Raw genomic sequence first — 57,671 nt, forward strand, 5'->3', positions numbered from 1 at the left:
ATTTCCGAAATTAACAGCAGAGTTGATTTTGCCCAAAAAGAAATCTACGGAAATGAATACCTGCGGCGACTGCGCCAGTTGAGGGAATATATACCGAAACTTCAACTCTTAAATTATCCGAATCAGAGGTTAAATCCTAGTTTAAGCAATTCAGAATTCAGAACAGATTTAAAAGCCAAGATAGATCATAAATTTCAAGCGATAGCTAATACAGATAGCCAGCTTGGAAACACATTAATTTCCAGTAAAAATTTTAATAATATTTATCAAGATTGGCACAATTTCAAACTTCGCCACAGCCATTGGAGTTTAGAAACTTACGATTTTTTCTATCAACGTTTAGCTACAGACATTGATAGACTGAGCGCTCGCGTCGGCGATACTTCTAATCTAATTTTAGACCCGGATCTAGATACCTATTATTTGATGGATGCTACTTTGCTGAAACTTCCAGAAATCCAAAAAATATTGTCAGAGATTAGGCTGATCTCTCAAATAAAAAACTTGCGTTCCGATGCCACACCTGAAGAAAGAGCGAAACTGATTACTTTGGCAGGCAAATTGAGAGAAATTAATCAGGATTTAGCTATCAATATGGAGGTAGGATTTAGCAATAATCCTCACGGGAATCTGATCCCGAAATTAAGGGAGTATTTAACAAACTTTAACTCGGTAGTAGAGCAGCTAACTGAGCAACTAGATAAACTGATTAAGCCCACAGCATTAGTGGAATATTCTGCCTATCTTGATGGGAGCGATCGAGTTCTGAATTATAGTTTTGAACTGTGGGATAAAACTATCAAGGAATTAGACTTTCTCCTGCAAAAACGCATTGATAGTTTCGTTGCCAAGAAACGCATAATTTCTATTGTTGTGTTAATAACCTTAGCCATAGTTATTTATTTATTTGTAAGTTTTTATAGAAGCGTTATGCAAACTGTGTTTGTCCTTGACGAAGCTGCAAAAAAGATGGCAAGCGGCAATCTTGACCACAAAATTATTTTGGATAACAGAGATGAACTGGGGCAAGTTGTGGGTGCTTTTAACAAAATTGCCGATGCCTTAGTTGGTGCAAATCAAGAAATTACTGTTCTCAACGATCGCCTAAAAGCAGAAAATATGCGAATGAGCGCTGAACTAGACGTTACTCGCAAGATTCAGCAGATGCTGCTGCCCAAAGACTTAGAACTCAATGAAGTTGTGGGGTTAGATATTGCGGGATTTATGGAAGCTGCTGAGGAAGTAGGGGGCGACTATTACGACGTACTCCAACACAAAGGTAGAGTAAAAATTGGCATTGGAGATGTGACGGGACACGGATTGGAGAGCGGTGTTTTAATGATTATGGTGCAAACGGCAGTAAGAACTTTGCTCGCCTACAATGAACCAGACCCAGTAAGATTTTTAAGTGCTATTAACAGTGTAATTTATGATAACGTGCAGCGGATGAAATGCGACAAAAATGCTAGCCTTGCCTTGCTAGACTATGAGGAGGGGATGCTGAAGTTGAGCGGCCAGCACGAAGAAATGATTGTTGTGCGGTGTAACGGTTGTGTAGAGCGGTTTGATACAATCGATTTGGGTTTCCCGATCGGGCTGGATGTAGATATTGCTGAATTTGTTGCTGAGAAAATTGTGCATTTGCATTCAGGAGATGTGGTTGTGCTTTACACTGACGGGATTACGGAAGCTAAAAATATGGATAAACTGCTTTATGGTTTAGATAGGTTAATTGAGGTAATAAAAATTCATTGGCAGCGTTCTGCTGCCGAAATTAGGCACGCTGTAATTAAGGACGTGCGATCGCACATCGGCGAACAAAAAGTTTTTGATGACATCACATTGCTGGTACTCAAACAAAAATAACTACTTGAATATCCCTCCTAAAGTTTAAAATATATTCAGTGATCCCCTCATCTCAAACTTTAGCTCTCACATCGATATGACTCAGATTTTCGGAGATTTCATCGAGCAGCCCGCTAGCCAAGAATACTTAATAATTGGATTTTCTCCGAGTTCGGTTCCTCTCAAGCAGCGGTGGCGGAACAACGGTTTGTCTGCTGATTTTCTGGCTGATTACCTGACGACTTTTTTTCCGGGCAACCAAGATGAACCCTCGACAATTGAAAGACAAGCTGAAATAAAAAGTGCTGTTAGCTACATTGCCAACGAGTTATTGGAAAATGCCATGAAGTTTAATGATGAAACCTCCGACTACCCGATCGATATTAAACTGCAATTAGAGAGCGAGGGAGTGATTGTCTCAGTGGCTAACAGCATCTCTCCGCAAGCGGTGGACAAGTTTCAGGCTTATATTCAGGAGTTGCTGGCCTCGGAGCCAAGCGAACTTTACCTTCAGCGGTTGGAAAAAAATGCTGCTGACGACAACAGTACCAATTCGGGATTGGGTTTGTTGACCATGCTCACCGATTATACCGCCAAACTTGGCTGGAAATTCCAGACCGTGCACAAAGACCCGGAAGTAATTGCGGTGACAACTATGGTGCAATTAACAGTATAAGCAACGCTGGCGATCGATAATATCTAAGGGACTTTTTTTTGTGGCTATGGAAATTAATACAGAAGATTACCAGATCTGTTACGATCCAGCAACGGCAACCGTGAGTTTTATTGGATCTCTAAGGCTGAGCGGGCCTGCTGAGTACGCGCCGATAGGGCAGTTGCTGGCCCAGGTTGCCGACTTGGAACCGACGAAAATTACCCTCAATTTGCAGCAGTTAGAATTTTTGAACAGTTCTGGCATCAATATGCTATCGAAGTTTATTATCGAGATCCGCAAAACAGCCAGGGTGCAAATGGCGGTACAAGGCTCTCAAAGCATAGCTTGGCATGGTAAATCTTTGAGGAATTTCCAGCGCCTGATGCCTGGTTTGCAGTTGGATTTTCTATAAAAACACGATTACTTTTAGGGTGCGAAATGTTAAGTAATTTTTTGTTAGTCGAGGCGCAAATTCTCGAGTTATGCTGGAAGAACAACCATCTAGAGAACAGCTACTTTTAGAGATAGAAAGATTGCGCCAGCAAGTGGAAGACTTGAAGGAGGAAAAAGCGGATCTGGAAATCTTGCTGGAAACTACTGCTGAACATTCCGATACGGTTGAAACTGAGTTACGCTCTCGCGCATTCGAGGCGGTGCGCGAAGGCGAAATCAAGCTGGCTCAATTTCTCGAAGCGATTCCGGTAGGCGTGGTAGTGCTCGATTCTCAAGGCAAACCTTACTACGTAAATCACGCCGGACAGCAGTTACTCGGTCAAGGAGTTTTGCCCTTAAATTCTGTTGAGGATTTGTCAGAAAGTTATCAAATTTATATCGCGGGAACGGAGACAATTTATCCTTTCGAGAATTTGCCGCTCGTCCGAGCTTTAAGGGGCGAAAACGCGACTGCTGACGATCTGGAAATTCATCGAACCGACAAGAAAGTTCCCCTAGAAATTTGGGGAAGGCCAATTTTTGACGATGGTGGCAAAGTTGCTTTTGCGATCGCAGTTTTTCAAGATGTCACGGAACGCAAAGAAGCTGAATCCCAGCGCCATTTATTTATTAAGGAACTATTTGACGTTAACCAAAATTTAGAAAAATCCCTGGATGTCGAATCAGACTTAACTGATGCCTACGGTAGATTTGTGCCACACCAATTTCTAAATTTGTTGGGATATGAAAGTATTATAGATGTCCATTTAGGCGACCAAGTGCAGCAGGAAATGTCGGTGCTATTTGCGGATATTCGCGACTTCACGACGCTTTCAGAAACTATGACTCCCCAAGAAAATTTTAAATTTATCAATGCTTACCTTTCGCGGATGGAGCCTGCGATTACTAGCAATAACGGGTTTATTGACAAATACATCGGCGATGCAATTATGGCTTTGTTTAGTGACTTTGCAGATGATGCAGTGAAAGCGGGTATTGCAATGCTAAATATCCTCAAAACTTACAACGAATACCGTCAAGGCGTCGGCTACGTCCCGATTCAAATTGGCATTGGCATCAATTCGGGTTCTTTGATGCTGGGGACAGTCGGGGGTAAAAGCCGGATGGACAGCACTGTGATTAGCGATGCTGTTAATTTAGCATCTCGCATTGAAGGATTGACCAAAGATTACGGCGTACCTCTGTTAATTTCTCAGCAGACTTTGGAACGGTTGCGAAATCCCACCGATTATGCAATTAGAATTGTGGATAAAGTACAGGTAAAAGGAAAATCTCAATATGTCGTAGTCTATGAGGTATTTGATGCAGACCCGCCCGAAAGTTTGTCGGCAAAGCTAGCAAATTTGTCTGTATATAATGAAGCTATGTTACTGTGCGAGCGGAAAGAATTCCGAGAAGCAGGAAAATTATTTGAAGAGTGTTTGCGAACAAATCCCAGCGATCATGTAGCTCGCATTTACCTGAAACGCTGTCGGGATTGGCGATCGCTCCTCAAAGGAATTTAAAGCAGCTTACTCGATTTTAGATTTTAGATTGACTCCATATAGCAATTCTCGCATCACTTGTGAATTTCTTACTTTCTCCCCGCAGGTTCGGGGAGGGTTGGGGTGGGATAAAAAATTTACGACTCCTGTAAGGATTGATATATATCTTAAGAGTGATGACTGACCTCTGGAATCTGTCAAAGGTTTGACATACTCCCCAGCTATCAAGGCGAGGGGATTCTAAGCTCAAACAGCAATTGCAGGCACAGCCTGTCTAACATCGCCTAACTTAACGGTTGACGCCCCACCAAGGAAAACAAGCAAGTTATTTATTGCAGCGTTCTCGTCTCTGCTGTTCACCTTCTGGCAGGACGGACATCGCCATTCACGAACTGATAAATCCAATTCTTTCAGAACGTGTCCACAGTGGGAACAAGTTTTACTAGATGGATACCAGCGGTCGATAAAAACTAATTGTTTTCCTTTCTTTTTGGCAACCCATTTGAGAATTTGGAGGAAATCGCCAAATGCAAGGTCTGAGATTTTACGTCCCCAAAGCCGTTGCATTCCTTTTAGATTCAACGTTTCAAAACACAGCACGTCAAACTTATCAGTTAATTCGTGAGCCAATTTCCAGAACCAATCAGAGCGACGATTTACTACGTCAGGAGTGCTTGCGAACTAGATTGAGTCTTGCTCTTTCCCGGTTAGCTGAGCCTTTCCGTTTTTTGGAATGTTGACGATTCGCTTTCTTAATAGCGCCGAGGGATTGTTTCAGGAATTGTGGTGATTCGATTTTCGTTCCATCTGAGCAGGTGAGAAACGTTTTCAAGCCGAAATCTTGCGCCAGCGATTCTACTCGTCTCGACTTTGGTTTCAGGTTGTTCAACGCTGTCAACGACCACAACCATGAATAACTCTCCCAATGGAGTGCGCTTAATGGTTAAGGTTTTGACCTTCCCCGCTATCTCTCTGGAATTCCAATACTGATAAACGCGATTCCCAATTTTAATTAGATTACCACCTAAAAATTTATAGCCAGCTTGCTTGAGAGTGAACGATTTGTATTTGCGAACTTTCTTGAAACCGGGAGGTCTAACTCCTTTCTGGTGATGCTTAAAAAACAGTTGGTAGGCTTTCTCGATTCGCTGGCAGATATCCTGTACAGCCTGAGATCCAACCTGCTGCCAGAACGCTTTACGCTTTCTGATTTTAGCAATATGACTTTGAAGCTTGCTGCAATTCAAATGCTTGCCCCACATCCGGTAGTACCGTTTATGGAGTGCAATGCAATGGTTGTAGATCACCCCGGCAGCATTGATACTTCGCTTGAGATGTCTATTTCGCTTGCTTTGATATAGCTTAAACTTCAATGTTTTCATGCTAACCATGATCTCATAACGGGTAGCGATTGGGTAGCAAAATGATTAAAGAAAGATTAAGTATTCGCATTGCCGTGAGTCGGTTAAAAAAGTTACGGAGAATTGCCAAACAGAAAGAAAAAAAAATGACCCAGCTTGTAGAGGACTGGATTGATACACTTAAAGAGGAAAAGCCGTCAAGCGAAGGACGGGGCTTTAGACCCAGTTCTTTGGTAAAATATAAATAGCTTTATACCTGTTACTTCTGAGGCTTCTCAAAATAGAACGGCTGAGGGCGGCAAAACCAGCGATCGGTAATTTGGTGCCAGAACGGTGGCCAGGGTAGAACCTGTCTCAGAAAAAGTTGGCGGATGAATTAGGGTTTAAAGCTGTAACGTGATTCTTGGACAAAGTTACCCATTGATGGAATTGTTGGGTAACTAAGAAAGCAAGTCTCTCGATAACGTCACTAAGACTGCTTGCGGTAAGCTGAACTCGTTTTTCCTCTAGCCACTTAGTAGCAGTCTCGGTTAGGCTGAGGTTGACCTTACGCTTAGGCTCGCTGTAAATCTTTTTTCTAGGCATTTTCTTGTTCCGTATTAATTCCGCATACAATAAGAGTAAGGCAGAAATGAGGTAAAAGCAAATGTTACTTAGTTTCAAGACGGAATTAAAACCTAATAACAAACAGGTGACTAGATTTCGGCAGCATTGCGGAGTAGCAAGACACGCTTACAACTGGGCAAATTCAATCATCCTTGAAACATTGACACTCAGGAAGACGGATAAAACTATTAAGATCCCTTCTGCAATTGATCTACACAAGCGTTTAGTGGCAGAAGTCAAACATGAGCATCCCTGGTATTACGAATCTTCCAAAGCCAGCCCACAACAGGCTCTAACTGAATTGAGAACAGCTTGGGATAGATGCTTCAAAAAGGTATCTAAACAACCTAGATTCAAAAAGAAAGGTGTATCGGGGGACTCCTTCTACCTAGAACAAGGAACCAAAGCAAAGCCAGGAATTAATAACGACGGCAAGCGTGTCAAGTTACCTAAGATTGGCTGGGTTAGGCTGCACGAACCATTACCAATTACGGCAGTTCACAACTGCGTAATCAGTCGAAAAGCTGACAGATGGTTCATTGCTTTTAAATACGAAATTGAGCAACCCGCAACTCTACGTGACCGTCCTACTGTCGGAGTTGATATCGGCATCAAGCAGCTAGCTGTTTGTTCTAACGGCGAAGTCTTTGCCAACCCTAAAGCCTATCGTCGGATGAACCGTAAAATGAAACGTCTGCAACGGCGTGTCTGTGCGCGAGTCAAAGGGTCTAACAACCGCAAAAAGGCAATCGCTAAACTAGCCAAGCTGCACCTAAAAGTGTCAAACATCCGAAAAGATGCTATTCATAAGCTAACAACTTACCTCGCCAAAAACCACGGTGAAGTGAAGATTGAAGATTTGAATGTTAAGGCATTTTTGAAGAACCACAAGTTAGCTGGTGCAATCGCCGACTGCGCCATGTACGAATTCAAGCGTCAACTTGAATATAAAACCGAAAAGTTTAACTCAAAATTGACGCTCATAGATCGATTCTTTCCTAGCAGTCAAATCTGTTCAAATTGCTGTAATCATCGGCATAAAATGCCATTAAGAGTCCGAGCCTTTGAATGTCCCAGTTGTGGAAATATTCAAGACCGTGACTTGAATGCGTCGAAAAATATAGAACGTTGGTTTGAAGGAATATTTATTCCAGAACGTTCAGAATTGGCGGTGAGTTCCACTCCCGTCAGCCTGCGGAGTAGACAAACCCGACAGCAGTCATGTTGTCGCTACTGTGAAACAGGAAGTTAACACCACAAGCACTCATGTTCAGCTATGTCAAGATTTGGGTAGCTATGGGTAAGTTTTTCAGAACGGATGACCTTTCCCACGATTAATCGTTGGGAAAATGGACAGGCTAAGCCTTCTCGCTTGGCACTCAAGCAAATTTAGATATTGCTGGATGAGTTAGGTAATTCCTCAGATGCAACGCTTGGCGAATGCAGTAAGGCGCTGCGAGCAAGATATTTTTCGGATAAGGAGTACAAAGGGTGAGTGTAGAGGAAATCAACAGCATTTTCAGAGATATTCGACTACTTCCCTATGGTGTGGCCACCCTCTCCGTGGCTTTGGCACTGGCGCTAACCCGATCGCTTTTACCGTGGCTCTACCCAACCACGACGCCCCTGTTTTTCATCGCGGTGATGGTGAGTGCGTGGTATGGCAGTTTCGGGGCTGGGTTTCTGGCAACAATTTTATCCACGCTGGCAATCAACTATTTTTTTATTGAGCCGTTCTATTCCTTAAAGATAGTTAATGTAGAGACAATTGTTCGGCTGGGTATGTTTTCGATCGCCGCAGGATTGAGCGCTTCACTCAGTTTATCGTGGCGCAATGCTCTAAAAAATGCGAAAGCAGCCTTGCAAAATTTACAGGAGGCAAGGTTCCTAGAACAAAAAGCCCAGGTTCGGGGCCAAGTCGCACAAGCTGCGGCGAGGGAGACAAAAGAACAGCTAGAAACGGTACTTTCTAGCATCAACGATGGGTTTTACATCCTCGATCGCGATTGGCGCTACACCTATGCCAACGATCGCTACTGTGAAATGATTGGAATGCCGCAGTCAGCGATTCTGGGTGAGAACGTTTGGGAGCTATTTCCCGCAGCCGTTGACACCGATGCTTACGTGCAGTTTCATCGGGCAATGCGGGAACAAACGCCACTCCAGTTTGATTATCTGTACTCACCTTTGAAAGGTTGGCATGACCATCGAATTTACCCTTCGCCCAGTGGACTGACCGTTTTGCTTGCTGACATTACCGATCGCAAACAGGCGGAACTCCTCCTAATCGAGCAGAAACGACTGCTGGAGTCGATCGCCTTCGGGCAGCCACTAGACGACTGTCTGGCAGCCGTGTGTGACTCAGTATCCAGGCTGAATCCGGGTACCCGCGCGGGCTTCCTGCTAGCCGATGCTCAGGGGCTGACTTTTAACAGATCGATTACTCCAGACTTTCCACCGTCTTTTGCTGAAGGACTCCAAGATGCTCCGATTAACGATTTGTGCATTGGAACGTGCGGCGAAGCAGTGTATAGCGGTCAGCCCGTGACCTGCGCCGACATTGCCAAGGACGATCGCTGGTCGCAAGCATGGCGAAATTTATGCGTGGCTCATGGCATTCTAGCGTGTCATTCTCAGCCCGTGTTCAGGCAGGACAATCTACCTATGGGGTCGCTGATGCTTTGCTTTAGCGAGGCGCGGATGCCGACGGATTGGGAACATAAACTCGCGGAGTTCGGCACCCAAGTTGCCAGCATCGTCTTCGAGCGCGATCGATCGTTCCAGGCGTTGCGCGAGAGCGAAGAACAGCTCAGACTGGCTTCCGAAGGCGGCAATTTGGGTTTGTGGTATTGGGATAGGGAAACTGACACCCTGAGTTTGACGGACATAGCCAAAGGGATGTTTGGTTTACCCGTGGATCGGGGAATTTCCATGAAGGTGTTTTTAGAAGCGGTGCATCACGACGATCGTCCATTCGTTCACACCGTACTCAATGAGCTCAAAGCGAATCAACCGCATACTGAAATTGAGTATCGGACGCTGTGGGCAGATGGCACCGTTCGTTGGATTTTGGCAAAGGGCGATTGCGCCTATAACGCTGAGGGCATGATAATTTCGACGCGGGGCGTATTAATCGACATCAGCGATCGTAAACAAGCAGAAGAAGCTTTGCGTCAAAGCGAAGAGCAGAGTCGCAACATTCTAGAGAGTATTGATGATGGATTCTTTTCCCTTGATGAGAATTGGTGTTTCACTTATGTGAATCGGTCAGCGGAAATTCTGCTAGACCGGACTGCCAGCGATCTGATTGGGAAAAATGTGTGGGAAGAATTCCCCGGACTTAATGGCAGCGAGTTTGAGCAGGTTTATCGGCGCGTGGCAAACGAGCGCGTGGCTTTGTCAGTCACGGCTTTTTATCCCGATCACGATCGGTGGTATGACGTTCGCACCTACCCTGCAGCCAACGGGATTACCATTTATTTCCGAAATGTCACCGATCGAAAACTGGCCGAGGAGGTATTGCAACAACGAGAAGCAGAACTTCGTTTAGTCACCAATGCCGTGCCTGCCTTGATTTCCTTTGTAGACTCAGACCAGCGTTATCGCTTCAACAATCGAGCATATGAAGAATGGTTTGGACATTCGGCAGCGCAAATCTATGGCAAGCACCTTCAAGAGGTTTTAGGCGAAACTGGCTATGAAGGGATTCGTCGTTATGTTGAGCAAGTCTTGGCAGGACAGGAAGTGACCTTTGAAAGCCAAATTCCCTACAAAGATGGTGGAACCCGTTATATCAATGCCACCTATGTTCCCCGCTTCAATAGCCAGGGAAAAATTGAAGGGTTTGTAGCATTCGTCAACGATATCACCGATCGCAAACAAGCCGAAGCCACACTACGGGAGAGTGAGGCAAGGTTCCGACTGATGGCAGATGCCGCCCCTGTGCTGATTTGGATGTCGGGCACAGATAAACTCTGTTATTACTTCAACGTCCCGTGGCTAAACTTTACGGGACGGACGATCGAGCAAGAAAGGGGCAATGGTTGGACAGAAGGAGTCCACCCCGACGACTTTGAGCGGTGTTTAGACACCTATGTGACTGCCTTTGATGCCCGTCAACCGTTCAAGATGGACTATCGCTTGAAACGCTGTGATGGCATATACCGTTGGATTATGGATGAAGCTGTTCCTCGCTACGGATTGGAAGGTGAGTTCTTGGGCTACATCGGCTCCTGTGTTGATATTGAAGACCACAAACAAGCTGAGGAAGCCCTGCGCGAGAATGAATCCCGCCTCCGTCTGATCTTTGAAAGCGCCAAAGATTATGCCATCTTCACCCTCGACCTTAACGGCATCATTGCCAGTTGGAACTCAGGGGCAGAAAGGTTGTTGGGCTATACCGAGACAGAAGCAATTGGTTGCTCCAGTCGGATGATTTTCACACCAGCAGATAACGAACAAGGACAAGCCGAGTACCAGAGGCAAATGGCTCTACTGCAAGGACGGGTCGAAGACGAACGCTGGCACGTCCGCAAAGATGGGAATCACTTTTGGGCCAGTGGATTGATGATGCCCCTGCTTAATGAAGCGGATTGTCCGCAGGGATTTGTCAAAATCATGCAGGACAAGACTGCACAACGGCAAGCAAGTGAGCGCCTGCAATTGCTGTATGAAACTACCCGCGATCTGATGAAGACAGAACAGCCTCTGGCTTTGATGGACACGCTATTCCGCAAACTGGCAGTGCTACTCGATCTGGATTGTTACTACAACTTCATGGTGGAAGAAAAAGACAACCGCCCGATGCTGCATTTGAGAAACTATGATGGCATCTCTGAAGAAAGGGCGCAGGCGATCGCCTGGATCGAAGTAGGGCAATATCTCTGTGGATTGGTTGCCCAAACCCAGCAGCAACTTGTCTTGAATCAAGCCGAACTTTCCACTCATCCGAATGGTAAAGCCCTCTATGAACTGGGCATCACGGCTTACGTGGGTCAACCGTTAATCGCTCAAGGACGGTTATTAGGAACGCTCTCCTTTGCCAGTCTGACTCGGACGCACTTCACGCCTGCTGAAATCGAGCTGCTGGGATCTATCTGTGACCAAATCGCGATCGCTCTGGAACGGGCAAATCTGAACGATTCACTGCAGCAGCAAGCGGAACAGCTAAGACAGGCAAATCGGATCAAGGATGAGTTTTTAGCGGTACTATCCCATGAATTGCGATCGCCCCTCAATCCTATTTTGGGCTGGTCAAAGCTGCTGCAAACTGGCAAGCTGGATGCGGCGAAAACCGCCCAGGCGTTAGCGACGATCGAACGGAATGCCAAGCTGCAAACTGAATTGATTGAAGATTTGCTTGATGTCTCGAAAATTCTCCAAGGTAAGCTCAGTCTGAATATTCGTCCAGTTGATTTAGCTTTAACTGTGGAATCGGCGATCGAAACTGTCAATTTGGCTGCTGTTGCCAAATCCATTGACATTCGGACTGTGTTAGATCCTCAGATCGGACAAATTTTGGGAGATTCGGGCCGTTTGCAGCAAATAGTCTGGAATCTTGTTTCCAATGCGGTCAAATTCACCTCGGCCGGGGGGCGCGTTGAGGTGCGCTTAACTCGTGTGGGCGATCGCGCTCAAATTACGGTGGCGGATACAGGGGTTGGCATTGCACCGGAGTTTTTACCCTACGTGTTTGACTACTTCCGCCAAAAAGATGGCGCTACAACCCGCAAGTTTGGTGGCTTGGGATTGGGGCTGGCGATCGTGCGGCATTTAGTCGAACTGCACGGTGGCACGGTTGGGGCAGATAGCGCCGGTGAAGGGTTAGGAGCTACCTTTACCGTAAGACTGCCCCTATCACCGAAGGTAAGACAAGAAAACTCTCTTGCAAGACTTTCGGAACGATCGACTGCGGATGAACCGTTATCGGGGATGCGGATAGTTGTGGTTGATGATGAGCCGGATATGCGAGAGTTGATTTCGTTTTTGCTAGAAGATGCAGGTGCAGAGGTACTGACTCTTGCTGTCCCTCAAGAAGTCCTCACAGCGTTGACTAATTTCCAGCCAGATGTCCTGTTGAGCGACATTGGTATGCCGGGAATGGATGGCTATATGCTGTTGCGACAAGTGCGAGCTCTGCCGCCAGAACGGGGTGGGCTGATTCCCGCGATCGCCCTGACTGCTTATGCGGGTGAGTTTAATCAACAGCAAGCTTTGCAAGCTGGATTTCACCGACATCTGGCAAAGCCGATCGAACCGGATGAATTAATTAAGACGATCGTCGCACTTCTTAGCAAGAACACTGATGGCCCAGCAAGCGATCGAGATTGAGCCCAAGGATCTCAAACCGATCGAATATCACCAAGCTTTTAAGTTGCTGTGGTTAGGGAGCGATATTTGTATTATCTTCTGTCCGGTCGATTCCCTCCGCTTCGCTTCGCCCGAAATGAGGTAGGGGCGGGTTCAACAACCATATCTGCCAATAATTGACAATCTCAAAAACCCGCCCGGCCGGGATATTATGGTCAATCGCTCGGACGTGATATTACAGGAGAATCTATCAATAAATCCGGTTTCTAGTCTAATAGTGCGTAAGTCCTGATAATATAATCAATAATTTGGAGTGTCAAAAAAAGACGATGGGAATTAACAAGCAGCAGCCTAGAATACATATAAAACCTTCAGTGATTAAAGCGATAGCTCTGTTCTTTCTGTGCTGCTTGTTAACTGCAAGTTGTGGACAAAGAACACGTCCATCGGTCACTGCGACCGGCGAAAATGCTAATAACCGCGTTACTATTGGCACAACCTTGAAATTGCGGACGATCGACCCTGCGGACGCTTACGAAATTATCTCAGGGCAACTGCTGCAAAATTTGGGCGACACTCTCTATACTTACAAGTCGGGGACTACTGAGTTAATCCCCCATTTAGCCACAGCAATGCCAAAAGTTAGCCAAGACGGATTGACATATACCATCCCCTTGCGTCAAGGAGTTATTTTTCACGATGACACACCGTTTAATGCCGCAGCAATGGAGTTCTCCTTGCAGCGGTTTATCAAAAATGGCGGTCGTCCGGCTTTCTTGTTGAGCGATGCCGTAGAATCTGTGAAAGCGACGGGCGAATACGAATTAACTTTTCAACTCAAAAAGCCTTTTGCTGCTTTTCCTTCTCTCTTGACATTCGCTGGTAGTTGTGCAGTTTCTCCAAAAGCTTACGAGATTGGGGAGGGTAAATTTAAACCCGATACGTTTGTGGGAACGGGACGCTACAAGTTGGCAACTTACGGCAGCGATTCTCTCAAGTTTGATGTGTTTGACAAGTATTGGGGCGAAAAACCAGTTAATCAAGGAATTGACCTTTTGCTGCTTTCTAGTTCGTCAAATTTGTTCAATAGTTTTCGGACTGGTGCAGTTGATGTGGCTTATTTGTCTCTGGATGCAGACCAAGTTCAAAGCTTGGGCGAGGGAGCAAAACAAGGGAAATGGCAGGAAATTGCGGGGGAAAGCAGTACGGTTAGTTACATGACGCTGAATACTAAGTCTAAACCGTTGGATAAGTTAGAAGTGAGACAGGCGATCGCAGCAGCGATGGATCGCCCCCTGATTAATGAGCGCGTACTGCGCGGACAAGCACAACCGCTTTACAGTCTGATCCCTACAACCTTCGACGTTCAAAAACCGGTTTTTAAAGAACTGTACGGAGATGCCAACACGACAAAGGCTAAGGAACTTTTAACGAAAGCTGGATACTCAGCCACCAATCCTTTTGTTCTGCAACTTTGGTATCCTTCAGCTTCCACAAAACGAGCTTTAGTCGCGAGTCTGATCGAGGCGCAAACTAAACTCAAAATGGACGGGATAATGCAGGTAGAAATTAACAGCGTTGAATCTCCGACTTTGTTTCAAAACATAGAGAAGGGAATTTATCCTGCGGTTTTAGTGGATTGGTACGCCGACTTTTTCGATGCCGATAATTACATTCAGCCGTTTTTAGATTGTGCGACGGGTTCGGCGGCTGGGGGCTGTGAAAAGGGTGCTAGCCAAGGTCAGGGTTCGTTCTATTATAACGATCGGGTCAATGAACTGATCGACAAGCAACGAAAAGAAGCAAATCCTGAAACCCGCAAAGCTCTGTTTGCGGAAATTCAAGACATACTAGGTCAAGATGTACCTTTCATCCCTCTTTGGCAGGATAAGGACTATACCTTTGCTCAGAACAGCATCACCGGAGTCCGTCTCGAACCGACGCAATCTTTTCCTTTTTGGTTCCTGAAAAAGCAATAATTATTTACAATAATTTTGGGGGAGTTGAAACGTCAATAATTATTGCATATTTTGTGCACAACAGGGTGATGATTGTCACAGTTTATCAAAGAGACCGATCACCCAACCCTCTTTAATAATGTGCGATATTATTAACAGAGAGATATTGCTGAGGGTGGTATATGAAATTTGGGATTTTAACAACAACAGGGGTGCTAATTGCGATCGGTTTGGCATCGGGAGTAAAGGCAGAAAACGTATCCCACGTCAAGCAATTATTAGAAACTAAAAAATGTAGCCAATGTGACTTGACAGGAGCGCAGCTTGCTGGTATCAATCTGAGCGGGGCAGATTTGAGCGGTGCGAATCTGAGCGGTGCAAATTTGAACGGTGCAAATTTGAACGAAGCCAAACTGAACGAAGCAAATCTGAAACAAGCTAAATTGCAAGGTGCGAGTTTAATTGCTGCTAAAATGCACGGGGCTAATTTGGAGGGTGCTGATTTGAGCCGCGCTAATCTGAGTTTGGCGGGTTTAGTGATTGCGAGTTTGAAAAATACCAACCTCACCAGCGCTAATTTAATCGGTGCTAATTTAGAAAGCGCCAATTTGGCGGGTGCAAATCTGAGAAATGCTCGCCAGTCTGTAGCCAATTTAGCGAATGTCAGCCTCAGAGGTGGCAGTTTGTCGGGAATCGACGTACAGGGAGTCAACTTGCGGGATGCAAATTTGACCAATGCAAATTTGAACGGTGCAAATTTGAACGGTTCGGACTTGACAGGTGCCAATTTAAAGAATGCCAATATGGCAAATGTAGATTTGAAAAACGCTTCTTTGCCCTAGGACGATCGCCACTTGCTATATCAAATTCTGGTGCTTAACAAGCTTAATATAATAAGGTAGGGGCAATTCTGAAATTGCCCCTAAATTTTTAATTGTAGGATTTATCTTGTTTCCCGTCGCTGCGTAGCGTAGATGATTGTTCGGTGTGCGAAGCTTTTTCTTGGCGTCTGCGATTGCTTCATATTTGGATCTAGGATCAATCTGCCTCGTGAGCATCTTGGGCGAAGCGGATAATGTCATCATCGCCGAGGTATTCACCATTTTGGATTTCAATCATCACCAAGGGAATAACTCCTGGATTTTCTACGCGGTGAGCAGTATTCATGGGAACGTAGGTTGACTGTTTCTGCATGAGAATCGTCTCTTTGTCGTCGCAGATAACTTTAGCGGTACCGGAGACGACAACCCAGTGCTCGCTGCGGTGATAGTGCATTTGGGTGCTGATGTGATGCCCCGGCTTGACTTCAATGCGATTGATCTTATAACGATCGCCCGCGTCTATGACTGTAACTTGACCCCAGTAGCGGGTTTGTGTGCGATCGTCAATTTTTTCGCTTGTCTCCACTGTTTCCACCATGCTGTTTATCTCGCTAACGGTGTCTGTAAAAATATCTGTAGTTGAAAGTATAGCAGGGATTGGCTAAGTGCGATGGATTTAAACATTACTCAATTAGCCGCCACTCGCGAGCATCCACAAATTGGGATAAATGCCCCACATTTGTGGTGGCAATTATCACCTCATGCCCTTCATTTGCCTCCAAAATTGCTTGAGCCGCCAAAATCACATCCCCGTCAAGTGCATTGGCTTCTGCGGTTGGTCTTCCTCTCATTCTCGCTTGCGCCCACAACTGAGCGGCAAAAAGCATGACTTCTGTAGTCAAAGGACGATATGTAAGTTGTAATTTCAGTTCATCAAGCCGTTGAATACCTGCTAATTTACCTGCGCGGATCAACTCCCGTCGCACTTCGTAGTCAGCAATTTCAGGCAGAATTATTATTTCGCCCCTCCGCATTAAAGAGTTTAGCCAAACTTGGCACTCTTGAATTTCAGCAGAGGATGCTTTAGGGTTTGTCACCATTCCTAATGGGCCAGAGTCGAGAATAATTACTCTACTCATGGGAATAATGGCCGATTAGAAAGGCGGTCTTCATCTAAAGCTTTACGGAGATATTCAGCGGTTTCTGTTTGTTCTTGTTCATCTCCCTCCTCAATCCATGAATTGATTAATTCAATTGCACCTTTATTTCTTTGTATCCGTTCCTCCAGCGACAGTTTAGTAATGTCTATTTTCTCAGATGTCTGGGGAGGCTCGGACAATATGGGCGTTACTGTCACCGTTTCCATAAATAAGCGCATCATCTGAAGTAAATTCGGCCAATATTCTCTGGGAGTTTGCTGAATTACGCGGAGAAATGCCGCGATGGGCTGGCTTAAGGGGCGATCGCTTTCTTTGTCTTCAACCATAGGAGTTTCGGGCGCGGACTTTACTGTCCCTTGGCTTTCACTGCTTAAAACTTGCTCAGGCATAATCACTTTTCTCCTTTCTCAGATTTATATCAAGTTCGATCGACTTACGAAAAGGGGAGCGGGGCGGGTCGATCAATATCCTGGATGTGAATTAGAGATGCAGGGGTGAACCCCTACTCATATTATAAACAAAGGGCGGGCATTTGCCCGCCCCACTTTTTACTTGCTCAGCACACCATCGGGAATCCCCAAAATATCCTCAATGCGAGGCATATCTTCCAAAGCAATCACTCGTCCTTCATCCTCAAAACCAGCAATTTGATCGAAATTCAAATAGCGATACAAATCACCAGCAAAAGGATCGATTCTCTTTGACACAATGTCATTGTATTCTTGGACTGTAGGAATGCGACCTAACAGCGAACAAACGGCCGCCAATTCCGCCGAACCGAGATAAACTTGTGCATCTTTGCCCATGCGGTTGTTAAAGTTACGAGTAGAAGTTGAAAAAACCGTTGTCGCATCTTTAACCCGCGCTTGATTGCCCATACAAAGACTGCATCCGGGCATTTCTGTACGCGCTCCAGCGGCTCCAAAAATGCTGTAATAACCTTCTTCTTTGAGTTGCTGTTCGTCCATGCGAGTTGGCGGACAAATCCACAGGCGAGTTTTCACTTCCCCTGCACCTTCCAACACCTTCGCTGTGGCGCGGTAGTGACCGATATTTGTCATGCAGGAACCGACAAATACTTCGTCAACCCGATCGCCCGCAACCTCACTCAACAACTTAACATTATCCGGGTCATTGGGAGCAGCCACAATTGGCTCTTTAATCTCGTTCAGATCGATTTCGATGATTTCAACGTATTCCGCATCAGCATCCGCCTCCATCAGCACCGGATTTGCCAGCCATGCCTCCATCTTAGCCACCCGGCGCATCATCGTCCGCGCATCTTGATAGCCCCGCGCCACCATGTTTTTCAGCAGCGCGACATTGGAACGAATGTACTCAGAAACAGTCTCCACGCTCAATTTAATCGTGCATCCAGCGCAAGAACGCTCTGCAGTCGCATCGGTCAATTCAAAAGCCTGCTCAACCTTCAAATCGGGCAAACCTTCAATCTCCATAATCCGCCCAGAAAAGATGTTTTTCTTGTTCTGTTTCGCGACGGTTAGCAAACCTTTTTGAATTGCTACATAGGGAATGGCATTCACAACATCCCGCAGCGTTACTCCCGGCTGCAATTCACCTTTAAACCGCACTAAAACTGATTCCGGCATATCCAAAGGCATGACGCCCAATGCCGCAGCAAATGCCACCAATCCCGAACCCGCAGGAAAGGAAATTCCCAAAGGAAAACGAGTGTGAGAATCGCCGCCCGTTCCCACTGTATCTGGCAATAACATCCGGTTCAGCCAAGAGTGAATAATGCCGTCTCCGGGGCGCAAAGCTATGCCGGCGCGCTCTGCCATGAAATCGGGCAATTCATGGTGAGTTTTGACATCAACTGGTTTTGGATAAGCGGCGGTGTGGCAGAAACTTTGAATAACCAAATCGGCGCTAAATCCCAAACAAGCAAGTTCTTTCAATTCGTCGCGAGTCATTGGCCCTGTGGTATCTTGCGAGCCGACTGTTGTCATGACTGGTTCGCAAGATGTACCGGGGCGAACGCCGGACAAACCGCAAGCTTTGCCTACCATTTTTTGGGCTAAAGTAAAGCCTTTTCCCGTATCTACTGGAATTGTAGGACGGGTAAAAATAGTGCTAGGTTCTAGTCCTAAAGCTGCGCGGGTTTTGTCGGTTAAAGTGCGTCCAATTAATAGCGGAATTCGGCCACCTGCGCGAACTTCGTCTAGAATTGTGTCAGGTTTGAGGGTGAATGTGGAGATAATTTCTCCGGCTTCGTTGGTGATTTCGCCTTTGTATGGATGGATGGTAATTACCATTCCTGTTTCCATTTGGGAGACATCACATTCGATCGGCAATGCGCCGGAATCTTCAGCGGTATTGAAGAAGATCGGGGCGATCGCACCTCCTAAAATATAACCGCCACTGCGCTTGTTGGGCACAAACGGAATATCATTGCCAATGTGCCAGAGCACGGAATTAATCGCCGATTTCCGCGACGAACCAGTACCGACAACATCACCAACATAGGCTACGGGATGACCTTTTTGCTTCAATTCTGCAATGGTTTGCAAAGCCCCAGGCATCTTACTTTCGAGCATCGCCAAAGCGTGTAGGGGAATGTCCGGCCGCGTGGTAGCATGAGGTGCAGGCGACAAGTCGTCAGTATTGGTTTCTCCAGGAACTTTGAAGACTGTAACGGTAATCGCTTCTGGCAATACAGGACGGCCTGTAAACCATTCGGCATCCGCCCAAGAATCGACTACCTGCTTGGCGTAGGGATTTGTATCAGACAAAGCTATAACGTCGTGGAAAGCGTCGAATACTAACAACGTTTTGCTCAGTGCCCGGGCGGCGGTGGCGGGAATGGCGATTTCGGCAGTGGGGTTGAGCAAATCGATTAAAGATTGGACGTTGTAACCGCCCATCATTGTCCCCAGCAGGTAAACTGCCCATTTGGGAGCAATTAGGGGGCTGTGGATTTCGCCTTTAGCAATGCCAGTTAAAAAACCAGCTTTGACGTAGGCGGCGCTGTCTACGCCTGGGGGGACGCGATCGCGCAATAATTCTATTAAGGTTTCTTCTTCTCCTGCCGGCGGATTTTTCAGCAGTTCGCACAGTTCCGACGTTTGCTGGGCGTCTAGCGGCAGCGGTGGAATTCCCTCATGGGCACGTTCGGCCGCGGTACGGCGGTAAGATTCAAGCATTTCTCCTCTCTCCTCGGATAGTATTCGGTGGTTGGCAAGTAGGTGGCTTTACTTTTTAGATTAGGAGCTTCCGCTGCACATTGGGTAAAGTACCTCGCCATACATCAAAACTTAACGCAACTTTAAAAACAGTAGATTTTCATACCAAAGACAGATGTGGTCTTTAACGAGAGAGCAGCGTATCAAACTTCAGTCGAGCAGTTTAGGGCCTTCAGTTGCATAGTTCTGGTTAAGATTAATGTGTTGTGGGCTACTGTAGATCCTCCTCTGCATCTGAAATCGTCATTTACCAATAGTCTGGACTGTTTGTAGTTCGTAGTGTGAAACCCTTGATTTTCCGTTGGTAGCTCCATTGGCGAATCGCCTTGAAACTTTTATTCTACGAATGCTAATTAAAAACAGTCCGCAGTATTGATTGACCACAAGTTTAAAAAAGTTGTCCTGCTAATGGATCGATTAAACAATGGAAAGTTTTATCCCTGAAAAGTCTGAAGACTGTCACGGCTGGGCCTCCAAGCCAGACTTGTACAAAGAGCTGCAAGGAGCCAAAGAATTACTGCTGACGATCGCCAACTCGATGCCAATACCCCTGATCGTGAGCAGTCTGGGGGACGGCACAATTATTTATAGTAACGATTTATGTCGTCAGGCTTTCGGGTTCACAGGATTTAAGTCGATCGACCGCCAAAAAGCCGAAACGCTCTACCACAAACCAGCAGAGCGCCAGGAATTGCTGTTGCGGCTCGCCCGCAACGGACACGTCCGCGAGACAGAAATCCGGTTTAAAAAAGCTGACGGCACGCTGTTTTGGGCAAGTGTATCGATGCGGTATCTGACATTGGTGTCGGGGAAAGCTGTTCTGTCGGTGTTCACCGACATTACGGATCGGAAGCGAGCGGCCGCCAAGGAGCAGGAATTGCTCACGTCAATCCACTCGCGAGCCCGCCAGCAAGCGGCCGTCGCTTACTTGGGGCAGCAGGCCCTGGCCGAAACTGATTTGTCCGCACTGATGGACAAAGCTGCGGTTTTAATTGCTCAAACCCTGGACGTTGATTATTGCCAGGTGTTAGAACTGTTGCCCTCTGGTCATGCTTTTATGCTGCGAGCGGGGGTTGGCTGGCAGCCGGGCCTCGTCGGCAGCGCTACTGTTGCCGCTTCTGCTCGATCCCAAGCAGGTTACACATTGCTAGTGGGCGAACCGACGATCGTCGAAGATTTGCGGGTGGAAACGCGCTTTAGCGAGTTGCCGCTACTGCACAACCACCGGGCTGTCAGCGGCGTTACTGTGATCATTCCCGGCAATCGGGGACTGGGGAGGAACTGGGGACAAGTAGAACCAGCGGACAGTTCATCCTCGCAGGCCTGGGGCATTTTGGGGGTTCATACCAGCCAAGGGCGGGTTTTCAGTCAAGATGACGTTTATTTTGTAGAAGCGATCGCCAACGTGTTAGCTGCGGCGATCGAGCGGATTATATCGCAAGAGCGCTTACAAATGATGGAACGGGCGATCGAAAGTTGCAGCAACGGCATTGCAATCACCGACGCAACCGTTGCAGATAATCCGATTATTTATGTCAATCCCAGTTTTGAGCGGATTACGGGTTATAGCAGAGACGAGTTAATGGGCAAAAATTGCCGATTTTTGCAAGGCACAGACACTGACAGCCCCGCTGCCAAAGAATTGCGAATTGCGATTGAAGAAGGCAGAGAAGCTCAAGTTATATTACGCAACTTTCGGAAAGACGGCACGCCTTTTTGGCACGAATTGTCGATCGCTCCGGTTTACAACTCGCGGCGACACTTAACCCACTTTATTGGAGTACAAACAGACATTACCGACCGCCAGCGTTCGGAAGAAGAGTTATTTTTAAAATCTCAAGCTTTAGCAGCTTTTAGCGCTAATCTCAAACACTTGCACCGGATTACAACTTATCATTATCAAAACTTTGAAGAACTGGTTGACGATTATCTAACAGCCGGCTGTTTGATGTTTGGACTTTCTATGGGCATCATGGCTGAAGTTGACAGCGAAACTTTTATTGTCCAGGCAGCGAAAACTGATTTAGGATACTTCGTGCGAGGCTTAGAATTGAACCTCAGCGATACTTACTGCGCCGCAGTAATTAAGCTCAACAAAACAGTTGCGTATTCTCATATAGGAGCAAATATTGAGATGCGCGAACATCCTGCTTATCTAAGCTGCAAATCAGAATCTTACATCGGAACGCCGATATTTGTCAACAATAAAACTTACGGTACGTTAAGTTTTAGTTCGCCAGAAATAAAGAAAAGAAAGTTCAAGTACGAGGAAATAGAAATTATAGAATTGATGGCTCAAAGTATTGGGAAAATTCTGGCGGTTCACCAAATGGAAATCGAACGCCAGCAAGCTGAAAAAGAGCGATGCGAGTTGATAGTATCTCTCAAAGAAAGTGAAGAACGCTATCGCCGTTTAGTAGAACTATCTCCCGAAGCGATCGCCGTTCACAGTCAAGGGAAAATCGCCTACATCAATGCTGCCGGCGCGAAACTCCTCGGTGCGAGTTCTCCCGAAGCGCTGATTGGCTTTCCCATATTGCATTTCGTCCATCCAAACTATGTGGAAATAGCCACAGAGCGCATTCGGCTAGTCGAGACAGAAAATCAGCCACTCGACCTTGCCGAACAAAAACTAATGCGGCTCGACGGACAAATAATAGACGTTGAAATGGCCGGTATCCCCGCTATTTATCAAGGCTCGACGGCCGGCCAGATTATTATCCGAGATGTCACCGAGCGCAAGCGAGTAGAACGGGAACTGCTGCACGGCGCTTTTCACGATGCGCTGACGGGTTTGCCCAACCGGGTTTTGTTCATCGACAGGCTAGGACAAGCCATCCGCCGATCCAATCAGTCCCCCGATTACAAATTTGGTTTACTTTTCCTAGATTTAGACCGCTTCAAAGTCGTTAATGATTCTTTAGGACACGTTTTAGGAGACAAACTGCTAATCGCCCTCGCCCAGCGACTGCAAACCTGCGTCCGGGTTTCGGATACCGTCGCCAGACTGGGGGGAGACGAATTCACGATCCTGCTAGACCACATTCAGAGCCTCAGCGACGCCACCCTCGCAGCTAAAAAGATACAAAAAGAACTGACGAAGCCGTTTCATCTCGAAGGGCACGAAGTATTTACCACCGCTAGCATTGGCATTGTTTTCAGTCGAGGCGAAGCCACCCCCAGTGGCGAATTAAATTCGTACACTCACCCGGAAGAATTCCTACGCGATGCTGACATCGCTATGTACCGCGCTAAAGCTTTGGGTAAGGCCCGCCACGAAGTGTTTAATTTGGCGATGCACGACCAAACTATGTCGCTGTTGCAGTTAGAAACTGACCTGCGGTTGGCTATTTTGGGCAAGGAGGAATTAGGAGAGAGCAAGAATCAATGTTCGCACTTTATTGTGCACTACCAACCGATTGTTTCGATCGCCAGCGGTGCGCTCGAAGGTTTTGAGGCCTTGGTGCGCTGGCACCACCCAGTTCGGGGTCTAGTTCCGCCGTCTACTTTTATCCCTGTAGCTGAAGAAACAGGTTTGATCGTGCCTCTGGGAGCCTGGGTGTTGCGGGAAGCTTGTCAGCAATTGCGGATTTGGCAAGAAATGTTAACCGAGGAACAGGGAAGAAGTCCAATGGAAGTCGGAACAAGGCCCTTTGACTCGCTTCGGCTGCACTCAGAGCAAGTCGCTCAGCGTAACCAGAAGGAAGAAGGCGCTTCGACTTCGCTCAGGGTAACAACAGAGGAGAGGGCAACGGGCAATGTAGGGGATTTAACTGATGTAACAGATACAGGGCATGAGGAACACGGAACTTTTACTGAGCGTAGCCCCAGTATTGGTCACAGGGAAGAAAGAATCGGTAAAAAATTACCAATTCCCAGTTACCAATTCCCGATTACCGATTTCCACTCCTCTATTACCAATTCCCAATTCCCAATTACCAACTCTTCGGCTACGTTCAGTACAACTTCCCAGCTACCAATTGCGAATTTTAAATTACCCATTATTGATCCTTCGCAATTAACAATGAGCGTCAATCTCTCTCCTAAACAGTTAGGTATGCCGAATTTAATCGAGGAAATCGATGATATTTTAGCAGAAACTGGCTGCGATCCGAGCTGTTTAAAATTGGAGATTACTGAAAGTGCGATCGTGGAAAATGTGAAAAAAGCCAATATTGTGCTAGCCGAATTAAAAGGTAGGAATATTCGATTGTCGATAGACGATTTCGGTACTGGCTATTCGTCTTTAAGTTACTTGCACCGTTTTCCGCTGGATACACTGAAGATCGATCGATCTTTTGTGAGCCGCTTGGGGGCTGTCGAAAATGGTGACGACGGGGGTCAGCCTTTGCAGATTGTGCGGGCGATCGTAACTTTGGCTCACAATTTGGGATTGAATGCGATCGCCGAAGGTGTAGAGACAGGCGAACAGTTAGCACAGCTTCGAGAATTAGACTGCGAATTAGCTCAGGGATATTGGTTTTCTAAACCTTTGGACAGTTCTGCCGTGACCGAAATCCTGATAAATCTCGGTAATATAGAAATTAGGGACTGATTGAGCTACAGATTGGTAAATAGTGCCTCACCCTGTGAAGACATTTTTGCTACAAACTCCTAATCTCAAAACTGATGCACCAGGGAATAAATGGTGCATCAAAATTAGATTTTAGGTGATGATATCAAATCTGTTAGGATCGGAATTATTCATCTGCGTGAATCCGCGTCCATCCATTGTCATCTGCGGTTAATACATTCTCTTTTTTTAACCGCAGATGAGGGCAGATTAACAGATATTCACGCAGATAAATGAGTTCAATTCCGGTTGTACCGTCCGTGATTGTTGAGTATTGATATCGTTTCCGGTTGCATCGGAATGATTTAACCGCAGAGGGCGCAGAGAACGCAGAGGGAGAGAATACAGAGATGAATACAGGACGATGCTACCGGATTTGATATGACTGGATTTTATTGCAGAAGGAAGCAGGAAGAAGCAATATAATCAATCGTTTCAGCCATTAACAACGTCCTAACTGTCTTGGCGGTTGCTATATCAGGACGATGCTACCGGATTTGATATGGTTGAAAATTACCCAACTGACCACGAATTTCTTCATGTGGTACCCGCCACGTGGTTTATCCGTGGAATCAATCCAACATCGGAAATCGAAAATCCTCAAGAAAGAGCATTTATCTCGCGCAAGTCAATCCAAAATCTAAAATCTAAAATCTAAAATCGAATGACGCACAGTAACGCTTTCGCAATTGCCAATTACAACTTACCAATTCCCTATTAACAATTAGCTTTGAGGGGAATCTCGATCGCCAATTCTGTACCCTGGCCCGGCGAAGAAGTGCATTTCAGCGACCCGTTGTGTCTGTCTGTAACAATTTGATAGCTAATTGACAAGCCCATCCCGGTGCCTTTACCCACAGGTTTAGTAGTAAAAAACGGGTCAAAAAGCCGAGTGCCGACAGTCTCCGGTATTCCCGGCCCGTTGTCAGCAATCCGAATGATTACTTTGCCGGCTGGCGATAGTTCAGTGCGGATGCGGATGTTGCTGGGCTTTTGCCGCTTTTCCTCAGCAGAACGGCGCAGATCCCGTTCTTCTAAAGCATCCAAAGCATTGCTCAAGATGTTCATAAATACTTGATTTAATTGTCCGGCATAACATTCTACCAAGGGCAGTTGAGCGTATTCTTTAATTACCTCAATTTCTGGATGGTTGTGTTTAGCTTTGAGCCGGTGCTGCAAAATCATCAGGGTGCTATCTATGCCCTCGTGGATGTTGACGGCTTTCATTTCCGCTTCGTCCATGCGGGAAAATGTGCGGAGAGAAGCAACAATTTGTTGAATTCTGTCTGCACCGACTTTCATTGAAGAAAGCAACTTTGGCAAGTCTTTCATCAGAAAGTCGAGTTCAATATTGTCTACTTCTTCTTGAATTTCCGGGACTGGATCGGGATAGTGGTTTTGGTAAAGTTCGATCAGGTGTAGCAAGTCTTGGGTATAGTCGTTGGCGTGACTGAGATTGCCGTAAATAAAGTTAACTGGGTTGTTTATTTCGTGGGCGACTCCTGCCACAAGTTGACCGAGACTCGACATTTTTTCATTTTGAATTAACTGCGATTGAGTGCTGGTTAATTTCTTCAATGTTTTTTCTAATTCGAGAGCTTTATTCCGAGTTTGGGCGTAAAGATCGGCTTGGTTGAGGGCGATCGCCAATTGAACTGTAACCGCTTGCAATAATTCTACTTCGTCGTCACTCCAGAGTCGCACAGCAGCGGAGTGGGCGCAGGTAACAACGCTCACTACTCCCGAAAGTGCCTGCATGGGAATTGCCAAGACAGATTGGTAGCCCAGAGAGTTAAGAGAGCTTCTCCAAATAGGGTCTGCGATCGCTCCGACATCATCGATTTGCAGCGTTTCTAGACGCAACATCTGTTCTCCTATAGTTCCGAAATCAGAAGCTTTATAGCAACCTATTAAATCTGGAAGTTCTCTTGTGCGAGATTCTTGAATAATTTCCCAGTATGGTTCGTCTCCGTCGCAACGATACCAGCTAAAGTTGCAACGATCGATCTGCATGAAAGCCCGAATTTCTTGGACGGCGACAGCAATAATGCTGTCGAAATCGAGGGAATTGCGGATTTGAGTAGTGAGGTTGTTGAGCAGTTTTTCTCGCTCGGCTTGCTGTCTGAGTCTGGCTGACGATTGCCTTAAGGCAATTTCTCCCCGCTTGCGATCGGTAATGTCTTCGGTGACAGCTAATAGATATTGCGGTTTGCCATCAGCATCGAGTATTGCTGTTTTCTTGCTATGAAATATCCGCGTTTCTCCTTGGCTAGTTTCAATTTCTTCTTCGGCGATTTCTAAAATTTGCCCGCTATCGATCACTTCCCGGTCTTTGGCGGTGAAAAAATCAGCTTGTTCTGTTGGGAAAAAGTCGTAATCATTTTTGCCGATTACTTCTGCTGCACTGAAACCGAGTAACTGTTCAGCTACTGGGTTCCACAGAACAAACCGCAGTTCTTGGGCATCCTTGGCAACCACTCCTACGGGTATGGTTTTGAGCACTGACTCCATAAAATTTTGAGCGTGTTGCAGTTCTGCTTCTGCCTGTTTGCGATCGCTAATATCTCGGACGTTGGCAATGATGCTGAGATTGCCGTTGAGATTAATTTTGGACAGGGCAATTTCTGCATCAAAAGTTGAACCGTCCTTGGGACGCCTCGCTTTCCATTCCACGCGACCAGTTTCGCCTGCTAATACTCTTTCCCAAAGTTCTTCCATTTGTTCAATGGGATTGTCGGCGCTTGAATAGTCATTTTTAATTGATAATTTTTTTGCTTGTTCGGGGCTCACTCCGTACATTTCTAACATTCGATTATTGACATCGAGAATGTTTCCTTCTAAATCGTGAATGAAGATAGCATCGTAGACATTGTTAAATATGGTTCGCAGGTTTTGCTCGGAAACTTGCAGCGCTGCTTCTGCAAGTTTTCGATCGCCAATTTCTTGTTCTAATTGGGTGACTGCTTGGGAAAGTTCGGCCGTGCGATCGCTCACTCTGTCTTCTAACTCGACTGCTGCTTGCCGCAGGGCTGCTTCGGCGGCTTTGCGATCGGTAATGTCGATCACCGTACCGAACATTTTTACCACCTTGCCGTTGACATCGGTTTCGGCTTGACCCACGGCGTTCACGTGTCGCAAGATGCTGTCGGGACGGTAAAGGCGAAAGTCAAAATCAAAGGGGATGCCCGCTTCGAGTCCCCGCTGCACTTGAGTTTGCCACAATGCCAAATCTTCTGGATGAATCTGAGCGACCTGTTCGGCTAGGTTGGGCGCGATGGGGGCTGGTTCGAGTCCGAAGATGCGGAAAAGTTCTTCCGACCAAGTGATGGTTCCGGTGGCTGCGTCGAGTTCCCAATTTCCGACGTGGGCGAGTCTCTGGGCTTCTTGTAGCTGTCGCTGGCTGTTGCGGATGGCGGTTTCGGCAACTTTGCGATCGGTAATGTCGAACAATACGCCGCAAAATACGATTTCGCCGTTCTCGCTGCGGGTGGGCATGGAGTCGCCCTGCCACCAGCGAATCTCGCCGTCGGGCTTGACTAACTGCCCTTCGTAGTGCCACAGGGAGAGGTTTTCTATGGCCTGGTTCACCGAAGCGATGTAGCCTTCCAAGTCTTCGGGATGGACGCGGGAAATGAATGTATTGATGTCTTGCATCATTTCTGCTGCGGTAACGCCACTGATATCGAAGATGCGATCGCTCATGTAGTCAATGCGCCAAATTCCGTCACGGTTGCAAAACTGGAACAGAGCTCCGGGCATGGTGGCTGCGATCGTCCGAAACTTGGTTTCGCTGGCACTGAGTGCGGCAAAAGTCTGTCGCAGTTCGGCTGTGCGCGCTTCTACTCTGCGCTCTAGTTCTGCGTTGGCGTGTTGTAAGGCTGCTTCTGCTCGCTTGCGATCGGTAATGTCGGCGGCTGTACCTGTGGTGCAGAGGAAGTTTCCGGTTTCGTCGTACAGGGCGATCGCGTTAAACATCAAATGTTTCATGCTGCCGTCTTTGGCGATTTGGGTGGTTTCGTACTGGAAAATTGATTCTCCGGCAAACAGGCGGGCGAAAACTTCTAAATCTTTCTGGCATTGTTCTGGTGTCACAAAGTCGGAGAAGGGCCTACCGATCATTTCTTCTGGTTCGTAACCGTAGATGTACTTAACTGCTGGGTTGACGAAGGTGTAGCGTCCTGAAGCATCTACCGACCAAATCATGTCTTGGGAGGTTTCTACCAGGCTGCGGTATTTGCTTTCGCTGGCTTTGACGGCTTCTTCTGCTTGTTTGCGTTCCGTCATGTCGCGGGAGACGCCGACAGTCATGACGATTTGGCCGTCTGCGTTGCGGATCGGTGTTTTGACGGTGCTGAACAGCCGCACTTCTGAGTCGTAGCGCGTCACTGGTTCTTCGGAAATTTGCAGAGTCTGTCCGGTTTCAAATACGAAGGCGTCATCTCTGACGTACTGGAGGGTATTGTCGGGATCGGCGAAAGGTGCGTCTAGGATGTCTTGAAGTTCCTCTTGAGTCATGCCGTAATAGTCGCGGAATGCTTGATTTGCCCAAACAATTTTGGATTTGGGGCCTTTGACTAATACCATATCGGCGATCGAATCGAGAATTTGGTGATATTTTTGCTCGCTGTCGCGGAGTTTCTGCTGTGCTGCTTCGATTTGTGCTATTTGCCTCTGAGTTTGTAAGTGCAGTTCGGCTTGGTGGATGGCAACTGCTAAATGATCGCCTACTTGTCTGGCAAATTCGATTTCGTCTTCTTGCCAATCGCGGGGATTGCCGCAGGAGTGAATGCACAGCAATCCCCACAAATGTTTCCCTTGCAGCAGCGGTACGACTAAGTTGGCTCGAATTTGAAATCGCTTGAGGATTTTGAGGTGACAAGGGCTCAACCGGGCTTTGTAGATGTCCGTGACAGCTTGAACGTAACCTTTGGCATACTTGGCGGCAAATTGTTCGCCGAAACAGTAGTCGCGGACTCTTGCTCCCAAAGATGGGCTGTATTGGGGCAGTACGTCTTCGGACACTACTTCGCCCTCATTCCATTCGGATTCGGGAAAGAATCGGTAGACGGCGACTCGATCGGCATTTAGGAGTTGCCGAACTTCGGTGGCTGTGATTTTGAATATTGTTTCTAAGTCTAGGGATTCACGAATTTTGCCAATCACTCCCATCAGCGCTTGCAGCTTTTTGAACCAGGTTTGAGACTGCGTTTCTCTTTCTAGGTGAGCTAGTTTCTCGCGCAGGTTGCAAACTTCGTAATACAGGTATTCATGAAACATAATGCTTTTTCTTTAGTTATTTTGCGGTTTGGTATCGAGGTTGATGGCATCTCAATAGCGCTCTGCAAGTTGAGTCTGGTAAGTCAAAAAGGCAAAGAACCTATTCTCCTCCTTCTGCTAGCACTTAGCAGCTACTCACACTGCATTTCCGTATTTTTTCGAGATTTGGAGGTCTATCGACCATCTTAGCTCCCGTATATTTACTGAAAAAGTGGCATAATTTGCTACTTCATTAAGTATCAATTATTGAGAATAATGCTAACAAAACTTACACATAAACCCGGTTTATTAACGTAATCAAGTCAGGGAATCTCCGAAAGTGGAAACAAGAAACCCGGTTCCATTTCGCGATCGGGAGGAGCGTCTCTGACTAATTTTGACATTTTTTTTGCTCGCCTTCGGTTTCTATTGTCACCTTTTTATTATTACCGCAAACTCGATTAATGGTTTCCTTGTTTTGGCGATTGAATATCCTGTTGGGAACACGTCTTTTAAAATTTGTTTGAATTTCGGCGATCGCCTTTTCTAGAGTTTTAAGTAATGCTCGATTTATAGCAATCCTAAATGATTATACTCGTTACCAGGAAGAGCGTGGTAACGCAGATCCGGAGGAAGAGCCTCCATAGTCTGGGCCGAGGCAGAGCCTCGCTTACATCGGTTCCCAGGCAGAGCTTGGGAACCAGTTAAAAAATGGCAGATTTTTGCTTGAATTTCTACAGAAACTGTGAGGGTATTGTCGCGCAAACCAAGTTCAACTGCTTTTGCCAGTTTTTTGCGTTGTCAGCAAGTTTTTGATAGTAAATTTTATACCAATTATCCAAAATCTTGCAACAGTTATGAGTTTTTGGTGTGTTTCCTGAAACACTGTAAGCTGTTCTCCATTTAAATTGTGTGTCAAAAATAACTCAAATTATTGTGGGATGGGCACGCGAGCCCGTCCCGAATATGCAATTTAAACGCGCAACAGCTTATGCACCGGTGCGGATCTGTGAGAGAGTCGCTTTTTTTGATAACTTTTCTAGGGCGACGCACCCGGAGCGCTACTGTTGCATGATTTTTGATAATTAGTATTATATTTATCAATCGGTTCCTTGCTGCCATTTTGTAGCTGGTGCAATACAGCCTAACAAAGATGATCGATAATATTTATCAAAGGACTGTTGAAATCCGAGAACCCAACTTCCGACAGAGCGATCGCACTATCATACTCAGTATAAGTTATTATATTGAAGCGACGAGCAGGCTGCTTTTCTCAACGAACTCCTACAAGCTTAAGAAGCCGTTTTCAGTATAGCCCTGGCTTCCTCAATATTTTGGGCAACCAATTTCCCCGACTCGATAAAGGCTGCTCTTTCGGTATCGCTGAGTTCGAGTTCCACTATTTGTTCAACTCCCTGATATCCCAAGCGGCAGGGCACTCCTAAAAAGATATCTTGCACGCCGTATTCGCCGTGCAAATAAACGCAGCAAGGCAAGAGTCGCGACTGATTAAATAAAATAGATTCTACCATCAAACAGACAGAAGATGCGGGTGCAAAATAAGCACTACCAGTCTTCATCAATTTTACAATTTCTGCGCCGCCGTGGCGAGTCCGCTGTACGAGTCGATCAATAGTCGCAGCATCCATAAGTTGATTGATGGGAATACCGTTGACAGTGGAATAGCGGGGCAAAGGAACCATCAAATCGCCATGAGAACCGATGACAGTTGCATTGACTTGAGCATTTGAAACGCCCAATTCCATTGCAATAAAAGTTTGAAAGCGGGCGGAGTCGAGAACTCCCCCCATCCCCATGACTCGGTGTTTGGGCAAATCTGCCGCTTCCCAAGCTAAATAAGTCATGATATCTAGGGGATTTGTGACTGTGATTAAGATTGCTTCGGGAGAATGCTCGATCGCTTGTTTTGTGGCTTCGGTGACAATTCGAGCATTGATTTTAATTAAATCTTCGCGATTGATACCGGGTTTGCGCGGCACTCCGGCTGCAATTACTATGATATTTGAGTTGGCCGTATCTGTATAATCATTTGTACCGACAATTTGGCGATCGTGACGTTCCACTCCCCTAGCTTCCATCAAATCCAAAGCAACGCCCTGTGGCCAACCCTCCACAATATCTAACAATACTACATCTGCCAGATTTTTCTCAGCAATTCGCTGGGCTAAGGTACTGCCGACTTTGCCTGCACCAATAATTGATACGCGGTTTGATGGAGAATTCATTGGGTTTTAGGTTTTAGATTTTAGATTTTAGATTTTAGCAATCAGCTTAATTGGGGAAAGGTGCGCGGTGTGCACCCTTCGCTACATTAAGAACAGTGTGTTTAGTTTTGGTGAGTTACTGAAAATCTTCGAGTTGGTCTACCCGCAGCCAAATATTCGGGGTGGGAACTTTGCCAAATTTGACGAAGGCATAGTCGCCGCGAACATCCATCACTTCGCCCTTTGTTTCAAATATATAGGAGGAAAAGCGCTGGTCGCTGGCTTTGGCTTCTAGACTGTTTTCCAATTTTTCGCGTACAGCGCGAACTATGCTGCCTTTCTTGATTGCCATAACTTGCTTGGTTTAGTTTAAAAAACTATACAAATTTTAATCTAGATTTGGCTGCAAAGTCACTCGGCGATTGAAATCGCTACTAAACAAACGAAGTCACTCCAAGCTGACTAAGGAATAAAGGAGTGCGATTCGTGGGGTATATCTAAAATCTAAAATCTCAAGCCTAAAATCCCTTGACTGCTTCCTATGTCTGACAAAGGGGGCAAAAATGAGTCGATCGCCCTGCTAATTTTATACGTTGGATGGTTGTGGAGCAAGTGCGGCAGGGTTGGCCGGCGCGATTGTACACCCAAGCGACGCCGCCGTAGTTGCCGTTGACACCTTGGACGTTGAGAAAATTGCTAAAAGTGGTGCCACCGGATGCGATCGCCTTCTGTAAAACTTGAATAATAGCTGTATGGATGCGCCCAATTTGCTCTGCTGTCAAATCCGCGCACAGAGTTGTGGGCATCACTCCCGACAAAAACAAAGTTTCGTCTGCGTAAATATTGCCCAAACCAGCTATCAGTGACTGGTCTAGCAAAGCTGTTTTAATGGGTCGCGCCCGCCGGTGCAGCTTGCGGGTCAAATATTCTGTTGTAAATTCCTCTGAAAACGGTTCGGGGCCTAAGAGTTTCAGACCGATGACAGTGCTCGAAACCTCGGTTTCTGCGGGCACGTACCACATTTGCCCGAAGGTGCGCTGGTCTACAAAGCGCAATTCTTGGTTTCCCTCAAAAAACAGCCGGACTCGCGCGTGTTTTTGCAGGGGCTCGGATCTGTTCACCCACAGCAGTTGTCCTGTCATCCGCAGGTGAACGCCCAGCCAGCCGGCTTTTGAAGGAGGGAAGAAGGCGGGCGCGGGGAGGGCGGGCACGGGGGCACCGCCCCTACATTGAGATAGTTCTGCCAGTAGATATTTGCCGCGTCTGTACCAGCGGGCGATCGACTTTCCTTTGACTTTTGTCAAAAAATCGGTCGCAGAGATTGAGCGGGCGATCGTGCTGTTTAACAACACGTCCCCGTCCAAAATTTCTCGATCGAGGGTTGCTTGATTCAATCCCCGGCAAATAGTTTCAACTTCTGGCAGTTCTGGCACAATTAGCGTTGTTCTGTTCCTTGATTTGGCGAACCTTCGACGCTGCCGGTCACTTCGGCACCGGGTTTGCTGTCGGTCGAAGTTTTCGGCTGCTGGGGGGCTCCTCCGCTGCCGGTTTTCCGGGTTTTCTCGTCCAGCGTGGTTTGTTTGCCGCCGGAAGCTACTGGAGTCCCTGTTTTCGCTTTTGCTTTGGGTGCTGACACTTCCACTAATTCGCTTTGGGCGAAGTTGTTGGTGTTGACGCCTGCATAATTTACGCTGTTAAAGCGAACGATAACTGGGTATTTAATGCCGCTTTGGTCTACCGTAGCAACGGTGCCCACTTCTTGATACCAGAAGGATTCTTTGCGGAGAATCCGAACTGTAGAACCGCGTTGAACCATGAGCTTTGTTTCCTTTGCGATGAATAAACGGATAAAGCCATTTTTTTTACTCTAGTCGATCGCGCGACGCATTTGAAGTCTGCAAGGAAATTTTTACCTGTCGCGCCGTTTTTTGATCTGCTTTTTGTAAAGAAAAGTAAATACTTTGCTAGGGCGATCGCTGGGGGACAAAAATAAATAAACAGACATTATCCGTTAAATACAAGCTGTGCGATCGGATCTATAAAAAACTTTACAAATAGGAGAGCAGGCCGGAGCGCCTACATAGTGCATTAATAGGATTTAGGCAGAGCCGTGGCAATCCCCCAGCAGGCCGCGTAGCCCCAAGCGCTCTGGGAATTGCCACGGCTCTGCACGAGAAGGTTGCGTAAATCCTCATTCAGTCAAGTTATCCACCATCTAGTGTGTTAATGTTTGAATCCTGCATCTAATCATCTAGCGATTGATAGCACCAACTCGGACGGCGCAGGAGATTGAAGGTATCTAGGTATCGAACTCGATCGGGCGCTTCTACTGTAGCAATCGCTTCATGCAATAAGCCTTGAGGGTTATCTACGTCCCACAAAGGATGAACGATAATAACGCTTTTATCTCCCACTGCAAAACCCGGTAAAGCGCCGAACTGTTCCCCGGAACAACTAAACGAAGCACAAAATATATCGCGCAAAGCAGTTGCATTCAGCAGCCAATTTTCTAAGTCAGGAGTAGAAAAATCCCCATCGAGTCCGCATTGAAAATTGCTGCTAGCCAATGCCCTCAGCAAGGAAAGTCCCAAACGCCAATCCAGCAGACCGTGATAGTTCATATTGCGGTACTGCTGCAAGCAATCGTAACAAGAAGAGTCGCATTTTTGGCGGTGTTGTGGTGACATAATTGCCTCAGCAAAGCTATTTTGAGAATTCAGAATTTTGTCTAAAAGGATGTCTTCCCAGTGATTAGCTAGCCAATAGGTGAAGCCAGAACCGTTAGCAAGGCGATCGCTAATTACAATTTCTCCTACTTTTTTATCCTCTAATTCAACCTGTCGCAAACCGCTGATGTCTAATTCTTCCGGATCGATGTCTAACTCCTGTGCTGCTACAGCACGAACCGTGAAAGCGGCTGAGTAGAAAGCAGCTTTGACAGCAGAACCGGGTGCAATAGGATCGAGGCACAATCCATCAGGTACAGTAACGGGCTTAATTCGCAGTACGCCAGTAGTTTTTGGGGCAATTATAGCGATCGCCTCTGACTCGCCCTGGGGTTTAAACCTCACCCCGTCAGGCTTATTCTGGAATCGCTCATCAATCCACTGATCGGGTAATAGTTTGTCACCGCGTCCAAATGTGGCAGTTCCTATTGCTCCCTTAAATAGCTGTCCTCTATTGTCATTGACGCGGAAAACGCGGCCGGACTTAGAGAAAGCTATCTGAGTATTCGTGTTATTTACTAAGTTAAAATCTTGAGGTTGGGCCTCGGCGACGCTGCCTGCACCTGTAATTAACGCATCGTATTCCTCTTTAGCGTCAGCTCCAGGATTGATGCTGGTACGGAAAGCTAAAGGGACAGCCCACTGAAAAACTCGAAATCCATGTTCCTCAGTTGCCTCGCATTTCGGACAGATTATATCTTCAAATATTGTATTAGAGGTTGCCGTATGTTGGCAGCGCTGACACCTCAACATCCATTTGCGATCGCTCACAGGTTCGCCCGCAGGAACTAACCCGTGTTTACCGTCTGAAATTAACGGTGCTGTAAACCCGATCGCGGTATAAATTCGCTTGTCTTTAGTTTTTTCGGAACCTGGTGCAAATTCCGCGACTGCTAAATCTAAATCTCGATCGATAGTAGAAACTTTCTGTTTTCTAGACGGTTCGTGATGGTACAAATCGCGCACTCTTGAAGGCATCCCGTACATCGGCAAAATCCCGCCCTCAGCGAGGCGTTCTGCCAATCCATCACCAGTCAATTCTAAGTTATTGGCGCACTCATTAATTTTATCAAACAACTGCTGACGTGCATAGTTTTCTAAGTTATCGCGCTCGATACCTTCAACGCCGACTAGCAGAGAATTTATTACCTCAGTTACTTCACAAGAAGTTCCCAACCAGCGCCGAACTTGTTCGCGCCGTTCTTCCGTTTCCTTCCAATTTTGAACTGTGCCAAATTCACCGTGACTGTCCGGCTTTTTTTCCACCTCCCAGCAGTTGACACCAGCAGCAATAAATGCTAGTCTCAAACATTCTTTGGTGAGGAGGCGCTGGGCCATCTCAACCTGTGACATAGCAAGAAAAGGAACCGGCGGCGGATCGCCCGTAATTTTTTCAGGATGCCGGTAATAAAACTCATCGTGCGATCGACCGCGACAGAGAGTAAGTACAATAGCAAAAGCCTGACCCCGGCGCCCTCCGCGACCCGCACGCTGCTGGTAATTAAAGCGCATCGGCGGCATATTTGCCATCACAACAGCCATTAAACTGCCAATATCAATTCCCACTTCCATTGTGGTTGTGACGCTCAAGATATCGATGGTATCTACTACTGGGATAAAATCTCTGTCTTGTTCGCCAAAATTCACGATGATGTTGCGGAAATGCCGCTGTCTTTCGGCCTGATCGTCGGTTTGCCCGGTCAACTCTTCGCAGTGCAACCGCAACGGTTGACGCTTATTTACAGCTTGGGTGGCGAAATAATTGCGATCGTACAAATCCCCGCATTTTCTATTAGATTTCGCTGGTAAATGTGCCAAACAATTAGTACAAACACCTCCGGCGCGGTGCAGGTGATGGCGCTGGCAAGACTCGCACTGCCACACGGGGTCATCGGACACAGCAACTCGTACAGATAAATACCGGGGATTAAGTTTAAAGTGGTGGTGTTGACCGTATTCGCAAATAGCAGATTTCAATGCGGGCTTCAATTCCTGTTCGGAAATTCCGCAAGCTTTTGCACACTCTTTAATATAATTCCGGAAGTTGGAGCGCGCATCACCCCAGTCTTTCCAGTCATCCAGCGGATAATCTTGAGGTTTTCTTGGATATCTGTACAATTCACCTAAAATTCGCAATACGCCATCGCAAATACTCTCAAATACTGAGCTTGAAACTCCGCATTGAATGGCTAGCTGTTCTAATTGATTTGGGAGTAAATTCAGGCGAATATAACCCAATCCAGATGCTTCAATCCCAAAGTACAGGCGACTAAAAAGTGTGTCGCAGACCTCAGATTTAACTTTTTCTCGAAGTGTGCTGTCTCGCCTTGTTTCTGCTTCAGGAGGCAAGTCTAGTTTCCACCCGGCGGTTGCAAAGTCAAATATTTTTGTCCAATGATGGTACTTTCCATCATAGGAAAATTCTTGGTAAAGAACATCGTTACCTGCAGGGTTAACGCCTAAGTTTACTAATCGCTGGATCAGGAGTCCCGGGTCTTGGGAATTCTCAATGCCTTCAAATAGTGCTCTGAGAGGAACTGTGCGGGTATTGCCTCTTTGCTGAATTTCGTTGAGTAGCTTCTGAGCATTATCTCGATCTTTCTGCAAAATTTTTACTGCTACAGGAGAAAGTTCTGGTTGCCAGGTCAAGTTAGCTGATTCAAGCTTTTCCTGTAACTCGCTGACAATATTGGGGTTGCGTTGAGCAAATAACTGGGCTTCAGGACGAGTAGGCTGACCATATTGTTGAATATCTTCTAATAAACGTAATTCGCCTACAGCCAACTGTCCGAGTTCATCAAAAAGTGCTTCTCGTACCAAGTCGTCGTAGTGCGATCGCTCAATGCCGTTGGATATTGAAGCGGCATCTTCGCGGCTGTCAGAAAACACAACTAATTTGCGGGATTCTGCATCTTCCGGTAACTGATAAAACAGTTCTTTGGAAAGTAATTGACTCACCTTAGAAAAACCTGTGCGGAACCAACGAACAGGCGATTTATTTTTTTTCTTAGGATGGCTGTAGTTAGCAGCACAGCAGGGACAAATGGAGGGTAATGCTCCAATAAATTCTTGCTTCTCTACAGAGAGCGATCGCAAGTGAAACAGATAGCCTTTCACCCACTGTTCGTCCGGGGAATCTGGATCTCCTAGAATAACACGACCGCTGCGGGTATCTAACGATGCTTTATCCCAGGAGGCTTTCTCGCCGCCTTCACCTTGTCTCGATGGCTGCTTCCAACCTTTGCAAACATCTTCATTAATATTTCTAAAAGGCCAAAACACGGCAAATTCAGAATACTTGCGGCGATCCAAAGCTATGGCTGTCTTGCGGTCGGGTATCCCTTCAATATCTGGTTCTGTAGGCAAAAGTTCCCATCCGTCTCCGTCATTATCCTGTCTTGTCAGCCTGTTTCCCCCAAGAAATACAGTTCTGCACTGTTCGCAATAAAGCAGTTCTAAAACTCGGTATTCGTCGTAAAGTATGGGAGGATTTTCGACAAATAGTTTGCCAACCAATCGATTTTTGCTGATTTCATTTTCTTCGCACCCGTGATTCGGTTTAGTGCAAGCCCACAGCCCCTCAATATTCCTGAAAAACCAGTGCAGCCGGAAAGATGGCAAAGATGTTTGGTTCGATAAACCGCGAGCCGCTAGAAGTCCTGTTACTGCGAGTTCGAGGTTTTCATCGGGTAAGTCATTGCCGAAAATCTGTTTAGCAAAATTAGCGATCGCTACGGCGCGAATTTTGCCGTCAACTTTACAAGCATTGACCATTCTAGCACCAACTTGCGCGGTTTCAGATTCCACAATTTGACGGCAAGCACTGTATGCAGCCGCTGACTGCAACGTTTCTGCATTGTTGATTTCTGGTGCTGCTGCCAAAGCGATAAACGGTTCGCTCTCCAGAAACTCTTGACCTTCAATTGGTGGAATTTGTTCTAAATGACCCGGTATAATCTGTTGGGAATTCCATTGAGAACCAAAGAATTGATTCAAAAATTCTAAGCTTTTTGGATCGTCTGGTTCTAAAGATGCACTAGAAGCAAGAACCCGCAATTTTGGATGACCGGGATGCAGCCCCAAACGTTGCAGCAAAAGTCGCAGCAAATAAGCAACTTCTGTCCCAGAAGTACCGCGATATAAGTGCAATTCGTCAACAATTAAATGAAAGACGCTGCCATCTTTGTTTAACCATTCCTTTGTTTTTTCAAAAATATCTCGTTCGAGATCGCGCATCAGCATGATACTGAGCATAGAATAGTTGGTGATTAAGATATCTGGCGGGGCATCTTTCATATCCCAGCGGCAGCGCATTTCTGCCCCATCTAAGCGCGGGAAAAAGAACCTCACATCTCGATCGCCAGTGCGATCGGCGTGTTCGCTAGCGCGATCGGCTGATAACTGCATCTGCTGCATTGCTTCCAGAAGTTCTTCTATTTTTTTTCCATTAGGTTTACGATTTTCTTTGTATTCATGCCCCGGTACGGGAGTAACGCCGTTGTACCTGCCAAAATAGACTCGATTGCCTTTTCTATTATCTTGAAACCAATCTCGCGCTGCTTGAGAATCTAAAGCGCGGCGCAGCCTGGTAAGCTGGTCTTCAACTAAAGCATTCATGGGATATAAAATCAAGGCGCGAACTGCTGCATCCCGCTGTTCGTGACTTCTCTGAGGAACCCGATAAGATTTCTTAAAGCTGCGTTTTTTATTTACTAACGGATTGCATTGGTTCTGCCATTGTTCATTTTTCCACCAATCGTTAAGGTGTTCTGGTTCGGCTTTAGGCGGCTTCCAATTTATTGATTCTTGCGCGAGGTAAGCAAACAAAGGTAACAGAAAAGATTCGGTTTTTCCCGAACCTGTACCGGCAGTTACTACAGCATTGTTACCTGCTAATGCTTGCCGTAGCATTTCGATTTGGTGCTCGTAGAGTTCGTAATTGCCTACAAGTTCGCACTCGGCAAGTTGTTTAAAGTCTTGAAGGGCAGTTTGATCTAATCCCGGTACATTTGAAATATCTAAATCATTGATGGTTTTACCTGATTTTTGATAGCTTGGCATCGGTTCAATCCATGGTTCTTGATGGAATGCACCGGGTTGGCGCAGCAGTCTTTCCCGTTCTCGTTCAATTTCGGGAAATTGAGTTCCGAAAGCGGTTTTTACATAAAGTAGAAAGTTGTCGCGAATTGTGTTAAATGCGTTAATTGGATTGTGCATAAGTTACCTCACTATGTTATATCTAAAGATTGCTGCAACAGTGTCTGCCCTAATTTAGTTGCGATCCTTTCTGCTATTTGAGGGGGAATAGCGGAGAATAAATTGAATCCCTGAATTTGCGGCCGAACACGCGGCATTTTTTCATATTTTGCTGCATAACCAGAACAAAGAGTTAAGGATCTTTCTAGAAGTCGTGGCAGCTTAGCGCTGGCGGGTACTGCCATATGGAATGTGCGTTTGTCGTAGATAAGAACATTCCGCCGCAGTGCTTTTAGAACAGCGTACCTCCCCCAATCGAGGTCTATTTCCGCACACATTCCATCTTGCCACAGATAATAAACTTTGGTGTTTCGGGATGGGTGACTGTATTCACTAAGGCGAATGGCGCCATCGGTTTCTTTTATGGATTGAAATTGTAAAGAAATCGGGTCAAAGGTTTTGCTTTGCCAGTTTAGTTCTGGTTCTTTAGACCATTCGATGGTAGCTAAGTAATCGTAAATACAAGCGGCAAAATGCAGCAAAGACCAGGCTGAAGGCGTTTCGATAAAAGGTATTTTAAGCAAATTGCCGATCGCCCTCAATTCTCCTACATCCTCCGCTTGCACGGCGACTCGCTTCGGTATCAACCCTAATTCATTGGATTGTTCTGTGACTTCCAGGTTAATGTGATGTCCCACCGACTGACAAGCCTCTGATAATTGTGCGATCGTAGCAGGCGATCGTGCTCCTGCTAAAATTGCTTGAGGAAAGCCAGCACAAGGCAACCGCACCAATACAGGGGGAGCAGCATAAACCTTACTCTTGCTGCGATCGCTAAAATTAAAGTCGCAATGACCTAGGGAATCGAGGGCGCGAATTGTTTGAAGTCTTTTATTCTTAATTCCGGTATTTTCCTCCATCACACCCGTCTCAAGATTATACAAATAATCAAAGGTTTCCTTAAAGGATAGCCAAGCAACTTCCTTTTTTGCAGAAATAACGTAGAGCAGCTTTTCGCTAGTTTCAGACACGTTCTGCCTCCTTCTGAAACTGTTTCCACAATGGTTTCAAGTTGGATCGATCTGGCGGGGAAATTATCTTGCGATCGTGCCACAATATTTCTTTCCAAGCCCGCATCTTCTTGCGGTCTTTGCACTTTGACATCGACGGTTGTGACTCTGCCAAATTGGTGCCACAAAACATTGCTTGACCGCGATGGCGACCTTTGGAAATCGCCCAAACAGGCTCCCAATCTGTAGGTAGTGATTCCGCAGGGCAGATTGCTATTTGCCCTGGTTCTTTACCTACATAGAAAATCCGCTGCTTTCCTTGTATTGGTAAAAAAGTGTTAAAGTTAAAGTCTGGGAAATCAACGCCCTGCACCCATGCACCAGAAACGCCCGCGCTCTCATTTTCCCCGGTGTGGATCTTCCCGAAGCGATCGAACTGTGGCGCGTTGCTTTGGGATGGCAAAGAATAGTTTTCTACCAATAACAGAGAACAGCGTTTGATAATATCATCTCCACTGCGTGCTTCAATTAGCAACTTCGTTTCCGCTGTATCGGCTGGCAGTTCATAAATACCTGCTGCTTCCGTGCAATCTAACAGCTTATTATTGCCAAATACTTTTATTGATTCATTGGCACCTTGCAGAACCAATTTCGGCGGGGCAAACTTAAAGAATTTATTGCCTCTTTCCAGGCGGATTCCCCCAGCTAACTCTAGCCGTACATTAGTCGGTAAAGCTAAGATTGGGTATTTTTGTTTAATCAGCTCGTCACTGCAAGCAGCCTGCGCTTTGAAAAAGTGCCACCCACTGGGCAAACCATCTATTATTTGCAATTTTTCAAAGCCTTGACAGCTCGATTCTCCCCATCTTGTCAGCAATTCCAAACACTCTTGATGAGCAGCTAAATAAAATGGCTTTTGAGTGGGCAACTGCCGCACTTCCACAATACCTGGCAATCCCTGACTGTCTCCATTAACGAATACTCGAATGGGCGATGCTGGCAGCTTAAAACACCATTTAGAGTCAGCCGATCGCACTTGCAAACCTTTCAACCAATCAAACTCACAACCAACCAGCGGTTTTCCGTCTGACTCACATATTAGAGGTGAAGACAAACCCCCACTATCTTCGTAACAGGAAAAAGCTTGAGAATTGTCTTCTAAAAATAACAGCAAATCCTCTTCAGGAAATTCGTGTTTGGTACTGCAACGCAAGCTTAGGCTAGCGCGTTTGGCAATTGAATCGAGTTTGCAGCACAATCTCAAGATTCCGTAAATCTGCGTCTTACCTGAATCTTCAGCAGTTCCATCCCAATCGCGCAATTCATCAATAATCCATTCGAGCAATGCTTGGCGAAGTTCGTCGCTGTCTCTGGTTTCTTTTAATAAGCTTAAAGTCCGTTCTCGCAGTTGTTTGCGCCCGTGCTTGACTAACAAAAGTGCGATCGCCCCCTCAGCGGGATATGAAATAGGATCTAAGTCAGCAGCGGCAAAAATAGCCGGGAGTGCGCGCCGTTCTTCCTCAGTCAGAAGAGTTTGTGCAAGCGGCAATCCAATGTGATTTCTCTTGCCAATGCTGGTGCTGTTGAAGATACCCAATTCGCCAGATTTATCTTGATTAGACCATTTTTCTAAATCTTCCCAGAGTTCCGACATCCGGTTAAATGAAGGATACTGCCCTGTGGTAGGTTCTTCGCCTAGTAATGTTCGCAAGCGCGGATAGTAAGAATGGGCGGCAAAAGTTCCTTCAATACCGGCTGCTAAGACAAAGAGCGCTAAATAAGCGATATAAGGCGGATAGTCTAATTCTCGCTGCTGCCAATTATCCCGGCTTTGTAAGGCTTTCACGCACAAACCCTGCCTTGTCACCCCAGGAGGCCCCGTTTTGATAGCTGCAATAAAATCTGACAAATCAACACCCCTTTCTTGACCAATATCCGTTATTAGTTTCTCTGTGACATACAGGTGAACGGTACTGTCCGCCATTTCCGGTTTAAAGAAATGAGATGCGATTGAATTATTCCAGGTTAAATAATCCATTTTTATGTTTTATATAATTTGACGTAAATTGGTAATTTTAAGTATTATAACTCTAGTTGCTAAGCAGGTGAGTATAGAGAAACTTAATTATGTCGAAATCGCCAGCCGATATCGATTATAAGACTTGGTGATGGCGTCCGTATAGCGAACAATAATAGGGTTTATATCCGTGAAGTTACTTAGTTAAATATGATGTCGTGCGAAAATTTAATAAATTAATGACAGATAAAATCGATCGACCATTAGCAACAGTAATACTCGCAATCAGTGCCGACGGTAAAATTGCCGATGCAGTACGATCGCCCGCGAGATTCGGTTCTGCCAACGACAAAGCCCACCTCGAACAGCAAGTAGCAGCAAGCGACGCCGTTTTGTTCGGCAACGGCACTTTACAGGCCTATGGGACGACGATGAGAGTGATTTCGCCGGAATTGCTCAAACAGAGGGAACTGCAAGGGAAGCCACCACAACCGGTGCAAATTGTGTGTTCGCGATCGGTCCAATTTGACCCAAACTTGCGATTTTTCCAGCAACCGGTGCCTCGGTGGCTGCTGACGGGGCAAGACACTAGGGAAACGCCATTGCCGTCTCCGTACCCGACGAAAGACAGTAAGTTCGATCGCACATCTGGCACCATTCTCAAGAACGGGCAAGATGCCCGTTCCACAACAGAGGAATTTTCTTGTGGAACAGGCATCTTGCCTATTCATAAAAAGCTTATTGAGAATGGTGCAACATCTCAATTCGATCGAATTATCTATGCGAAAACCGCAGGTGAAGAGATTGATTGGATTGATGCGTTTCAACAGCTAGCCAGCTTCGGTATCAAACGCTTGGCGATTCTGGGTGGGGGAAAACTGGTAGCGTCTGTGCTGGCTGCAGGCTTGGTAGACGAACTTTGGCTGACGGTGTGTCCGTTAATTTTGGGCGGGGCGGATGCACCGACACCTGTGGAGGGAAAGGGTTTTTTGGCGGATTTAGCTCCGAAATTGGAGCTTTTGGCGGTTAAACAGGTGGGACAAGAGGTATTTTTGCATTATCGGATCGATCGCAGAGTCAAAATACCCATAAATAGGGGAGTTGTATTAAGTTAAATGAACAAGACTTACGCATTGAGAGTCTCAAAGCTCGATCCCCCCTAACCCCCCTTAAGAAGGGGGGGACAAGAGTATTCTCAAAGTCCCCCTTTTTAAGGGGGATTTAGGGGGATCTCTGCGTAAGTCTCGATGAAGTTCGCTCTACGCACAAGTCTCCCTATGCTGAAACAGCCAAAACCTCAATATTCTGTAGCCTGGATTAGCAAAATAGGCGAAATCCCGCAAGCGTCGTGGGATGCCCTGGCGATGCCACTAAAAACTCCATTTCTCGAATGGGATTGGCTGAACAATCTCGAAGTATCGGGCTCTGCGACAGGTAAAACCGGTTGGCTACCGCATCACTTGACTGTGTGGCGAGACAAACAGTTGATTGCTTGCGCGCCACTTTATGTCAAAAGCCACAGCTACGGCGAATTTGTATTCGATAATCAGTGGGCGGATTTAGCTCAACGTTTGGGTATTCAATATTATCCCAAATTGATGGGAATGACGCCGTTTACTCCGGCTGAAGGCTATCGGTTTTTGATTGCCGAGGGGGAAGATGAAGACGAGTTAACCGGAGTAATGGTAAGCGCGATCGACCATTTTTGCGATCGCCACAATATCTCCGGCTGCAATTTCCTTTATGTCGATCCAGAATGGCGGCAGCGCATGGAACGCCACGGTTTCAGCGCTTGGTTGCACCACAGCTATATTTGGCAAAATCAAGGCTATCAAAATTTTGACAATTATTTAGGCGCATTTAATGCCAACCAGCGCCGCAATATCAAGCGCGAACGCAAAGCAGTCGATCAAGCTGGTTTGTTGGTAAAAACGCTGACTGGCGATGAAATTCCCCAAGCCATGTTTGCTCAAATGTATGCTTTTTATGAGAATACTTGCGACAAATTTGGTTGGTGGGGAAGCAAGTATCTGACTAAGCGATTTTTTGAACAGTTGCACCACAATTACCGCGATCGAGTTTTATTTGTAGCCGCCTACGACAAGGAAGATGAGAGACAGCCGATGGGTATGTCTTTTTGTTTGTATAAGGGCGATCGACTGTACGGGCGTTATTGGGGAAGTTTGCAGGAAATCGACTGCTTGCACTTCGATGCTTGTTACTATACGCCGATCGAATGGGCGATCGATCGGGGCATCCAAAGCTTCGATCCCGGTGCCGGCGGGCGGCACAAAAAACGGCGTGGCTTTCCAGCTACGCCCAATTATAGTTTGCACCGATTTTATAACAACCGTCTTGCCCAAATTCTCAAGTCTTATATCGGTCAAATCAACGAAAGAGAACAGGAAGAAATTGATGCAATCAACGAGGATTTACCTTTTACTAAGTTACCTCCGTTGTTACTCGGCGAGTGACGGTTGACTGGGAATTGGGAATTGTAAATTAGTAACAGCCCATCGGTGTCAACCTAATACTAAAACCCTGTGTATATCTCGTTTGTATCGAAGTTTCGATCCCCCTAAATCCCCCCGATCGGTGGGGAGTAGGGGTTGACTTTGAATGCTCTTTCCCCTTTATTAATGGGAGTTAGAGGGGAGGTAAGAATACTCTTTTCCCCCCTTATTAAGGGAGGTTAGGGGGCTCTAAACTCAACTATAAACGATATTGATTATGGATTTGAGTCTTAAGTTGACACGAATGGTAACAGTCAACAGTCAACAGTCAACAGTCAACAGTCAACAGTTAAACTAATTCAAAATTACCTTGCCATCTTCCTGAATTTGCAGCGATTTTGTATCAGCCTCCAACTCAGTTGTCGCGCCGAAACTGACTTGCAACATTCCCGGCATCGCGGTTGCTTGGGGGCGAACCAGCAGCAATCCGCCGTCTGGGCGCTGATAAGTGATGGTGATGGGCACTTGGATGGCTTGAAGCAAAATTTCCGATTGTTCGCCCAGAGTGCGCGGCTGGGTGACGCCTACGATTTGATAATTGATGACGGCATTGGTGGTATTCACCAGTTTAATTACTATCATGCCTTCGGCAGGCGTAACTCGCGCACTGGGCATGGGGAAGCGGGCAGGCGCGTCTGTTGGTGTAGAGGGCATCCCGCTGGGGCCCGGACTCGCAGCCGGAGTTGGTTCGCTGACGGGTTCTTCAGTGGCTGCGGGAGTCTCTGCGGGTTGGGAAACGGGTTTTCCTTGTTGGGGCGGGGGGCCGCCGGCGTGGGAAATTGTTGCGAGACTAACGAGTAAACCGACGCCGGTGGCTGCTAGCAAGCTGATTTTTTTAAACGGTAGATTGTGGCGAAACATAAATAACTCCTCACAAGTTCGATCGAGGTTGTCTAACAAAGTTCATGTTAATCTATGCGGGAATTGAATTTTAATAGCTTGGTTTGGGCCAGAGGTAAGAAGAATCAGGCTTGAGGGGGAGATTTTTTTTTACCGCAGAGGGCGCAGAGGGCGCAGAGGAGGAGGGGAAGTTTTAGAGGTGGGATGCTTCTGATTTGTGGGCGGGGAGGGTGACGGTAACGGCTGTACCTCGATCGACTTGGCTGTCTATGCGGATTTGGCCCCGGTGATTTTCGACAATTGCTTTGGCGATTGCTAATCCTAAGCCGGAACCGGCGGCGCTGCGATGGGTGCGGGCGGGATCTGCGCGGTAGAATCGATCGAATAAATGTGGCAGGGCTTCTGGGGAAATTCCGATGCCGGTGTCTGTTACTTTTATTTGCAGGGCTGGATTTAAGATCGGCGAATTTCTTTTGTTTTTGGCTGCAAGTTGCAATTCTACTTCTATTTCTCCGCCAGAGGGTGTGTACTGCACGGCGTTGCTGACTATATTGGTAAAGAGTCGGGCTAGTTGATCCCAGTCGCCCAACAGTGTAAAGTTGTCCTCAGCGTTGGGCTGATCGACAATTTCCAAAGAAAGAGAGAGATTTTGGGTAGTGGCGATCGCCTGTTGTTCTTCAATTACCTCCATCAGCAAAGCATCGAGGGGAACTTCAATCCACTGCTGTTGCACGATACCGCTGTCTTGTCTGGCTAAAAACAGCAAATCGTCAACCAAGCGCCCCAAACGGCGGGTGAGGCGTTCGATAACTTGTAGCTGTTGGTGTTGCTGCGGTTCGATATCCGGTTCCGCCAAAGCTACTTGGACGTTAGTTTGAATAGTGGCGATCGGATTTCTGAGTTCGTGAGAAGCGTCGGCGGTAAACTGTTTGAGACGCCCGTAAGACTCTCGCACCGGTGCCATTGCCAATCCCGACAGCAGCCAGCCAATCGCCGCCACGCAAATTAGAGTTAAACTCGCGCCCAAAATCAAATCAAGAATTAATTGGCGGATGGGTTTTGTCACTTCAAACCAAGGATGACTGACTCGCAAATATCCCAGAACTTGCCTGCCGATTTGTACTCGCTGGGTTACTTGTCTGAGAGAATAGTTTTGAGCTGACTGCAACTCATTATTAATTATCCAAACTGTTTCGCCGGTGCGGTTAGCGTGAATGGGAATATTCAGCGGTTCCGATAATGTAGACCACAGCAATTCGCCCGTAGGACTGAACCATTCTAAATCTATGTGGTCGTCTTCTACTGCATCGGTGCTATCTCGAAAACTGGCTTGAATATTAACTTGCAATTTATTTTTATCTGTGGTATTAGGGATTTTGAGCGGTTCGATAACGAGAGTTCGCTCTATTACTTCGACAACATGATTGAGGGTGTCATCAATGCGATCGATCAAAGTAGTGCGGACGTAGAAATAGAAACCTGTGGCGAATACAAGTAATAATACGGCAGTAACGGCAGTGTACCAAATAGCGAGGCGGCGGCGAGTAGCTTGGAACATATTGCGAAGGAAGTTCGGCAACTGATTTTGTAGTGGATTCAAGAGATTTAACTCATATGTTGCACCATTCTCAATTAGCCTTTTCGGAACAGGCTTTCCGGCCTGTTCCACAAGAAAATCTATTCTTTGTGGAACAGGCCGGAAAGCCTGTTGCTGACAATGGTGCAACATCTCAGTTTAACCAATTTAATAACTATAACCTTCTTCCCTTCCTTCGTGTCCTTCGCGCCTTCGCGGTTCGTTAAAAAAAAGCCTTGTTCGCAAATTATCTCAAAAAACTCTAACAACTTTCCATTCTTGATACTTCAGACAGATGTCGAGAAAGCTGTCACCATAGTATTCTAATCGCGAAACTTTTTAGGTAAAAGCTTGTGAATAAATTTTTATTTCGAGCCGCGATCGGGCTGTTAATGGCATTTTTTGGGGCAATCACCTATTTTACAAACGACGTAGAAAATCCGGTAACAGGAGAGAGACAGCGGGTGCAGCTTTCTCCCCGCCAAGAGATAGTTTTGGGATTGCAGGCGCGAGATCAAATGGCCGCCAAGCACGGGGGGCTTTATCCCAGCCAAAGTATTCAGCAGTATCTCGATCGAGTAGGAGCACGAGTTATCAACGGTTCGGTGGCGAAACAAGCGGGTTATCCGTTTGAATTCCACCTGCTGCGAGACGCCCAAACTGTGAATGCTTTTGCTTTACCGGGGGGACAAGTTTTCATTACTGCGGGGCTGCTGGGGCGGCTGAATTCGGAGGCTCAGTTGGCCGCTATACTCGGGCACGAAGCCGGTCACGTTGTCGCCCGCCACGGTGCGGAACACTTGGCAAAACAGCAGTTGGGCAGGGCTTTGGTAACGGCGGTTGGGGTGGCTACTAGCGACGATCGCGGGGGCGGGCAGCAGGCAGCATTAATTGCTCAAGCTGTCAATCAAGTTGTCGGTTTGCGGTACGGTAGATCGGATGAACTTGAGAGCGATCGGCTCGGTTTTCGGTTTATGACTGAAGCTGGTTACGATCCTAGAGGTATTGTTGAGGTGATGCAAATCCTCGGTGCCGCTAGGAAGGGCGAAGCGCCGCCGGAGTTTTTGAGTTCTCACCCCAACCCTGAAAACCGAGTGCAAAAATTGCAAGCTTTAATCGCGCAAAATTACCCTAACGGCGTTCCAGCTAATTTGGAGTCTGGACGCGATGAGTTTGCTAAAAATGTGTCGGGCGGTTAGCAATAATTGCATCGGGCTTTACCGAAATTAATGGGTCTAAAGCCCCGTCCTTCTAGGACGGCTTTTTATTTTATTGTATTTTATTTTCTCTGAGTCCCCCATGAGAACATTTTGACTATACAATAATAGTATGAAGACTCTGAAGTTCAAACTATACAATCATAAGCGAAATAAATACCTCAAGCGAACCATCAATGCTGCCGGGGTAATTTATAACCATTGTATAGCACTCCATAAACGGTACTACCGGATGTGGGCTAAGCATTTGAACTGCGCCAAACTTCAGGCTCATATTGCCAAACTGCGGAAGCGCAATCCGTTCTGGCAGTTGGTTGGAGCTCAAGCTGTGCAGGATATCTGCCAGCGCATTGAGAAAGCCTACCAGTTGTTTTTCAAACATCATCAAAAAGGAGTGAGGGCGCCGGGATTCAAGAAAGTAAAGAAATATAAGTCTTTCACCTTAAAACAGGCTGGATACAAGTTTTTAGGTGGCAATCGGCTCAAGATTGGGCAGAAAGTGTATCAATATTGGAAATCGAGAGAAATTGAGGGAACAGTCAAAACTTTAACCATTAAACGCACGACATTAGGTGAGTTGTTTATGGTTGTGGTTGTTGATAGCGTTTCGGAGTCAGAAAGCAAATTCGAGACGAGTAGAATCGCTGGATTTGACTTTGGTTTAAAAACGTTCCTCACCGTCTCGGATGCTGCCAAAATCGAATCGCCTCAATTCCTCAAACAGTCGCTTAATGCCATCCAGAAAGCGAGTCGCCAGCACTCTCATAAACAGAAAGGTTCAGCCAATCGGGAACGCGCTAGAAAGCATCTTGTTCGCCAGCATGAGGATGTGGTGAATCGGCGCTCTGACTGGTTCTGGAAGCTGGCACATAAACTAACAGATCAGTTTGACGTGCTGTGCTTTGAGACGTTGAACCTGAAGGGAATGCAACGCCTCTGGGGACGGAAAATTTTAGATTTAGCATTTGGGGAATTCCTGCAAATTCTGGGATGGGTGGCGACGAAGAAAGGTAAACAAATCATTTTTATCGACCGTTGGTATCCATCGAGCAAGACTTGCTTTCATTGCAGTCATGTTCTGGAAAAACTAGATTTATCAGTGAGAGAATGGCGTTGTCCGTCCTGCCAATTACTAAATGGGCGGGATGAAAATGCCGCCAAAAATATTTGTGCGGTTGGGGCATCAACCGCTAAGTTAGGCGATGTCAGACGGGCGAGAGCCTGCAATTGCTGTTTGACCTTAGAATCCCCGTGCCTGATGGCCGGGGAGTATGTCAAAAAAGTTATTACTAAAGGCGGATCTAAGTTCGGCTTTAAGTTGGCACGATCGACTTAATGAGCGATCGAGCAATTGGAAAGTTGAAAACCATGATTGAATCTTGGATGATTATCGGGGGCGTGACTTTCTCAGTCGCCTTCGGAACTCTGTTTTTTAAACTCCGCGATATTAATTGGGCCGTCAAACTTGAAAGACCGGATTGGATGTTTTTTGAGCCTGCTATTCCGTTAATTTGGACGGTGATTTTTGCTTGCGGGGCCGGCAGCGCTACTTTCGTGTGGGAACAGGAGCCAGGGAGCCTTAAAACTTTGCTGCTGATGGCTTTGTACTTGCTTTTAGAAATTGTCACAGTTGCTTATATTCCTGCTACTCTCAGAGCCAAAAGTCTGAAAGTAGGGACAATTTTGGGAGGGGCTGGCGAGATTTTAGGGGCTGTATTGACGTTGGCTGTTTTGCCGATTTCTCAAACCGCGGCTTTGTTACTTTTGCCTTACGTGATTTGGGGTGCGATCGGCACTTATACCACTTGGGAAATGATTCAATTAAACCCAGAATCTGCATAAATAGTCGGTGTTATTCGGCGCACCCTACATACTATAACCCTCGGCTCTTGCTTCGTGTCATTAGGGTCTTCGCGGTTCGTTAAAAAAAGCATTGTTAATAATAGCAAATCCGTGCTAGCGGGTTAACCCACCCGATCGAGTGAGGAAATCCGCTTAACCGTGTGTGGGTAATTGATGAGAGAATAAATGAATAAAACAGCTTTAAATCAAAGGATGACAGTTATCAATGGCCATTAAAGACCAGCCCCAACCACCTCGTTTTCGACAAATTAGCAATGTCTTGTTATTGCTCTCAAGTTTGTTTCTGCTGGCAAACATCTTTTTACCCAATTTGTTCGGCCCCCAAATTCCACAAGTGCCTTACAGCTTGTTCGTCCATCAAGTACAAGAACAAGATGTAGTCAGAGCTTCGGTAGGTCAAAATGAAATTCGCTACCAACTCAAAGGCGAAGGTGATAAACCCGGTCAAGTGCTGTCAACTACGCCGATTTTTGACCTGGAATTGCCTAAACTTTTACAAGAAAAAGGCGTTGAATTTGCGGCAACTCCCCCTTCCAAAAATGGCTGGATCGGCAGTGTTTTAAGCTGGGTAGTTCCGCCGCTGATTTTTGTGGCGATTTTTCAATTTTTCATGAACAGACAGGGCGGTGGGCCACAGGGTGCGCTGTCGCTGGGCAAAAGCAAAGCTAAGGTCTATGTAGAAGGCGAATCGGCGAAAATTACTTTTGCTGATGTGGCTGGAGTAGAAGAGGCTAAAACTGAATTAGTCGAAGTTGTTGAATTCCTGAAAACTCCCGACAGATTTACGGCAATTGGTGCGAGAATTCCCAAAGGCGTGCTGTTAGTCGGGCCTCCGGGAACTGGCAAAACGCTGTTAGCAAAAGCAGTAGCTGGTGAAGCTGGCGTGCCGTTTTTTAGCATCTCGGGTTCGGAGTTTGTGGAACTGTTTGTAGGTGTTGGTTCTGCCAGAGTTAGAGATTTATTTGAGCAGGCTAAGAAACAGGCTCCTTGTATTATTTTCATTGATGAATTGGACGCGATCGGCAAATCTCGTAGCAGTAACGCTAGCTTCGGTGGGAATGATGAACGCGAACAAACTCTCAATCAATTGTTAACTGAAATGGATGGTTTTGCGGCGGGCAATACTACGGTAATTGTGCTGGCTGCAACTAACCGCCCGGAAAGTTTGGATGCTGCTTTGTTACGCCCTGGCCGTTTCGATCGCCAAGTTTTAGTCGATCGCCCCGATTTATCTGGCCGCGAAGAAATTTTGAACATTCACTCTCAAAAAGTGAAGTTGGGCCCGGATATTGACTTGAAGGCCGTCGCCGCTCGCACCCCCGGTTTTTCGGGCGCAGATTTGGCAAATTTGGTCAATGAAGCTGCTTTGTTGGCGGCCCGCAACAAACGACTAACTGTAGCGCAGGAAGACTTTTTTGAGGCGTTTGAGCGCGTTGTGGCCGGCTTGGAAAAGAAAAGCCGGGTGCTCAATGAAAAAGAGAAAAAGATTGTGGCTTACCACGAAGTCGGGCACGCGATGGTGGGTGCTGCGATGACGGGCGGCGGCGAAGTGTCAAAAATCTCGATCGTCCCGCGCGGTATGGCTGCTTTGGGTTACACGTTGCAGGTACCGACTGAAGACCGTTTCTTGTTAGATGAATCGGAGTTGCGCGGTCAAATTGCGACTTTGTTGGGCGGGCGATCGGCTGAGGAAGTCGTGTTTGGTAGCATTACTACTGGCGCTTCAAATGACTTGCAAAGGGCGACTGATTTAGCTGAACGGATGGTGACAACTTACGGGATGAGTAAGGTTTTGGGGCCTCTTGCTTACGATCGAGGTCAACAATCAATGTTCCTCAATGACGGTATGGGAAATGCCCGCCGTGCGGTGAGTGCTCAAACTGCTGAGGCGATCGACCAAGAAGTGAAGGAAATTGTCGAAACTGCACATCAGCAAGCTTTGGATATTCTGAAAGCAAATCGGGAATTGTTGGAAACAATTACGCAGAAACTGTTGGAAACTGAGGTGGTGGAAGGTGACGCACTTCGCGAATTCCTCCGTCAAGTGCGGCCTTTAGATAAGGTGGCGGCTTGAGTTTAATAGGGTTTAATCGGACTTACCCATGAGAGTCCAGAAACCGGGTTTTTATTGAGAAGACGCGCTGTAGGCGACAAATTCGGAAAAAACCCGGTTTCTTTATTCGGAGTGCGTCCAGGACTGTTTAATTAAACCGGACAAACGCAGATGAGTCCAAATCATCTGCGTTTTTTAGTGTCCGGGTGAGTTCAGCCGTTAGCCAGTATCAACGGACACTACACCCGGTGAGATAACTTTTATGCCGATCGACTTGCGGCCGTCATGACAATCAGAATGCCAAATTGGCTTCGCACCATAGGTTTGCGCCTCCCGCACGCGCCGGGATTCAGGCTGTTTTGACAGCAGCCAACAATCCATGCTACTTTGTCGTATAGGCTACACACAAACTGATTCTGCTACTGGATCACTGAGAAAAACTGTTTCTCCCTGAAAACTATTGCTCACGGTGCTCAACCTGTGAGAAGATTCGGCTAATAAAATTAAACGCGATCGAGCTATGACTGTTCGGGTATATAGAACGCACGCTTACGAGACAACCCATGAGAACCGTATATTCGATGGCTTGCTAAACGAATTGGAACGGGCGTGGGGTGATTCGGATGATTTGATAATTCTGTTAGGAAACTTCTACTGTGAAGGAAGCGAAATTGATGCAGCAATTCTGAAAAGAAACAGTATTACTGTCATCGACTTCAAAGACTACGGGGGAAATATTACTTTTTCAGAAAATGGGCCGTGGCTGGCTGGTGACGTGGAGGTAAAAGGGGGAAGCAAGCCAAATCCATTTATTCAAGTCAGAGATAACAAATTTGCGCTACTCAACAGTTTAAAAAGAATTAGATTCCCGTCAGATAGAAAACCAAATTTAGGATATATATCTGGGTTAGTGCTTTTTCACAAACCCATTACCTTTGACGAAAGACAGCTATCGCCTAATATTGAAAGGTGGTTTCATGTTGTTGACTTCGCCGGTACAATACAGCGGTTATCTCAAATCACTAGCCGAGAAATCAATTTTTCTAAGCAAGATTTAGCAGACATTGTTCAACATTTTTCTATTGCTGATTATATTCCTCCAGGATTGGGTACTAAAGCAATTCCTGACTCTTTATCAGCAGTTGATACTGCTAAAGTTGAGTTACCTAAGTCTCTTGAATTTGTAGTTAATCGCGTTGAGCAATTTTTAGCTTCCTCAAAGAAGGTTTTAATCGTGACTGGGATGATGGGAACAGGTTTGCATCTTCTGCAAAAAGCGATTTCAGATACATCTAGAGCCTTAAAGCGAAATTGCTCGGTGCTTGCGCCTAACAGTAAGATTGCATCTGTTTATCCAGTTGAATCAAAGAGTATTTACTCGCATCTCTTCACAAAAAATTACAAAGTAGAGAAGGATCAGCTTGTCTATGGATTGGACAAAAATCAGGATACAGAGCAAGAAGTTTACATTGTCGGTGATGCCCACTTGATATCGGATTCACAGTTTGAAAATGATGTTTTTCGTTACGGTAGCGGACAACTGCTTACAGATTTCTTGGAATATACCGAAATTGATAAAACTCAAAGACAGGTGATTTTTCTGGGCGATCCGTTTCAGCTAACAAGAGGTAAAGTGGAGGAATCGGCCCTGTGTTACGAGCGCTTGGAGGCTGCGATAGGCGGTGAGATCGATCGCATCAATCTTGATTTTATACTTCCAGGACAAGAGCAAAATTTGTTTGTCAAAAATTGTCAACAAATCGCTCAAAGTATACATTGTGGCAGATTTAATCAGCTCGCAGCGATCGCCGATGACTCGAATTGCATCCAAATAGTCGATCGCTCAAATGAAGAAGAGGTATCGAGAACCGTATTCCAGGAAGATTACCGATCCACCAAGTTTATAGTTTTCAGCAACGAATCGGTTAACCGCATCAACAATCAGGTTAGACAAGAGTTTTTGGGTCTAGGTAAACAGATTGTTGCAGGTGATATTGTACATATCCACAACAGCCCTGTCGCAGTAGATAGACAACAGCCCGATCCAACTTATATATCAAATAACTCTTTTGCTGAAGTCATAGAAGTTTATCCCAATATTTCACCTTTAATCCAACCTTTGAAAGGGCGCGAACAGCCACTTAAGATAAATTTTCTGCGTCTTCGAGTACGGCTACTTGAGAGCAGTAAAGAGGTTCAATTTTACTGCTTTAGTGATTATTTGTATGCAGAAAAGCCAGAATTTGACAAGGACACACTTGTAGCTCTGCGGGTTTCAGCAGAAAGCAGATTTAGACAACAGCAGAAACAGGTAATAGAATCAGACGAATCGGATAACTCTAGCGAATTAGCAAAGTTTCTACGCAGCGATCCGTATTTAAACGCAGCCCATCTGAGGTTTGGCTACGCGCTGACTCTACATCGCGCCCAGGGACAGCGGTTTAAGACTGCGATCGCAAATATGGATACCGGCCAGGGACAAACAAATGCCGCTTATTTTCGATGGGTTTATACCTTGTTTTCTGTCTCCCAAAATCAACTTTTTCTCTTAAATTTTCCCTCAATTACACCATTTTTTAAAACAACTTGGAAGAACAGTCAAAGCAAGCTCGATTCAGTGGTATTTAAGGATTTAATTGCATTTGATCCGGATTCAGCAGCAGGGAATGCAAATATTTCGGCTTTCCCTATCCACGAAAAACCTTTGAAAAATCTTTACTTACATATCGCGGCAATTCTGAGATTCCATCAAATCCAGGTAATTTCATACAAGCATAATAGTTATCAGGAAGTTTACGAGTTTGCCTCGGAAGAGGGTCGATGTTCCTGCTGTCTTCGCTTGCATTACAATGGGCAATTTGAGGTCACGCGAATTGAAACTGTAAAATCTGAGCCGATTGAATTTGCCGCTTTAGTGCGCGATGTTATTACATCAAAAGTGCGATTAGGAAATGAATTTCAGCAAACAGTTCAAGCTATCATAAAAGCAAAACTAGACTCACACAAAATAGCCATCTGGGGAATTGAACACCACTACTACCATCAATTTTACTATCTCAAATCAGAACATGACACTCTCAAACTGAAAGTTGTCTACGATGGAGATGCTTTTGTGACGCAAGTTGTGCCGCTCGGCTACACAAATTTACAAATCTCAGAATTAGTTCGCCTCGCACTGGAATTATAAAAATGTCAAATTTAACGGAAGAAATCAAAAATTTGAGAAAAGCTGGACGCATAGATGAAGCTTATTCGAGAGGGCACGAACTGCTAAAACAACATCCAAATGACAAATTCCTGGCTAGCAGTTTAGGTTGGGTTCTCTATGACAAAGTAAAAAAACTAATAGATACGGCTAATCAATCTCAATCCATAGATTCAGAGACATCTGTCAGCCAACTCAGGGAAATATTGGCAGAATATTACAAACTCAAGCTGACTCGACCAGATTTGCTGTTTAGTCGTTTGCTATCCCAAATTGTTCGATTAAAAAAGGAAATCAAGTTTTTACCCAAGTTCGTAAAATGGGCGGGTATTGACAGTTTTGGATCGGAAGATTTTCAGGTTTCTACTGCTAATGACGGTAAAGTTTACGAGTCATTGGTTGAGAAAACAGCAAGGGAAGTGGGGAAGATTGCTTGTGAATTGACTGTTCAAGATTACCCGGATGTACAAGAATTACAAAATTTTGCCGTTAAATTGATCGATGTTGCACTCGATCGCGCCAAAGTTCAAAAACCGGAATGGCTGAATTATCGCAAGGCTTTATTGCTAAATCGTTTGGGGCGAGCGCCAGAAGCTCAAAAACTTTTGGTTTCCTTTGTCAAGCAGAAGCGTAGCGATTACTGGGCGTGGCACGCATTAGCTAAAGTCGTGGAAACTTCCGATTCTCAACTAGCGTTAGCACTTTGTGCAAAAGCGTGTTTAACTTGCAGGGATGAAAATTTTGGTGTTAGCGTTTTTGAGGATCTCAGCCGACTCGCAGCAAATAGAGGCCAAGGGGAAGTGGCTAAATGGGCTGCCTATCGAGCTTTTGCTGTTCGTAACAATAACGGATGGAAAATCCCCCAATCGCTTCGCAATCTCTTGACGGCTAGTTGGTACGATCGTGCAGGAAATCTCTCTAACCCGGAGGAAGTGTTAGAAAATATAGCTGCTAGTGCCGAAAAGGTGATTTGGCAAAGTTGCCCGCGATTCCATGCTAATTACCTCGGCACCTTTGCAGCAAAAACTGGCAAGATTATGCTCAAATTTGGATTGCATTCTCATAGTGGATCTGAAGAAGTTGTTACTCCCGATCAGGGAATGCTGAAGAATTTAAATCTGCCAATGGGCGCGCCAGTGACGCTGACTGTTGATAAAAACGGCGAGCGGCTAACGGTGCTTGCGGTGGAGAAACGCGAATCGGGCAAACTCTTTGATAGTATGTCTTGTAAAACTGGTCGTTTTCGCTTGCATCAAAGTGGTTTTGGGTTTGTAGAAAATGTGTATGTTCCTCATGAATTAGCTGGTCAGTTGCAAAACGAGCAAACAGTTAATGTTGCTGTTGTCAAAAGGTTTGATAAAAAGAAAAACACATGGGGTTTGACAGCCAGCGCCATACTTAGGAATGAGAATTAAATAACTTCCACAAGTTTGTGGGACGGGCGGGACGCCCATCCCACAATAACAATTAAAATTGTAAGTTATTTAATTCGCGATCCTTAATTAGTTACAAACATACAAAAACCCGGCTGCTTCAAAACACCGGG

The 57,671-nt window shown here is 46.1% G+C and carries 36 protein-coding genes (1 of these 36 only partly in view); 18 read left to right on the forward strand and 18 right to left on the reverse strand.

What is annotated here, in order from left to right; translation table 11 throughout:
* From QT984_RS13370 to QT984_RS13385, 4 genes are all read left to right on the forward strand, one after another.
* Positions 1-1,866, forward strand: the 3' portion of a protein-coding gene (locus QT984_RS13370; protein ID WP_333209431.1) for a SpoIIE family protein phosphatase. It extends 114 nt beyond the left edge of the window; 1,866 of the gene's 1,980 nt are visible here — the last part of the coding sequence; the start codon falls outside the window, past its left edge; its stop codon occupies positions 1,864-1,866.
* A 76-nt stretch (positions 1,867-1,942) separates the two neighbouring features.
* Positions 1,943-2,521: a DUF6272 family protein gene (locus QT984_RS13375; RefSeq protein WP_333054011.1), complete on the forward strand. Its 579-nt coding sequence runs from the start codon at positions 1,943-1,945 to the stop codon at positions 2,519-2,521.
* Between the two features lie 46 nt (positions 2,522-2,567).
* Positions 2,568-2,912, forward strand: a complete 345-nt coding sequence (locus QT984_RS13380) for a slr1659 superfamily regulator (protein ID WP_333054010.1) — start codon at positions 2,568-2,570, stop codon at positions 2,910-2,912.
* 70 nt (positions 2,913-2,982) lie between these two features.
* Positions 2,983-4,458, forward strand: coding sequence for an adenylate/guanylate cyclase domain-containing protein (locus QT984_RS13385; protein WP_333054009.1), 1,476 nt, complete (start codon positions 2,983-2,985; stop codon positions 4,456-4,458).
* A gap of 225 nt (positions 4,459-4,683) precedes the next feature.
* Here QT984_RS13385 and QT984_RS13390 read toward each other — a convergent pair whose 3' ends face one another.
* A complete protein-coding gene (locus QT984_RS13390; protein WP_333054008.1) occupies positions 4,684-5,067 on the reverse strand; it encodes a transposase in 384 nt (127 codons plus the stop codon).
* A 34-nt stretch (positions 5,068-5,101) separates the two neighbouring features.
* Positions 5,102-5,344 carry a transposase gene (locus QT984_RS13395; RefSeq protein WP_333278788.1) on the reverse strand — a complete coding sequence of 81 codons (243 nt, stop codon included), beginning with the start codon at positions 5,342-5,344 and terminating at the stop codon, positions 5,102-5,104.
* Between the two features lie 205 nt (positions 5,345-5,549).
* On the opposite strand from QT984_RS13395, the gene QT984_RS13400 reads away from it, so the two are divergent.
* Positions 5,550-5,798 carry a hypothetical protein gene (locus QT984_RS13400; RefSeq protein WP_333199875.1) on the forward strand — a complete coding sequence of 83 codons (249 nt, stop codon included), beginning with the start codon at positions 5,550-5,552 and terminating at the stop codon, positions 5,796-5,798.
* Between the two features lie 354 nt (positions 5,799-6,152).
* Here the strand turns inward: QT984_RS13400 and QT984_RS13405 are convergent, their stop codons facing one another.
* The gene (locus QT984_RS13405; protein WP_333209429.1) at positions 6,153-6,383 is read right to left on the reverse strand and encodes a hypothetical protein; all 231 of its coding nucleotides are present in this window, start codon (positions 6,381-6,383) and stop codon (positions 6,153-6,155) included.
* A gap of 61 nt (positions 6,384-6,444) precedes the next feature.
* On the opposite strand from QT984_RS13405, the gene QT984_RS13410 reads away from it, so the two are divergent.
* From QT984_RS13410 to QT984_RS13425, 4 genes are all read left to right on the forward strand, one after another.
* Positions 6,445-7,656, forward strand: coding sequence for an RNA-guided endonuclease TnpB family protein (locus tag QT984_RS13410; protein WP_333054007.1), 1,212 nt, complete (start codon positions 6,445-6,447; stop codon positions 7,654-7,656).
* A gap of 239 nt (positions 7,657-7,895) precedes the next feature.
* Positions 7,896-12,734 carry a PAS domain S-box protein gene (locus tag QT984_RS13415; RefSeq protein ID WP_333054006.1) on the forward strand — a complete coding sequence of 1,613 codons (4,839 nt, stop codon included), beginning with the start codon at positions 7,896-7,898 and terminating at the stop codon, positions 12,732-12,734.
* A 308-nt stretch (positions 12,735-13,042) separates the two neighbouring features.
* On the forward strand, positions 13,043-14,692 hold the full coding sequence (locus tag QT984_RS13420) for an ABC transporter substrate-binding protein (RefSeq protein WP_333054005.1): 1,650 nt from the start codon (positions 13,043-13,045) through the stop codon (positions 14,690-14,692).
* 161 nt (positions 14,693-14,853) lie between these two features.
* A complete protein-coding gene (locus QT984_RS13425; protein WP_333054004.1) occupies positions 14,854-15,513 on the forward strand; it encodes a pentapeptide repeat-containing protein in 660 nt (219 codons plus the stop codon).
* Between the two features lie 196 nt (positions 15,514-15,709).
* On the opposite strand, the gene QT984_RS13430 is transcribed toward QT984_RS13425, so the two are convergent.
* From QT984_RS13430 to acnB, 4 genes are all read right to left on the reverse strand, one after another.
* Entirely contained in the window at positions 15,710-16,090 is a 381-nt protein-coding gene (locus QT984_RS13430) for a cupin domain-containing protein (protein WP_445242800.1), read from the reverse strand.
* Between the two features lie 85 nt (positions 16,091-16,175).
* Positions 16,176-16,631: a nucleic acid-binding protein gene (locus QT984_RS13435; protein WP_333054003.1), complete on the reverse strand. Its 456-nt coding sequence runs from the start codon at positions 16,629-16,631 to the stop codon at positions 16,176-16,178.
* Positions 16,628-17,041, reverse strand: coding sequence for a hypothetical protein (locus QT984_RS13440; protein ID WP_333054002.1), 414 nt, complete (start codon positions 17,039-17,041; stop codon positions 16,628-16,630). The genes QT984_RS13435 and QT984_RS13440 overlap by 4 nt, the downstream gene beginning before the upstream one ends.
* A 159-nt stretch (positions 17,042-17,200) precedes the next feature.
* A complete protein-coding gene (gene acnB / locus QT984_RS13445) occupies positions 17,201-19,816 on the reverse strand; it encodes a bifunctional aconitate hydratase 2/2-methylisocitrate dehydratase (protein ID WP_333054001.1) in 2,616 nt (871 codons plus the stop codon).
* A gap of 463 nt (positions 19,817-20,279) precedes the next feature.
* Between acnB and QT984_RS13450 the strand changes: the two genes are divergently transcribed.
* Positions 20,280-24,410, forward strand: coding sequence for an EAL domain-containing protein (locus QT984_RS13450; RefSeq protein ID WP_333231950.1), 4,131 nt, complete (start codon positions 20,280-20,282; stop codon positions 24,408-24,410).
* Between the two features lie 735 nt (positions 24,411-25,145).
* On the opposite strand, the gene QT984_RS13455 is transcribed toward QT984_RS13450, so the two are convergent.
* From QT984_RS13455 to QT984_RS13490, 8 genes are all read right to left on the reverse strand, one after another.
* Positions 25,146-29,705: a PAS domain S-box protein gene (locus QT984_RS13455; protein ID WP_333313062.1), complete on the reverse strand. Its 4,560-nt coding sequence runs from the start codon at positions 29,703-29,705 to the stop codon at positions 25,146-25,148.
* A 1,271-nt stretch (positions 29,706-30,976) separates the two neighbouring features.
* Entirely contained in the window at positions 30,977-31,930 is a 954-nt protein-coding gene (gene mdh, locus QT984_RS13460; RefSeq protein ID WP_333053997.1) for a malate dehydrogenase, read from the reverse strand.
* Positions 31,931-32,045: 115 nt separating this feature from the next.
* On the reverse strand, positions 32,046-32,261 hold the full coding sequence (locus QT984_RS13465; RefSeq protein WP_333053996.1) for an NAD(P)H-quinone oxidoreductase subunit O: 216 nt from the start codon (positions 32,259-32,261) through the stop codon (positions 32,046-32,048).
* A 187-nt stretch (positions 32,262-32,448) separates the two neighbouring features.
* A complete protein-coding gene (locus tag QT984_RS13470) occupies positions 32,449-33,342 on the reverse strand; it encodes a DNA-formamidopyrimidine glycosylase (RefSeq protein WP_333209417.1) in 894 nt (297 codons plus the stop codon).
* A 2-nt stretch (positions 33,343-33,344) separates the two neighbouring features.
* Entirely contained in the window at positions 33,345-33,725 is a 381-nt protein-coding gene (locus QT984_RS13475; RefSeq protein ID WP_333053993.1) for a photosystem I reaction center subunit IV, read from the reverse strand.
* A gap of 427 nt (positions 33,726-34,152) precedes the next feature.
* On the reverse strand, positions 34,153-39,852 hold the full coding sequence (locus QT984_RS13480; RefSeq protein ID WP_333053992.1) for a DEAD/DEAH box helicase: 5,700 nt from the start codon (positions 39,850-39,852) through the stop codon (positions 34,153-34,155).
* An 11-nt stretch (positions 39,853-39,863) separates the two neighbouring features.
* Complete coding sequence (locus QT984_RS13485; protein WP_333053991.1) at positions 39,864-40,862, reverse strand: hypothetical protein; 999 nt, start codon at positions 40,860-40,862, stop codon at positions 39,864-39,866.
* Complete coding sequence (locus QT984_RS13490; RefSeq protein WP_333053990.1) at positions 40,855-42,879, reverse strand: hypothetical protein; 2,025 nt, start codon at positions 42,877-42,879, stop codon at positions 40,855-40,857. The genes QT984_RS13485 and QT984_RS13490 overlap by 8 nt, the downstream gene beginning before the upstream one ends.
* 218 nt (positions 42,880-43,097) lie before the next feature.
* On the opposite strand from QT984_RS13490, the gene QT984_RS13495 reads away from it, so the two are divergent.
* Together QT984_RS13495 and QT984_RS13500 are read left to right on the forward strand one after the other, a co-directional pair.
* Positions 43,098-43,973, forward strand: coding sequence for a dihydrofolate reductase family protein (locus QT984_RS13495; RefSeq protein ID WP_333231946.1), 876 nt, complete (start codon positions 43,098-43,100; stop codon positions 43,971-43,973).
* Positions 43,974-44,135: 162 nt separating this feature from the next.
* The gene (locus QT984_RS13500) at positions 44,136-45,332 is read left to right on the forward strand and encodes a GNAT family N-acetyltransferase (protein WP_333209412.1); all 1,197 of its coding nucleotides are present in this window, start codon (positions 44,136-44,138) and stop codon (positions 45,330-45,332) included.
* A 333-nt stretch (positions 45,333-45,665) separates the two neighbouring features.
* Here QT984_RS13500 and QT984_RS13505 read toward each other — a convergent pair whose 3' ends face one another.
* Together QT984_RS13505 and QT984_RS13510 are read right to left on the reverse strand one after the other, a co-directional pair.
* Entirely contained in the window at positions 45,666-46,232 is a 567-nt protein-coding gene (locus QT984_RS13505) for a hypothetical protein (protein WP_333053987.1), read from the reverse strand.
* Between the two features lie 172 nt (positions 46,233-46,404).
* On the reverse strand, positions 46,405-47,769 hold the full coding sequence (locus QT984_RS13510; protein WP_333054089.1) for an ATP-binding protein: 1,365 nt from the start codon (positions 47,767-47,769) through the stop codon (positions 46,405-46,407).
* Between the two features lie 371 nt (positions 47,770-48,140).
* On the opposite strand from QT984_RS13510, the gene QT984_RS13515 reads away from it, so the two are divergent.
* From QT984_RS13515 to ftsH4, 4 genes are all read left to right on the forward strand, one after another.
* Entirely contained in the window at positions 48,141-48,986 is an 846-nt protein-coding gene (locus QT984_RS13515; protein ID WP_333053986.1) for a M48 family metallopeptidase, read from the forward strand.
* Between the two features lie 130 nt (positions 48,987-49,116).
* A complete protein-coding gene (locus QT984_RS13520; protein ID WP_333053985.1) occupies positions 49,117-50,340 on the forward strand; it encodes a transposase in 1,224 nt (407 codons plus the stop codon).
* Positions 50,340-50,846, forward strand: a complete 507-nt coding sequence (locus QT984_RS13525; RefSeq protein ID WP_333374177.1) for a tryptophan-rich sensory protein — start codon at positions 50,340-50,342, stop codon at positions 50,844-50,846. Before QT984_RS13520 ends, QT984_RS13525 begins: the two co-directional genes overlap by 1 nt.
* 226 nt (positions 50,847-51,072) lie before the next feature.
* Complete coding sequence (gene ftsH4 / locus QT984_RS13530; RefSeq protein ID WP_333374179.1) at positions 51,073-52,941, forward strand: ATP-dependent zinc metalloprotease FtsH4; 1,869 nt, start codon at positions 51,073-51,075, stop codon at positions 52,939-52,941.
* Between the two features lie 198 nt (positions 52,942-53,139).
* Here ftsH4 and QT984_RS13535 read toward each other — a convergent pair whose 3' ends face one another.
* Positions 53,140-53,301: a hypothetical protein gene (locus QT984_RS13535; RefSeq protein WP_333271169.1), complete on the reverse strand. Its 162-nt coding sequence runs from the start codon at positions 53,299-53,301 to the stop codon at positions 53,140-53,142.
* Positions 53,302-53,440: 139 nt separating this feature from the next.
* Between QT984_RS13535 and QT984_RS13540 the strand changes: the two genes are divergently transcribed.
* Together QT984_RS13540 and QT984_RS13545 are read left to right on the forward strand one after the other, a co-directional pair.
* On the forward strand, positions 53,441-56,107 hold the full coding sequence (locus tag QT984_RS13540) for an NERD domain-containing protein (protein ID WP_333271172.1): 2,667 nt from the start codon (positions 53,441-53,443) through the stop codon (positions 56,105-56,107).
* 2 nt (positions 56,108-56,109) lie between these two features.
* A complete protein-coding gene (locus tag QT984_RS13545; RefSeq protein ID WP_333271175.1) occupies positions 56,110-57,540 on the forward strand; it encodes a DUF7017 domain-containing protein in 1,431 nt (476 codons plus the stop codon).
* Positions 57,541-57,671: the final 131 nt, after the last annotated feature.

It is taken from the genome of Microcoleus sp. Z1_B2 (assembly GCF_036700325.1).
Taxonomy (GTDB): domain Bacteria; phylum Cyanobacteriota; class Cyanobacteriia; order Cyanobacteriales; family Microcoleaceae; genus Microcoleus.

Bases quoted from the DNA above. Each gene is read 5' to 3' on its own strand.
- QT984_RS13375 (WP_333054011.1), top strand. From the start codon at position 1,943: ATGACTCAGATTTTCGGAGATTTCATCGAGCAGCCCGCTAGCCAAGAA.
- QT984_RS13380 (WP_333054010.1), top strand. From the start codon at position 2,568: ATGGAAATTAATACAGAAGATTACCAGATCTGTTACGATCCAGCAACG.
- QT984_RS13385 (WP_333054009.1), top strand. From the start codon at position 2,983: ATGCTGGAAGAACAACCATCTAGAGAACAGCTACTTTTAGAGATAGAA.
- QT984_RS13400 (WP_333199875.1), top strand. From the start codon at position 5,550: ATGCTTAAAAAACAGTTGGTAGGCTTTCTCGATTCGCTGGCAGATATC.
- QT984_RS13405 (WP_333209429.1), bottom strand. From the start codon at position 6,383: ATGCCTAGAAAAAAGATTTACAGCGAGCCTAAGCGTAAGGTCAACCTC.
- QT984_RS13410 (WP_333054007.1), top strand. From the start codon at position 6,445: ATGTTACTTAGTTTCAAGACGGAATTAAAACCTAATAACAAACAGGTG.
- QT984_RS13420 (WP_333054005.1), top strand. From the start codon at position 13,043: ATGGGAATTAACAAGCAGCAGCCTAGAATACATATAAAACCTTCAGTG.
- QT984_RS13425 (WP_333054004.1), top strand. From the start codon at position 14,854: ATGAAATTTGGGATTTTAACAACAACAGGGGTGCTAATTGCGATCGGT.
- QT984_RS13430 (WP_445242800.1), bottom strand. From the start codon at position 16,090: ATGGTGGAAACAGTGGAGACAAGCGAAAAAATTGACGATCGCACACAA.
- QT984_RS13435 (WP_333054003.1), bottom strand. From the start codon at position 16,631: ATGAGTAGAGTAATTATTCTCGACTCTGGCCCATTAGGAATGGTGACA.
- QT984_RS13440 (WP_333054002.1), bottom strand. From the start codon at position 17,041: ATGCCTGAGCAAGTTTTAAGCAGTGAAAGCCAAGGGACAGTAAAGTCC.
- acnB (WP_333054001.1), bottom strand. From the start codon at position 19,816: ATGCTTGAATCTTACCGCCGTACCGCGGCCGAACGTGCCCATGAGGGA.
- QT984_RS13450 (WP_333231950.1), top strand. From the start codon at position 20,280: ATGGAAAGTTTTATCCCTGAAAAGTCTGAAGACTGTCACGGCTGGGCC.
- QT984_RS13455 (WP_333313062.1), bottom strand. From the start codon at position 29,705: ATGTTTCATGAATACCTGTATTACGAAGTTTGCAACCTGCGCGAGAAA.
- mdh (WP_333053997.1), bottom strand. From the start codon at position 31,930: ATGAATTCTCCATCAAACCGCGTATCAATTATTGGTGCAGGCAAAGTC.
- QT984_RS13465 (WP_333053996.1), bottom strand. From the start codon at position 32,261: ATGGCAATCAAGAAAGGCAGCATAGTTCGCGCTGTACGCGAAAAATTG.
- QT984_RS13475 (WP_333053993.1), bottom strand. From the start codon at position 33,725: ATGGTTCAACGCGGTTCTACAGTTCGGATTCTCCGCAAAGAATCCTTC.
- QT984_RS13480 (WP_333053992.1), bottom strand. From the start codon at position 39,852: ATGCACAATCCAATTAACGCATTTAACACAATTCGCGACAACTTTCTA.
- QT984_RS13490 (WP_333053990.1), bottom strand. From the start codon at position 42,879: ATGGATTATTTAACCTGGAATAATTCAATCGCATCTCATTTCTTTAAA.
- QT984_RS13495 (WP_333231946.1), top strand. From the start codon at position 43,098: ATGACAGATAAAATCGATCGACCATTAGCAACAGTAATACTCGCAATC.
- QT984_RS13500 (WP_333209412.1), top strand. From the start codon at position 44,136: ATGCTGAAACAGCCAAAACCTCAATATTCTGTAGCCTGGATTAGCAAA.
- QT984_RS13505 (WP_333053987.1), bottom strand. From the start codon at position 46,232: ATGTTTCGCCACAATCTACCGTTTAAAAAAATCAGCTTGCTAGCAGCC.
- QT984_RS13510 (WP_333054089.1), bottom strand. From the start codon at position 47,769: ATGTTCCAAGCTACTCGCCGCCGCCTCGCTATTTGGTACACTGCCGTT.
- QT984_RS13520 (WP_333053985.1), top strand. From the start codon at position 49,117: ATGAAGACTCTGAAGTTCAAACTATACAATCATAAGCGAAATAAATAC.
- QT984_RS13525 (WP_333374177.1), top strand. From the start codon at position 50,340: ATGAGCGATCGAGCAATTGGAAAGTTGAAAACCATGATTGAATCTTGG.
- ftsH4 (WP_333374179.1), top strand. From the start codon at position 51,073: ATGGCCATTAAAGACCAGCCCCAACCACCTCGTTTTCGACAAATTAGC.
- QT984_RS13535 (WP_333271169.1), bottom strand. From the start codon at position 53,301: ATGGATTGTTGGCTGCTGTCAAAACAGCCTGAATCCCGGCGCGTGCGG.
- QT984_RS13540 (WP_333271172.1), top strand. From the start codon at position 53,441: ATGACTGTTCGGGTATATAGAACGCACGCTTACGAGACAACCCATGAG.
- QT984_RS13545 (WP_333271175.1), top strand. From the start codon at position 56,110: ATGTCAAATTTAACGGAAGAAATCAAAAATTTGAGAAAAGCTGGACGC.